Source organism: Corynebacterium sp. zg-331, from assembly GCF_014267345.1.
Taxonomy (GTDB): Bacteria; Actinomycetota; Actinomycetes; order Mycobacteriales; family Mycobacteriaceae; genus Corynebacterium.
On the sequence record NZ_JACMYD010000006.1, the window covers coordinates 57,672 to 114,518 of the forward strand.

The following is a 56,847-nucleotide window of genomic DNA, read 5'->3' on the forward strand; positions in this document are numbered from 1 at the left end:
GGTCTTCCACAAAGTTACTCACACCTGTGGATAACTCTACGTCACGAGGTTATCCACATCCCATCCCCAGGCCTGTGAATACTGACACTCCGGGAGAAAGGCTTCCTGAGCAGCTCTTTCGGTACACGATACGGTTTTCCTCAAGGTGAGGTTGAAGGTTATCCACAGGTGGATGATCCTGGCGGGTGTGAAAATTGTGATTGCCGATCCACTTCTACTCGGCCGCGGGTGGATTGTCGAAGTGTGCGTTCTTGGACTTCCCGGGAGTCGGGCGCGGGCGGGGCATGACATGATTCCGCGCTGGTGAGTCCGGGTCTTTTCGGGGGAAGGAAGAAAATACGAGAAATGTTATTTCGGGGGCACCCGTTCTCGCGCGGGAGGGGCGTCGGGCGCGACCCGGCGGGCGTGGGGATGGAGGGGCGGGGCGATTTGTTCCGCCGTCGAACGCTCGCGTATCCTTTATTCGTCTGTTACATCCGCAACGGCACAACCCGGCCTTGCGCGTGTACTTGAATGAGAGCAGTTCGCGCGGATTGACGTTTGCGCCCGTGGCCAGCACCGGCTGCGCGCTGTGAGTAATGACGTCGCCCTGCGCAGAGCGGCCGGAGCGGAACCTCCCCGGTGACACGCCTCCGGTCACTGTCTCTCGGTAACCAACCACAAGTTGGTCGATGGGTGTGCGAAGCCATCGACCAACTGCGAATACTTGAGGAGAATGAAGAGTGGCAAAAGGTAAGCGCACTTTCCAGCCCAATAACCGGCGTCGCGCCCGCAAGCACGGTTTCCGCACCCGCATGCGCACCCGTGCCGGTCGCGCCATCGTGGCGGCCCGTCGCCGCAAGGGTCGCGCCAAGCTCACCGCTTAAGGCTCGATAGGGTGCTTCCCGCCCAGCACAAGCTGACCTCGTCCGCGCACTTTCGGAGGGTCATGAGCCGGGGTCGGCGCGCAGGATCCCGCACCGTGGTGCTTCACGTGTGGGAGGGAGATCCCGCGGCGGAGCCCGTGGTGGTGGGAGGCCCCCGATTCGGTTTGGTCGTATCGAAGTCCGTCGGGAACGCCGTGGTTCGGCACCGCGTCTCCCGGCGGCTTCGTCATCTCTGCCTCCGAATGGCGCCTCGGCTGGCCCCGCAGACGCAGGTGGTGGTGCGCGCCTTGCCCGCCGCCGCCGAGGCCAGTTCCTCCGTCTTGGAGCGGGACATTATGAAAGCGTGGGGGAAAATAGCGCGGAAAACCCGTGTATAGGCGGTCAGGAGGGCACGGGGACGCCGATAAGCGATCCTCTTTAGCCGCGCGCGGCCTGATAAGAGGGGTACGTTTTTACCAAATCTATCTTTCACCCCTTAAAATGAGTTCCACCTGCCGCTTCGAACCGAGCTGCAGCGCCTATGCCCTGGAGGCTTGCAGGAGCCACGGGGCATGGCGCGGCGTTCTTCTCAGTTGCGCGCGGTTGTCCAAGTGTGGCCCCTGGCACCCCGGTGGGTATGATCCCGTGCCTTCCCGTGCCTGGGGGCACGTCACGCGCGGATGATCGGGCACGGAGCGCCTGTTTTCCTATAATCACCAACCACACCAGGAGTTTGGACGTACAGTGCTCGACTTCATTTACTGGCCGATTTCTGCGGTCCTGTGGTTTTGGCACAAGATTTTCGCCTACCCCTTCGGGGCGGATTCCGCGGTGGCGTGGATCCTGGCGATCATGTTCCTGACCTTTACGCTGCGTCTTCTGCTGTTTAAGCCGATGGTGAACCAAATGCGTTCCACGGTGAAAATGCAGAAGTTCGCCCCGCAGATGCAGGCTATTCGAGAAAAATACAAGAACGACCAGCAGAAGATGATGGAGGAGACCCGCCGGCTCCAGAAGGAGATGGGGGTTAATCCTTTGGCCGGCTGCCTGCCGGTGCTGGCGCAGTTCCCGGTGTTCATTGGCTTGTTCCACGTGCTGCGATCCTTCAACCGCACTGGCGGCGACGTGGGACTCACGGTGGAGCAAAACCGCCTGACACCCAATTACATCTTCAGCGCCGCCGACGTGCAGTCTTTCCTCGACTCCAACCTCTTCGGCGTGCCGCTGTCCGCGTACATCAGCATGCCTACCGAGATGTTCGCGGCTTTCCCTCACGCGGAGGGTCTCAGTCGCGGCACCATCATTGCCGTGGCGGCCCCGCTCATCATCATGATCGTGCTGTTTACGCACTTTAACGCGCGCCTTTCCGTGGAGCGGCAGGAGGCGCGCCGCGCCTCCGGCAAGCAGCAGGCCCCGGCCTCCGAGCAGGCGGCCATGCAGATGAACATGATGAACCGCATGATGCTGTGGGTCATGCCCGCCACCATCCTGTTTACCGGCTTCATCTGGCATATCGGTTTGCTCTTCTACATGGTGGCCAACAACCTGTGGACCTTCTTCCAGAACCGATACATCTTCCGCAAGCTGGATCAGGAGGAGGCGGCCGAGGAGGCCGCCGTCAAGGAGGCTAAGCGCGCCACGGCGCCCAAGCCCGGCGTCAAGCCGCATAACCCTAAGAAGCGCGGCAAGCGCGGATAACCCCGGCACGACCGGCTCAGCGCCCGTTACCTCGCGGAGGTGGCGGGCGCTGTCGTATGCGGCTGCTACTCTTTCCTTGATTGCCATGCGGCTGATCCCGCCGGGTTGTGGGCCTGGTGAGCCGCGTAAGAACCCGCACGAGAGCAAGGATGTTTCACGTGAAACCAAGCGATCTTCCCGCACCTCCGCCCGCCGCGGAACGAGTCTTCGGTCGGAACGTAGAAAAGGCGGTGGCCTACCACCTCTCCCTTGCCACGGTGGGTTCGCAGCGGGGTTTTATCGGCCCGCGCGAGGTGCCAAGGCTATGGGATCGCCACGTGCTTAACTGCGCGGTGATCGGTGAGGTCATGCCGGAGGGGGTCTCCGTGGTGGATGTGGGCTCGGGGGCGGGCCTGCCGGGTATTCCGCTGGCCTTGGCGCGCCCGGACCTGAGCATCACGCTGGTGGAACCGCTGCTCAAGCGCTCGGTGTACCTGGGGGAGGTCGTCGAGCAGCTGGGACTGGGCAACGTGCGGGTGGTGCGCGGGCGGGCCGAGGAGAAGGCACTGCGCGCCGAGGTGGGTAAGGCCGAGGTGGTCACCTCCCGCGCTGTGGCACCGTTGGGTAGACTGTGTCAGTGGTCGATGCCCCTGGTGGCTAAGGCGGGGGCGATGATAGCGATGAAGGGGGCCTCGGTGCGCGAGGAATTGGAGAGGGACGAACGCCAGATTCGCGCGGCCGGCGGGGGCCGCGCCCAGGTGATCCGGGTGGGCGAACAGCTGCTGCCGGAACCCTCCACCGTGGTGCGGATACCCAAGGTACGTTAGAGCTCAGAACCAAGGGAGCCAGGACAACGATGCAGCATCAACAAGGTAAAGGGGCGTGTGTGCGCGATGGTCGATAGTGAACAGCGTGGTCCCGGCGGGGGTTCGGCGATACCGCCGAGGTCCCCGCTGCCGCGGCTGGAGAGGCCGAGGCTGATCACCATTGCGAATCAAAAGGGAGGGGTGGGTAAGACCACCTCCTCGGTGAACCTCGCCGCCGGGCTCGCCGCCTGCGGGATGAAGGTTCTGGTGATCGACCTCGACCCCCAGGGCAACGCGTCCACGGCGATGGGGGTGGAACACCGCGCGGGCACCGTGTCGAGCTACGAGGTGCTCATCGGCGAGGCCACCCCGGAGGAAGCCATGCAGGCCTCGCCGCACAGCCACAATCTCCTGTGCATTCCGGCCACCATCGACCTGGCCGGGGCGGAGATCGAGCTGGTGTCCATGGTGCGCCGCGAGTATCGACTCTACGACGCCCTCAAGGGCGAGTTCCTGGATCGGTGGGGCTTCGACTTCGTATTCATCGACTGCCCGCCCTCCCTCGGCCTGCTGACCATCAACGCGATGACCTTCGTGGAGGAGGTCCTGATCCCGATTCAGTGCGAATACTACGCCCTGGAGGGCGTGGGTCAGCTGCTCAACAACATCTCCATGATCCGACAGCACCTCAACCCCCAGCTGCATATCTCCGCTATCCTGCTCACCATGTACGATGCCCGCACCAAGCTCTCCGAACAGGTGGTGGGCGAGGTCAAGGAGCACTTCGGCGACGTCACCCTGCGCACCGTGATTCCGCGCTCCGTGAAGGTATCGGAGGCCCCCGGCTACGGCATGCCGGTGCTGGCCTACGATCCCTCCTCGCGCGGGGCGATGGCCTACGTGGCGGCCTCGGAGGAGTTTGCTACCCGGGGTGATTACCAGCCCGCGGAGGGGACGGGCCCGATCGGGGTGAGTCCCCAGACCGCCGAGCGTCTATCCGGGCTTGCGGACGGAGCCGAGGCGGCGCGGGCCGCCCAGGAAGAAAGGGAGTAAACAGTGTCTTCGCAGGAAACCCGCAAGGGTGGTCTGGGCCGCGGCCTCGGCGCCCTGATCCCCCAGGGACCGTCCAAGCCCCGGCTCTCCGATTCCGCCGCGGACGCCATCATCGGAACCGGGTCGACCCGCCGCTCCGGGCGCACCGCCCCGGGGACGACGGGAGGCGAAGGCGCGGATGTTTCACGTGAAACATCGACGCGTCCGGGGATTCCCCCCCTGATCGCGCAGGCGGGACGGCGGGAGTCCACCGCCGTCGCGTCAAGCACCGGATTCGGTGCCTCGTACCGGGAGATTCCCATCGGGGAAATCATGCCAAACGAGAGGCAGCCCCGGCAGGTCTTTGAGGAGGAGGCCCTGGAGGAACTCGTGCACTCCATTAAGGAGTTTGGGCTTCTTCAGCCCATCGTGGTGCGCCGCGCTGCCGATGACAGCGGCTACGAGATCATCATGGGCGAGCGCCGCTGGCGCGCCGCGAGCAAGGCGGGCCTGGGGGTCATCCCGGCCATTGTGCGCGAGACCGATGACGGCGACATGCTGCGCGACGCCCTGCTGGAAAACATTCACCGGGTACAGCTCAATCCCCTAGAGGAAGGGGCCGCCTACAAGCAGCTCTTGGAGGAATTCGGGGTCACCCAGGAACAGCTGGCCCAACGCCTCGGACGCAGCCGCCCCACGATCACCAACACCATCCGCCTGCTCTCCCTGCCGCTGAGCGTGCAGTCGAAGGTGGCCGCCGGGGTACTCTCGGCGGGCCACGCGCGTGCTCTCATGGGGTTGAAGACGGGTGAGGAGGATCAGGCTCGTATGGCCGAGAGGATCGTGACCGAGGGGCTTTCCGTGCGCGCCACGGAGGAGGCGGTGACCCTGCTCAACAACGGGCACGCACCGGCCCCTAAGCCCAAACGCACTCCCCTCCCCCAGCCGGAGCACTTCGCCCGCACCGCGGAGCGCCTGGGCGATCGTTGGGACACCAAGGTGACGGTCACCATGGGTAAACGCAAGGGAAAGATGGTGGTGGAATTCGGCGATCAGGAGGATTTTGATCGGATTCTGGCCCTCATCGAGGGGCGCGGTTAACCCCTAGGGATCGAGCCCAAAAAAAGGGGTGTGTTCGGCCGAACACACCCCTTTTTTGTGTGCCTAGAAGGCGCCCTGCTCCGCCTCCAGTAGCTCGGCAAAGCGGTACGTGCCGGTGGGCTGGTTATCGTCCTCCAGCAGATAAAGGCGCTTGACGGCCACCACGATGGCCTCCGCGATGGCGTCCCGGTTGCTGGGATTGGTCATCACGGCTATATCGTCGGGGTTACTGAGGTATCCCGCCACGACCTCCACGGTGGGGGCCTTGGTGAAGCGCAGGATCTCCCAGGTGCGGCCGTGGTTCCCGCAGTTTTGCAGCGCCGTGCGGGCCACGATCTCGCGCTGGATAAACCCGGAGAGGGTCTCCCCCGTCAGCGAGCTGGAACCCACCTCGGAACCGAAGTAGAAGGTGGCCACCCCGGAGGCCTTCTCGTTGGGGTAGCTATCGCATTGCAGGGAAATCACGATGTCCGCGCCGAAGGCGTTGGCCATATCCGCGCGATCCTTGGTGGAGGGATTATCCATGCGGGGCCGAGAGAGGATGGTCTCCATGCCGATGGCGTGCATCCGATCCTGGATGCGGGTGGATAGATCCCAGAGGATCTCCTCCTCGGTGATCTGCCCGTAGCGCCCCTGCACCACCTGTCCGGTGCTCTTGCCGCCCAGGGCCGGGTCGATCACCACGCGCTTGCCCGCGAGATGCGGGCCGGCCTGGCGCATGTCCTCGCGCTCGCGGATCGCCTGGGCCGAGCCGCCGCGAATGCGCCGCCCGAGCAGGTTGAGGGAGCGGATGGTGTCCGGGCCGCACGTACCGTCCGGGTCGAGTCCGCCGTTGATCTGGTAGCTCAGTAGGGCGTGATGAGTGTCCGTGCCAAAGTGCCCGTCCAGGCGGCTGGAATAAAAGCCCAGCTCCTGAAGGTGCTCCTGGAGCTGCACCACGTCGTCGCCCACCAGGGGATTGTCCTCCTGGTAGGCCAGGGGCCGGGCGCCGAGAGTGTAGGTGGCTCCGCGCATCTCGCGCAGGGTGGTCTCGTCGATCGCTCCGGTGGGTACGATGCCCCTGGACTGTTGAAAGGCCTTGATGACCTCGGCCAAGGGGGCGTCGAAATAGGTGTCGGCGTCGCTGAATTGCTGGGAATCGCCCGTGGTGGGGCGAACGTCTCCCGCGTAGCTCTGAAGCAGGCCGAGGCGCGCGAGGGTGACGCGAGCCTCCGCGACGCGCGGGCTGCGATCACCGACCCGGAGTACGTCCGCCACGTGAGTCCTTCCTTGAAGTAGATATGTACAACTCAACCAGACTAGCAGCTAGAGCACGGAATCGAGTTGTGCCGCGATATCCGCCTTGGGTCGGGCGCCGACGATCTGACCCACCTTCTTGCCGTTCTTAAAGAGCAGCATGGAGGGGATGGACATGATCTGGAACATGGCCCCGAGGGAGCGCTCGGCATCCACATCGACCTTGATGATCTTGAGGCGATCCCCGTATTCCTCCGCGAGCTCCTCCAGCACCGGGGTGAGCTTGGTGCAGGGGCCGCACCACTGGGCCCAGAAATCCACCAGGACGGGCACCTCGGATTCGATGACGGTGGACCGGAAGGACTCCTCGGTCACGCTGACGAGACTAGACATAGGGGTACTCTCCTTCTTGAAAAGGCCGCGTTATTCCTAGTCTAAACCAAGGACTCGGCCAGGTAATTCTGCGCGTCCAGGGCGGCGCGGCACCCGGAACCGGCCGCGGTAATGGCCTGCTGATAGTGGTCGTCCACGAGGTCCCCGGCGGCGAACACGCCCGGGACGGAGGTGCGGGTGGAGGGCTCGTGGGTGGCCACGTAGCCGCCCTCCTTGAGCTCCAACTGACCCTCCAGGAATCCCGAGCGCGGATCGTGCCCGATGGCCACGAACATCGCGGTAACCGCCAGCTCGGAGGCCTCCCCGGTGACGGTATCGCGCAGCACCAGGCCGGAGACCTTCCCCTCGGCGTCCTGCACCCGCTCCACCACCTTGTTGGTGAGGAACTCGATCTTCTCGTTGGAGCGGGCGCGCTCCACCATGATCGGCGAGGCCCGGAACTCCTCGCGGCGATGCACCACCGTGACCTTATCGGCAAACTTCGTGAGGAAGGTGGCCTCCTCCATCGCGGAATCCCCGCCGCCGATCACCGCGATCTCGTGGCCCTTGAAGAAGAAACCGTCGCAGGTGGCGCAGGTGGATACGCCGCGCCCCATCAACTGCTGCTCGCCCTCCACCCCCAAGAGGCGCGGCGCGGCGCCCGTGGCCACGATGACGGCGCGGGCCAGATACTCCTCCTCGCCCACGAACAGGCGCTTGACCTCCCCCTCGAGCTCCACCCGATCCACTATCTCCATGCGCAGGTCGGCGCCGAAGCGCTCCGCCTGGGTGCGCATCTGCTCCATGAGCTCCGGGCCCATGACGCCCTGCGGGAAGCCGGGGTAGTTTTCCACCTCGGTGGTCTGCATGAGGGAGCCGCCGTACTCGTAACCCTCGAAAACCAGGGGCTTGAGTTCCGCCCGGGCCGCGTACAGGGCCGCGGTGTACCCGGCGGGGCCGGAGCCGATGATGGCCAGATCGTGGATCGTATCGTTGCTCGCCATAGTTCGTTGCCTTCCTGCAAGGAGCCTTGTCTGCCGTGCCCAAGTGTATCGCGGGGCACCCCTCATGGCCCTCAACGGGAACCGGCGCCTTGTCATTCCACCATCAGCTTGCGCAGCGTCGCCTTGGCCCGGGCGCGGCGCGACTTGATGGTGCCGGGCCGCACCCCCGCCATCTCGGCCGCGCGGGCGACGCTGTAGCCCGCGGCGTCGATGAGCACCAGCGCGGCGGCCTGATCCGGGTGGACGCGGTCGAGCGCGGCCCGGAGAACCAGGTGGGTGTCGATGGCGCTGAGCGGTTCGTAGGCCAGGCGAACGTCCGCGTCGCGGGGCGTGCGGTCGTCGTCGAGCGCCGGAACTTCGCGCAGGCGGCGGTGGTGGGCGAAGTCGTAGCCGGAGTTGGCCACCAGCCGGTACAGCCACGTGCCGAGGGTGCACTCCCGGCGGAATGTGTGCAGGTTCTGCGAGGCGCGCAGCAGGGCCTCCTGCAGGATGTCGTGGGCGTCGTGCTCGTTGCGGCCGTAGCGGCGGGCCACCCGCAGCAGGCGGGCGCCGTGGCGGGCCACGATCTCCGCGAAGGCGGCGGCCTCCCCTGCCAGGTACTCCCCCACGAGCTGGCTATCGGACAGATGATGATGGCGCGTGAGTGTCACGGCTTTTCCCCCTCGATAGATGTGCGGCCCCTCCCCCGAGGAGCCCTCCCACCCATTACAGCGCGCCCCGCCTCCTGCCGGGGCGCGTTTTCTCCTACTGTGTTGGGCGGGTACCCCCGATGGCGCTCGGCGCCGCCGCGCCACCGGCCCTGGTTCCCCACACCTCGATGGTGGACACGCTCACCGTGCACGTCTCCGGGGAGACCGCGTCGAACCACACCACCAGCGCCTGCGTGGGCTCCGGGGTGGGGGTCAGGGCGATGGTGGTTTCCCCCGCGTCCAGGGTGGCCTCCCCCACCCTCGGCACCGTGCTCAGATCCAGTTCCTCCTGCAGCCGGGCGGAGTTGAGTCCGCTGGGCACCGCGTAGACCGCCGCGTGGCTGCCGGGGGCGGGCGTGAGCACCTCCAACCGGGAGACCTGAACCGGGTTTTGCAATCGCACCAGCAGCCCCACCCCCGGCTTGTTCCGGAAGCCCTCGGGGTATTCCTCGGACTCCCACGTCGTGGACGGGTTGCCGTCGGCCGCGTAGGTGGCGTTCTCCGGGTGATCGGCCCGATCCCGCTCGCCGGTTCCCGTGGCCTCCCACACGTTGATGGCGCTGAGCGGTTGCATCTGCGGCGGGGCGGCTGCCTCGCTGCTGTGCACGGAGCCCGGATTAACCGGGGAGGAGTCGTTCTGCTTGCCGACGATCGCCGCGATATAGGTGGCCACCACCGCCGCGGCGATCACGGCCGTGAACACCACGAGGCCCAGCCCGGCGGTGCCGCCGCGCGTCATTGACTTCGCGCCGAAACCGGGTCGCTCCTCCACCTGGGGGGTGGCCTCCGCGGTAACGCTCAGGGGCTCCGCCCGGCGGCGGGCCTGCGCGGCGGGGGAATCGGCCTCGTCCCCGGCCAGGCCCACTCGGCGCAGCTCCTGGCTGAGCGCGCGCAACTCCTCGGCGCCGGTCGCCTCGCCCGCGGCCGCCGCCTCCACCCTCGTCTTGACGTCCCGCACGTCCTCCGGGGCGTCCCGATCCACCAGCAGATTCAGCGCCCAGGCGATCGCGTCGAGATCCTGGGCCGTGGCGGCGGTGGAGAGCACCGCTGGGAAGGCCAGCACCGCCGTGCCGGAGGTGGTGACGCGGATGCGAGCCCAGTTATCCAGGCCCAGCGGCGTGTGCACGGACTCGGCCGCCGCGGCGGCGTCCGCCAGCGGGGCCAGCGCGTAGGCCGCCGCCCGGGGATGCACCCGCTCGGAGCGGGACAGCTCCTTGAGCGAGGTTCCCTCCACCCAATCGGCCACCACCAGGCAGCCCGAGCGATAGGCGGAGACGTCGATATTCGGGGCGATCGCCGGGTGATGCAGCCCCGCCAGGGCGCGCGTGCGCCGGGTGACCTCCGAGGCGGCGCTGGCCGCGGCCGCCGGGCTGGCCGGTGCCATCGGAGACGTGCCGCTGGTATCCACGAAAATCAGCGCCACGAGCCGGCCGGTGGCCTGCTCCTTGGCCTGCCAGAACCGAGCCCCCGTCACCGAGCCGTGATCCACCAGGAGGCGGAAGCGGCCGTCAGAGACCGGCGCGCCCGGCACCAGGCGCGGACCGCGCACCACGCCCGCGGACATCGGCGGGGGCACCGGGGAGGCGTTGAACGTGTCCGAGCCGATGAATTGCGAGGACAACTCCTGCTGGGTGGGGGCCTCGACCCGGATCTGGCGATCCGGATCCGTGCGAATGAGGCGATTAAGACCCGGGATCCGCTGGGCCACCGCGCCCAGGTTCTGCACCTCCGGCAGCCGGGAGAAGGACAACACCACGCCCGTGACCACCAGGAACACCACTCCGATCATGCACAGGCGCCCCAGGATCCACAGGGAACCCAGGGTTTCCGCGCCGACCAGGCGCCCCAGCAGGACGCTCGCCCCCGCCGCGACCGCCGTGCCCACGATCGACGCCCCGAGGGCCCACGCCGAGGTGCGCATGATCGTGCCACATCCCAGGGAACCCAGCTTGCGGCGCAGCAGCATCGCGCCGATGACCGCGCCGGCCACGAAGCCGAAGCCGTTGGCCGTGCCCAGAAGCACCACGACCCGATCCGTGGAGGATGCCACCAGGGGCGCCAGGAAGGAAAGAACCACCTTGGTGACCGTGATGCCCGCGATGATGAACGTGGGCGTCCAGGCCTCCTCCCGGGCGTAGAACACGCGCAGGTGCAGCAGCACGAGCGCATACGGGATCAGGGTGAAGGCGGAGAAGCTCAGCGTGAGACCCAGGATGGTGGCCGACTCCGGATCGAAATGGCCGTAGTGGAACAGGCCGAAGGAGATGTCCCGGCCAAAGAGGGTGAAGAACACCACGATGGGGATCAGGGCGATAAAGGTGAGCTTGGTGGCCAGGGTGAGGTCGTCGACCACCCCGCGGTCATCGCCCTCGGCGGCCTTGCGGGACAACCGTGGCATGATCGCCGTGAGAAGGGTGACGCCGATGATGCCGTAGGGAACCTGAAGCAGCAACCAGTGGTTCTGATAGATCAGGGGGGCGGCGTCGCTGGCCTTGGAGGCGATGCGGATGGTGAGTGTGAACCCTATCTGGGAGATGGCCACGTAGACGACGATGGCCAGCGCCATGCCGCCGAATTCCTTGAGGCGGGAATCGATGCCCCACAACGGGCGCAGATCCACCCCCGCCCTGCGCAGGGCCGGCAGCATGATGAGCAGCTGCACCACCACGCCCAGGGTGGTGCCCAGGCCGAGCAGTAAGACGTGCGGGTCGAAGGGGCCCGAGGGGGCCGAGGCGGACAATCGCCCCGGCACGAACTGATAGATCAGGAGCACCGCGATGCTGATGACGTTATTGGCCACCGGGGCCCACGCACCCGGACGGAATATTCCCTTGGTGTTGAGCACCGCCATGAACAGGGAAAAGAGGCCGTAGAAGAAAATCTGCGGCAGGAGCCAATAGGCGAAGGAGGAGGACTGGGTGATATTGACCTCCCCGTCCTGCCGGAGCATGGCCCTGGTCAGCAGCGGCGCCGCCGCCACGGCTGCCAGCGTGATCACCGTGAGCAGGCTCAAGGCCAGGGTGAAGAGGCGCCGGATGAAGGCCGCCCCGCGATCCGGATCCTCCTTTTCCGCCCGCACCAGCACCGGCACCACCAGCGAGGTGAGCACCGCGCCCAGCACGATCTCCGTGATGAGGTTGGGCAGCGTGTTGGCCGTGTTGAAGGCGGAACCCACCGCCGTACCCACCGTGGAGCCGATGAGCACGGTGCGCAGGAAGCCGGTGATGCGAGAGATGAGGGTGGCCACCGCCATCGAGCCGGTGGAGCGCACCACATCGCCGTTGCTGGCCCGCGTGCCCTCCGCCTCCCCCGGCGGGGATTGCTCGGCGGCGGGCCGTTCGAGGGTGCCCGTGGCCCCCGGCGCGGCGCCGGCGTCGAGGGCCCGCCCGGGGGCGTGGCGCAGATCGGAGCGATCGACCTCGCCCTGCGGGGTGGCCCGGGGTTTCCGTTTCACCTCGGGCACCGGGGCGGGCGGCGTGGGGGACACGATCCGCGAGCGCAGGCCTCGCCGGCCCGGCTCGCTCCCGCGACCCGATTGCCTCAATTGCGGATCTGTGGCGTTCACGAGTGACCATTGTTGTGGCTGAAACGCACGAAAGGAAACCGACGCGGCCCCGCGCGCCGCGAATGTCACCGAATCTTTATCGACGCCGCCGACCCAGGCGGAACAACACGGCCGCTGCCAGCAGCCCGCCCAGGCTCAGGAAGAGCGCGGAGACCCCCACCAGGCTGGCCCTGGTCTGCACCGCGATGCGCACCGGATCCGAGATGGCCGAACCGTCCGAGGAGGCCAGCCACAGATCCATCTGGGCCTGCTCGTCCTCATCGCTGATATTCGCCGTCATGTTCACGGTGATGGAACCTCGGGCGGGAATGCGCAGGTGGGTGGGCACCGTGATCCGGGCCCCCTGGGCCGTGTGATAGAGCATGGTGGCATCCACCGGCAGCGGCAGCCCGTTCTTGGCCACGATGAGCAGCGGGGAGGAATCCGAGGTGCGGGTGTAGACGTTGCCGGGCGGCAGCAGGGTGACCGAGCCGCGCAGATCCTGGAGAACCTCCCGGTTGCCGCCGAGGCGGCGCGAGGTGGCGGCCACGGACTCGTGAAAGCTCGCCATGCTGCGGCGCCGGGTGGTGCTCAGGGCGGCGAGCAGATCCTGGCGTAGCGGGGCGGTGAAGGCGTAGCGGGTCAGGGCGATGCTGGGATCGTTGGTCATCAGGCCGGTGAGGTCGTCCGTGTAATTGGCCTGTTGGGTGGTGCGCAGCACCTCGGCGTCGCTGTAGGCGGAGGGGTCGAGGAACGGTGCGCCCAGGCGTGGGCCGGTGGGGGGCACGGCGGCGGCCGATAGGGCGGCAAGCTCCTCGGCCTGGTGGTCGTCGGGGGTGAGGTAGGTGCCCAGCGTCATCGGGCGCGCTTCCCCGGAACTCAGGGCGGACTCGACCTCCGCCAGGAGCATCGCCCCGGTCTCGGCGTCGAGGGCCGCCGGCGGGGCGACGAGCGTGGGTTGTTCTTCCTCCCGGGCCCGTGCCACCGAGCGGCGCACTGCGGCGGCGGCCGTGACCCGGCGTGCGGCCGCGGAATCCAGGGTGAGATCGAAGCGGCCCTCGGGATTGGAGTACCCCGCCGTGGCCGGGTCCTCCCCCGTGGCGGCGAGCGTGGCGGCGAGGGAAGCGGGATAAGTCACGGCGCGGATGCCGGTGCCGATCTGGGCGAAGCGATCCACCTCGGGGGCCGACCACACGGTGTTGTCGGCCACTAGCACGGATACCGGCTGCTGCGGGGGCTGGGGGTGAGTTCCCGCCGCGGCGTCGGGAAGGGCCGGGGAATCCAGGGTGGAATCAGATCCGTGTTCTGCCTCCCCGGCCGCCCGGCCGCCCGCTGTGGCGCTGGCCTCCCAGGCCTCGGTGAGATCCCCGGGTTGATCCGCCCAGGCCAGCGCGGGCACGGTGACCTCGGAAACGTAGCCCGATCCGGGGATCACCACCCCGCGCTGCGGCTGCACGCCCACGACCCGGGAGATGACCTCCTGGCCGCGTTGCAGGGCCTCGCGCATCAGCCAGGGATTGGCGGTGCGCTGCACGGCGTCCAGGTCGGCGTTGGCCCAGGGCAGCGCCACCACGCACCGGCCGGCGGCCACACGGCTCAGCCGCGCCAACCACTCCCGGGCGGGCTGTCCCCCCGCGCCCGGGGACCCGGAGGGGGCGTCGGAGCGCGAACCCCAGCTATCGCGCAGGCGGCGTGTGGGCTCGCCCAGGCGGTGCCGGGTGGGGGCCACGGTGTAGCCGTCTTGCATCCGGGACACCGCGCTGAGCAGGGCCGGGTCCAGGGCCAGGCAGGTGGATTCCGCCACCGGGGCGGACACGAGGGCCTGTTCGTACGCGTCCAGCAGCTCGTGCAGGCGCCCCCCGGCGGACAGCGAGCGGGCCAGGGAATCCTCGCTGAGGATCAGCCGCGCGGGTTCCGGCGCCTCTCCCGTCTCGCCCGGAACGATGTGGGTGGCCTCGGAGAGCGGATAGAGCAGCGACAGCCCCTGGGGGCCGGGTTCGGCGGAGTCATTGTCCTCCGGCGCGGCGGGCGTGAGGCGGGGGCGCGGGTTTGTGTCCACCACGAAGCGCTCCGTGCTCGGCGGGTCGGCGTCCGCGGTGGCCACCACGGCCAGTGGATACGCGGAATCCGGCTCCAGGGCCAGGCTCTCCCCCGCCCCGGGATCGGTGGCGGCGCGCAGCTCCACCTCGCGTTCCTCCCCCGGGGCCAGGGGGCCCGGCACCGTCAGGGGGCTCAGGGGTGTGGTGTAGGTGCTTAAGTCCTGGGCGAGCGCCTGGCGGGCCTGCGCGACGGTGTCTACCGCCGCCGCGCGCCGCAGCTGCAGGGAGAGCTGGGTCACCGGGGCGTCGGAGACGTTGCGCAGCCGCAGCCGCAGCCGCACCTGCTGGCCCGGTTCCAGGTGCGCCCGGATCGCCCCGTCGATGCCCAGCAACGTCACGCGCACCGGACCACGATCCTCCTCGGGGCGCACCAGGGGGTTGGCCCAGAGCTCCCGGGAGGCCTCCGCCGTGGGCGAGAGGGGCAGGATGTCAGCCGATGCGCTCGGGGCGAGCGGAAAGGCGCTGCACAGGGCCGTCGCCGCGCCGAGGATGACCGTGCCGACGGCGCGGCGCGGCGCGGCGCGGGAGAGCAGTCCCGGGAGCATCATCGGGGGGTGTGCCTTCCCGCCCGCTTTTCCGCGCGGGCCAGGTCGGGGAGGATGTCGTGCGCGACCCGGGCCAGCTTGCGCTCGTCGGCGTAGGCGAGGTGCTCGATGAGCTGGTGTACCGGGATCCACGAGACCTCGGTGACCTCCGGGTCCTCGTCGTTGAGGTAGCCGTCCACGTAGCGCAGCAGATAGTGATGCACCGTCTTGTGGATGCGCACGCCCTCGGAGACGAACCAGTAATCGATCGTGCCGAGGTCCGCGAAGACCTCGCCGCTGATCCCTGTTTCCTCCCACACCTCGCGCTGCGCCGTGGTCCGGTGATCCTCTTCCAGTTCCACGTGGCCCTTGGGCATCGACCACAGCAGACGCCGCCGCCGATCCAGCCGACCGATGAGGGCGACGTAGACGCGGGAAAGATCCACGCTGCCATCGGTGGCCACGGCCTCGGCCAGGCCGGAGACCACCAGGCCTCCGGCGGAGGTCTCTCTCCGGGTATCGAGGTGCGAGGCGGCGGCCGCGTTTTTGCGGGGGTGGCCCCCCCTGCGGTTCCCGCCGCGGCCTCCCTTTCCGCTGCGCGCGGCGGAGCGACGCCGGCCGCCGCCGCGCTGTCCGCGCCGCCCGCCGGAGCGCTGCGAGGTGGTGCTCCCGGCGCCCCCACCCTGGCGGCGACGCCTGCGACGAGGACGAGTGGCGGCCTCCCTGGAACCCTCCGCGCCGCCCGCGGGTCGGGGCGTCGATGCCGCGGTGGCCTCTCCCCCGGTGGAGGCGGTCGTGGTGGTTCCGGTGCCGCGCTGGGAACGCCCCCGCCCGCGTCGCCGCCGGCGACCGCCGGATGCTCCGGGCGCGCCCGAGCCGCTGGTCGCCTGGCGGGGCCCAGGCCGGTGTGCGCGCTCGTCCTTGTCGTTCATCACCTAGATGGTATCCGCTCGGGGCGGGCGGCGGTACTTTCGCAGTTGCGCCCGGGGTGGTCGTGCCCGGGGCGGGCCGGGACGCGGCAGGTAGAATGAGGCGGGTGAAAAACCAGGAAGTACAGCAGTCCCAGGCCGAACTCGGGGAAGCCGCCATGCTCATACGGGCCGAACACGCGGTGCGTGAGCTCACCCCGGTGCTCGGCGGCCTCGTGCGGGCCTTCGCGCGGCGGGGCGAATCCCTCTATCTCGTGGGTGGTTCCGTGCGCGACGCCCTCCTCGGTCGCCTGGGCCACGACCTGGACTTCACCACCCCCGCCCGCCCCCCGGTGATCCAGGAGATCCTGGAGGGCTATGCCCCGGCGGTGTGGGACACCGGCATAGAATTCGGCACGGTCTCCGCGGAGAAGGATGGCCAGCAGATAGAGATCACCACCTTCCGCTCCGATTCTTACGACGGCGTAACGCGCAACCCCGAGGTGCGTTTCGGCGATACCCTGGCGGGTGACCTGGTGCGCCGGGACTTCACCATCAATGCCATGGCGGTGGAACTGGTTGTTGGGAAGGACAGTGAGGTGGAGGGCCGTTTTCACGATCCCATGGACGGCTTTACCGCCCTTCGCGCCGGCGTGCTCGATACCCCTTCCGCCCCGGAGGAATCCTTCTCGGACGATCCCCTGCGGATGCTGCGCGCGGCGCGCTTCGTCTCCCAGCTGGGGGTGCGCGTGGCCGAGCGCGTGGCGGCGGCCATGCGGACGATGGCCGGGGAGATCCGGCGGATCACCGCGGAACGGGTGCGCGCGGAGCTCGATAAGCTCATGGCCGGCCGTCACCCCGAGGCCGGCTGGGAGCTGCTCGTGCGCACCGGGATCGCGGAGATCGTCTTTCCCGAGGTAGCCGGCCTGCACCTGACCCCCGACGAGCACCTGCAGCACAAGGACGTCTACGCTCACTCCATGACGGTGCTGCGCCAGGCCATCGACCAGGAGGAACCCGGACACGAACCGGACCTGGTGCTGCGCTGGGCGGCGCTGCTGCACGACGTGGGCAAGCCCGCCACCCGGGCCGCCAAGCCGGGCGGCGGGGTGACCTTTCATCACCACGAGGTGGTGGGGGCGAAGATGGTGCGCAAGCGGATGCGGGCCCTGAAGTATTCCAAGCAGATGGTCGGGGACGTGGGTCAGCTGGTGTTTCTGCACATGCGCTTCCACGGGTTCAGCGAGGGGCAGTGGACGGACTCGGCGGTGCGCCGCTACGTTACCGACGCCGGTCCCCTGCTGCCGCGCCTGCACAAACTGGTGCGGGCGGACTGCACGACCCGGAATAAAAAGAAGGCGGCCCGCCTGCAGGCCAACTACGATCGCCTGGAAGAAAGGATCGAGGAGATCCAGGCCAGGGAGGACTTGGCCCGCGTGCGTCCGGATCTGGACGGCAACGAGATCATGGCGATCCTGGGCCTAAGGCCGGGCCCGGAGGTGGGCCGGGCCTGGGCCTACCTCAAGGAGGTGCGCCTGGAGCGCGGGCCGATGGAGCGCGACGAGGCCGTCGCGCTCCTGCGGGAATGGTGGGCCCGGCAGTCCGGCTAGTGCGAGATTCATGCGGAAATCGGAACAGAGGAAGGATGAGGCGCCGTGGCCGAGGACTACTACGCGGATAGATTATTGAAGGCCCTGGAGCGCAACGATCCGGCGCCGGGCATGCTTCTGGTGGCGGCACCGGGAACGGAGTCGTCCGCCTTCGCCCGCTCCGTGGTGCTGGTGTTGGAGCACAATGAGGCGCTGACCTTTGGCGTCAATCTCGCCTCCCGCAGCGATCTGGCCGTGTATAACGTCATGCCGGAGTGGCTGAGCCTGGTGGCCAAGCCCCAGGCGCTTTACATCGGCGGGCCGTTGCAGCAGCAGTCCGTGGTGGGCGTGGGGGTTCCCGCCCAGGGTGTGGAGGTGGATAAGCATCCGCATCTCAATCGCCTGGCCACCAGGCTGGTGATGGTGGATCTGGGCGCAGATCCCGAGGATCTGAGCGAGGACATCGAGGGCATGCGCCTTTTTGCCGGGTACGCCGAATGGGGGCCGGGCCAGCTGCAGGAGGAGATCGAGCGCGGTGATTGGTACGTAGCCCCGGCCCTCCCCTCCGACGTGGTGGCCCCGGGGCGATCGGATCTGTGGGCGGAGGTCCTGCGCCGTCAGCCCATGCCGCTGCCGCTCTTTTCCACTTACCCCGTCGATCCCGGGGAAAACTAATGCGGGGCCCGCGGGATGTTTCACGTGAAACATGGCAGGAGATCCGAGCGGGCCTGGCCGATACCTGGACGGTGGGCCTGGGCCTGATCCCCCTGGGCTTGGCCTTCGGCATGCTCATGGTGCAATCCGGCTACGCCTGGTGGTGGACGCCGATCTTCTCCCTGGTGATCTACGCCGGATCCATGGAGTTCCTGGCCATCAACCTGGTTTCCTCGGGCATCGGCCCCCTCTCCGCCGCCCTCACCGGATTCATGGTGAACTTCCGCCACATCTTTTATGGCCTCACCTTCCCCCGCGATGCCATCCCCTCGGCGGCGGCGCGGGCGTACTCCACCTACGCGCTGACCGACGAATCCTATGCCGTGGTCTCCGCCCATCCCCCGGGACGGCTCGGCGGAGTGCGGGTGCTCACCATCCAGGCATTGTGCCAGGTGCTCTGGGTGGTTCCCGGCATCCTCGGTGCGCTGCTGGGCCAGGTGATTCCGGCGGATATCGAGGGTATGGACTTCGCCCTCACGGCGCTCTTCATCGTGCTGGCGTGGGAGTCCTTCCGCAATAACCGGGATGCCTCCCTGCCGCTTGTGGCCGGGACCCTGGCCGTGGCGGCGGCCCTGGTGGTACCGGGCCAGATGCTCATGGCGGCGCTGGCGCTGTACTTTTTCATCCTCGTGGTGCGCTTCCGGTGGCGGGAATCCCGCGGCGTGACGCCTAAGGGGGACAAATGAGCGATCTCGGCCTGCCCGAGGGCGTGAGCCCGGCGACGGTGGCGGCGGTGCTGCTGCCCATCGCGATGGTGACCGTGGCGCTGCGGCAATTCCCTTACAGCGCCAAGAAAATGCTCCGGCACAGCCGCTTCATGGGCACCCTGGCCCTGACCATGCCCGTGGGCGTGATGGTGGTGCTGGTGGTCTACACCGTGGCGGGTCAGGCGCACAACCCCGGGGGCCTGTGGGCCTGCCTGCTGGCGGGCGCGGCCACCCTGGGCCTGCACGCCTGGAGGCGTCAGTCCGGGTTGTCCATCCTCGGGGGCACGGCGCTGTACATACTGCTGGTGAACGCGGTGTTCTAGGTGTCCAGGCCGGGGAAGGCAGCGACGGCGCGCGCCCACAGGGCCCGAAACTCCTCCGCGCTCAGTTCCTCGGCGGATACGTCGGGGAAGGCGCCATACGTATCGGGATGCGGCACGATCTCCTGGGGCGGGGTATCCATCCCGTAGTGGCGATCCCCCACCGCCGCGCCCGTCGGCCGCCCCGAGGGATCGACCTCGACGATGCGGGCCATCCGGCAGCGTTCGGCGCCGAGGGGATGGAGCTCGGCCACGTGCGTGGCGGTGCCGGCGCCGGGAATGGTGAGGATGGTGCGGATGAAGAGGGGGGAACTCATGGGCCCATGTTAGCCCGCCGCCTCGGCGCGCTGGGCGTAGCGGGCGGCCAGCCAGGAGCACATCATCAGCTGCACCTGATGGAAGATCATCAGCGGCAGGATCAAAAGCCCCAGCGCCGAACCCCCAAAGATGACCGAGGCCATCGGCAGGCCCGAGGCCAGGGACTTCTTGGTGCCGCAGAACTGAATGGCCAGGGTGTCTTCCCTATCGAAGCCCAGGCGCCGCGCGGTGGCGCGCGTGAGCCACAGCATGAACGCCACCAGGGCGACGGACAAGACGGTGAGAAAGACGATCTCCCCCACGGATGTGGACTGCCACACGCCGCCGACCATGCCCGCGGAAAAGGCGGAGTACACCACCATCGTGATGGAACCGCGATCCACGATCTTGGTGGCCCGGTGCGCGGCAAATCCCTTGACCCAGCGGTGCGCCACCTGCCCCAGGAGGAAGGGGATGAGCAGCTGGAGGGCGATGTCGAGGAAGACGGAGGCGTCGATATGCAGGCCGGAGCGGGAGTTCATCAGGAGGAACACGAGCACCGGGGTGAGCACCACCCCGGCGAGGTTGCTCACCGAGGCCGCGACGATGGCCCCGGCGACGTTCCCCCTGGCGATGGAGGTGAAGGCCACCGAGGACTGCACCGTGGAGGGCACCAGGGTAAGAAAGAGGATTCCCAGGTAAAGATCCGGCGAGAGGAAGAACGTGAGCGGCCGGAGCGCGAGGCCGAGGAGCGGAAAAACCAGGAAGGTAAAGGCGAGGATCAGCAGGTGTAGCCGCCAGTGAGAGAGGCCCCGCAGGGCCTCCTGGGTGGACAGGCGCGCCCCGTAGAGGAAGAAGAGCACCGCGATGGCCGCGGAGGTGGCCGCGGAAAAGGCGTCCGCGAAGGAGCCTCGGGCCGGGGCCACGATGCCCACCGCCACGGCGGCGATGATGAGGAAGATGAGGGGATCCTGGCGTTTCAGCAGACTCATCCTGGAGATTTTAAAGGCTCAGGCTGAGATCCGCGCCGTTTTTCTCCACGGTGCCCTCCGCGAGGCCGGTGCGGGCCGGCCCCGAGACCACTGAGCCATCGGCGAGGGAAAACACGGAATTGTGGGTGAGGCAGCGCACCGTGTCCCCCTCCACCTCGGTGATCGTGCTGCTTTGATGGGGGCAGGTGGTGGAGTAGGCCCGGTAGGTGCCCGCCTCCGGCTGCGCGATGATGAAGTCTCCCACGATCACGGCGCTGCCCACGGGGACATCGTCCGCCGCGATCTCCGCGGTGGGGCTGGAACCGCAGGCGGCGAGGACCGCCCCGGCGAAGGTGGTGGCGCTCCCCAAGAGGAAGAGGCGCCGGCTGCACGGGGGATGCGGGGATTCGACCATGCCTCTCAGTATGCGCCGCTCGGCCCCGCCGGGAAAGCAAGCGGAGCCTAAGCCGGTTACGTCACAGTGTTGCCTTTTTCATCTCGCGCACGTAGTCGCTTAGTTCCTTCCGGAGGGCCGTTGGGTCCCCCACGCGGAAGGCGGGGAGGCCGTGCTCGGAGTGGGAGGGGCGCGAGGGGTCGGGCACGCAGTGCCGCTCTATGATCCTCGTGATGGCGGAGCCGGTGATGGCCCCCGCCGCGCCCGCCCGTACCGCCGCGCGGACGTGCTCCGGGCGGGAGATGCCGAAGCCGAGCAGGATGGGCGCGCCGCCGAAGCGGGCGACGTGCTCCACGGCCCGGCGGAGACCCGTGGTTTCCGATTGCTTTTCCGCGCCCGTGACCCCGTCGCGGGATACGGCGTAGATGTAGCCCCGGGAGTGGGTGGCCACGGATTCCAGCACGGCCTCGGAGGCCTGCGCCGGAGCGATGAACACGGGGTCGACCCCCGCGCGCTCGGCGGCCGCGACGAAGGGGGCGCCCTCCCGGACGGGAATATCCGGCAGGAGGATCGCGTCCGCCCCGGCTTCCGCGAACTCGCGGTAGAAGGCGTCCAGACCGCGGGAGAAGGGGACGTTGCCGTACACGAGTATGCCGAGCGGTAGCCGGGGGAACTCCTCGCGGATGGTGCGGATGAGCTCGAGGGCATCGGCCAGGCCCACTCCCCCGGCCAGCGCGCGGACGTGCGAGGCCTGGATGGTGGGCCCGTCGGCCACTGGGTCGGAGAAGGGGACGCCGAGCTCCAGGGCGTCCGCACCGGCGGCCACCAGGGTGCACACGATGTCGAGCGAGTCTTCCGGGGAGGGATCGCCCAGCATGAGGAAGGGCACGAAGGCGCCCTCGTCGTGCAGGTGGGAGAACAGGGTGCTAAAGCGGCTCATCGGTTTTCCTCCAGGGTGAGTTCGGGGAGCACGAGCTCCGGGTGCTCGTCGAGGGTGCGGCGCACGTGATCGACGTCCTTGTCGCCGCGCCCGGAGAGGGAGACCAGGATGGTGAGGTCTCGGCCCTCATCCCGCGCGGTGCGGGCGCGCTTGAGGGCGTAGGCGAAGGCGTGGGAGGACTCCAGGGCGGGGATGATCCCCTCCCGGCGGGCGAGGATCTGGAAGGCCTCGATGGCCTCCGCATCGGTGATGCCCACGTATCGCGCGCGGCCGGTGGCGGCGAGGTGGGCGTGCTCCGGGCCCACGCCGGGATAGTCCAGGCCGGCGGAGATGGAATAGGACTCCTCCACCTGTCCCTCGGCGGTGCGCATGAGGTAGGAGCGTGCCCCGTGGAGGATGCCCACCTGGCCGTTGGTGATCGTGGCCCCGTGATGCCCGGACTCGATGCCCTCCCCCGCCGCCTCAGTACCCACGAGCTCCACGGAGGGCTCGTCGATGAACTCCGCAAACATGCCGATGGCGTTGGAACCACCGCCCACGCAGGCCACCACCACGTCCGGCAACGCGCCGGTGCGCTCGACGATCTGCGCCTTGGCCTCCTGGGAGATCACGCGGTGAAACTCCTTGACCAGCGTGGGGAACGGGTGTGGTCCGGCGGCGGTGCCCAGCAGGTAGTGGGACTCGTGGAAGGTGGCCGTCCAATCGCGCAGTGCCTCGTTCACGGCGTCTTTGAGGGTGCCGGAGCCGGTGTCCACCGGGATCACGGTGGCCCCGTGGAGCTTCATCCGGTAGACATTGGGCTGCTGCCTCTCGACGTCCTTGGCTCCCATGTAGATCACGCAGTCCATGCCGAGCAGGGCGCAGGCCAGGGCGGTGGCGGTGCCGTGCTGGCCGGCCCCGGTCTCCGCGATGATGCGCTTCTTGCCCATCTTCTTGGCTAGGAGGATCTGGCCGATCACCTGGTTGGTCTTGTGCGCGCCGCCGTGCACCAGGTCCTCGCGCTTGAGGAAGATGCGTACGCGGGAGTCCGCCGACGTTTCACGTGGAACATTGCGGCATTCGGTGAGCGGTGTGGGCCGCCCGAGGTAATCGCGCAGGAGCGCGCGGTACTCCCGCATGAAGGCCTCGTCGCGGAGGGCCTCCACGAAGGCGCTTTCCAGCTGATCGAGGGCGGGAATCAGGGATTCGGGGACGAATTGGCCGCCAAACTCCCCAAAATAGGCCGGGAGCAGGGGGTGGGTAGAGGACATGGTGAGAGTTACTTCCCTTCTTCAGGAGCCTGAGAGCTGTGCGAGCGGATGAGGAGAAAGGCGCGGCGTAGGGCGGCGGCGTCCTTGTGCCCGGCCCACGGGCCGGATTCCGGCCCGTACTCCACGCCGGAATTGAGATCCATGCCCGCGCAGCCCACGGCGAGGGCGCGGTCGAGATTCTCGGCGTGGAGGCCCCCGGCGAGGAGGGAGATGGGTCGGGCCTCGGCGGGAACTCGGGCCCAGTCGAAGGCGCGGCCGGTGCCGCCGGCCCCGGAGTCGAGCACGAGCCGATCCAGGAGTCCGCCGCGCTCCTCGTCGCCCGGCTCCCCGGCGAGGGCGGCGAGGTATCGAGCGGTTGCGTCGGCGTCCGGGTGGGTCATGGAGACGGCGCGCCAGATGCGGACGTCCCGGCGCCCGTGGCTATCGAGGTCCGCGCGGACGGAATCGAGCAGGGCCCGCTCCCCCGCCGAGGAACCCCGGTAGGGGGCGTGCAGCTGAACGGCGGTGACGTCGATTCCCTCGATGAGCTTCGCCCACCCGTCGGTGCGACGGGAGACGGCCACGTAATCGAGTCCGGGTTCGGCGGTGATGATGGCCCGGGCCGTTTCACGTGAAACATGGCGCGGGGAGGCCTCCTCGAAGATCAGCCCGCCGTACACCGCCCCGGCCGCTCGGGCCGCCTGGGCGGCCGAGGGGCGGGTGAGGCCGCAGACCTTGTTCTCGCCAAAGACCAGTCGGCGGGCGGCGCGGTCGATGTCGGGTTGCCCGGTGAGTTGCGAGCCCACTAGGAAAGCGTGGGAATGGGAACCCAGGCGGGAGACGGTGGCGCGATCGCGGATGCCGGATTCGGAGACCACCACCACGTCCCCGGGCAGCAGGGCCGCCAGGCGCCGGGAACGCGAGAGGTCGATGGAAAGGTCGTGGAGGTTGCGGTGATTGATGCCCACGATCTGCGCGCCCAGGCGGAGGGCGCGCGCCACCTCGTCCTCGTCGATGATCTCGGTGAGGACGTCCATGCCGAGGCGCGCCGCCTCCGCCGCCAGGGCGGCATAGGCGTCATCGTCGAGGATCGAGAGCATGAGGAGGATCGCGTCGGCCCCGAAGTAGCGAGCGGCGTGGATCTGCACCGGGTCGATGATGAAGTCCTTGCAGAGCACCGGCAGGTGCGTGGTGGCCGCCACGGTGGCGAGATGGTCGTAATCTCCGCCGAAGCGCTCCGGCTCGCACAGTACCGAGATTCCCGAGGCGTAGCGGGAATACACGGCGGCGATGGCGCCCGGCTCGTAGTGCTCGCGGATGACCCCCAGGGAGGGCGAGGAGGATTTGCACTCCATGATGAAGCGGTTGGCGCGCGCGGCGCTCCCCTGCTCCCCGCCGCCGAGGTGGCGGTAGAGGGAGCGGGTGGAACGCGGCAGGGTCGCCGGATCCACGTGGGAGATGCGTGCCCGAATGTCCGCCAGGTGCGTGCGCCGGGCGGTGACGATCCCCTCCAGGACGGTGGGAAGCCTAGTGGGCATAGTCGGCCTCCTCGTGCGTGCGCAGCCACCGGGTCACGGTGCCGTCCGCCATCGTGTCCAGGGCGCGCTCCACGCCCTGACGAATCGTGGGGCTGTGCCCGGATACGTAGAACATGGCCCCGGCGGAGGCGGCCAGGGCCTCTCGATGGGCCGCGGGGCCGGTGCCCTCGAAGGCGGCGTAGAGGTGCCGGGCGTTCTCGCGGGCATCGCCGCCCGTGAGGTCCCCGAGGTCGTGGGTGTCCAGGCCCATCTCCCGCGGGGTCAGGGTGTATTCCTCGATCTCCCCGGAGGGGGTGAGCTCCCAGACCTGGGTGGGCCCCCACACGGCGATCTCGTCGGCGCCGGAGCCGTGCACCACGAGGGCCCGGGTGCGGCCGAGGTCGCGGAACACCTCTGCCAGCATGCCCCCCAGTCGAGGGTTGGCCACGCCCATGATCTGGAACTCCGGCCGCGCGGGAGAGAGCACCGGGCCGAGGACGTTGAAGATGGTGGGGATCCTCAGCACGCGGCGCACGGGTTGCACGTGAGCGATAGCCGGGTGATAGGCCGGGGCGAAGAGGAAGGTGAAGCCGGAGGCCCGGAATTGGCGTACGGCGCGTTCGGGGTCGAGATCCAACGGGATGTTCATGGCCTCAAGGACGTCCGCCGAGCCGGAGGCGGAGGAGACCGAGCGGTTACCGCACTTAATCATGGGCACCCCGCCCGCCGCCGCGACGAGGGAGGCTCCCGTGGTGATGTTGATGGTGTTAAGGCCGTCCCCGCCGGTGCCGGCGGTGTCGGTGATCCCGGCCCCGGTGACGGGGAAGGGATGCCCGGCGGCGAGGAAGGCGCGGGCCGCCCCGAGGATGTCGGCCGGGCTCTCCCCCCTGGTGCGGATGGCGGTGAGGAGGGCGGCGATGTGCACGTCGTCGTAATCCCCCACCGTGAGGGGGGTGAAGACCTCCTGGGCCTGCTGGGCGGAGGGATGCGGCTCGTCGAGGTATGCGATGAGGGTGCGGAGGGCGTCCGGGGTGGTCACGCTGCTGCCTTTCGGTGAGTGAGGAGGTGGTCGATGAGGCGGTCGAGCAGGATCGGTCCGCTGGGACTGAGCACGGATTCCGGGTGGAATTGCAGGCCGATGGCGGGGTGGTCGGTGCAGCGGGCGGCCATGACCACCTCACCGATCCGGGAATCCGACCATCCCAGGGCCTCCATGCTGGCCGGGACGGTGGTGCAGCCGAGGGAGTGGTACCGGGCCACGGGCACGGCGCGCCCGGGATCCTCGGGCTGGTCCGGCTCAGCGTCGATGGTTAGTCCCCGGAAAAGCTCGGAGGCGGCCGCGGCGGGGGTCAGGCGCATCACGTCCGTGGTGCCATGAACCGGCCCGCAGGGCACCACGTTGCCGCCGAAGTGCTCCAGGAGCGCCTGGAAGCCCAGGCAGATTCCCAGCACCGGGATGCGGCGCTCCAGCGCCAGCGCCAGGGTATCCATCATGGTTCCCGCCTCCCGGGGATGACCCGGTCCCGGGGAGAGCACCAGGAGGTCGGGCTCGGCGGCGGCGATCTGCGCCACCGGCACGGTATTGCGGAACACGGTGCAGCGGTGCCCGCCGGTGCGCAGGGCATCGACGAGGTTGTAGACGAAGGAATCGTGGTTATCCACGAGGACGATGTAGGCCGCGTTCATCGGAGAACCTCCAGATTCTTGCCGGCGGCTAGGGCCAGGGCGTGCAGGACGGCATAGGCTTTGTGCAGGCTTTCGTCGGCTTCGGATTGGGGATCGGAATCGCGCACCACCCCGGCCCCGGCCTGGACCACGGCCGTGCCGTCCTGGACGAAGGCGGAGCGGATCACGATGCAGGTATCCATGTCTCCTCCCCCGCGCAGGTAGCCCACGGCGCCGCCGTAGGAGCCGCGTCGCCGCTTCTCGACGCCCCGCAGCAGCTCCGTGGCGCGCAGCTTAGGCGCCCCGGTGAGGGTGCCCATGTTCATGCAGGCGCGGTAGGCGTCCAGGGCGTCGAGGCCGGGGGCGAGGGTGGCGGTGACGCGGGAGACGAGATGCATGACCCGGGAGTAGCGATCGACCTGGAGTAGGTCGGCCACGCGGCGGGTGCCCGGCTCGGCCACGCGGGCGAGGTCGTTGCGGGCGAGGTCCACCAGCATGGTGTGCTCGGAAAGCTCCTTGGCGTCCGTGCGCATGGCGAGCTCGTGGCGAATGTCTAGCTCGTGGTTTACCGATCCGTCCGGGTGGAGGCCGCGGGGACGGGTTCCGGCGATGGGATAAAGCTCGAGGGTGCGGGAGGCGGCCTCAAACTTGAGGTTGGATTCCGGGGAGGCACCGAAGAGCTCGTAGGGGCGAGCATCGGCGGAGACGCCCCGAAGATAGAACATGTAGGGGCTGGGGTTGGTGTCCCGCAGGTGCAGATAGGCCGCGAAGGCGTCCGGGCACTCGGCGGTAAACGCGCGGGCGGGCACCACCTGATAGACGTCCCCACAGTCGATGTGTCGCTTCAACTCCTCGACCTGGGCGCGGAACTCGGCGTCGGTGGTTTGGGCGGTGGCCCGCACAACTCCCTCGACAGCGGTGGCGTCCTCGGCGTGTTTCACGTGAAACATCGCGATGCTCTCCGCCAGCTCGTCCACCCGGCGCCGGACGGCGGCCTCGTGCTCCCCCGCCGCGACCGCCCGCACCATGGCGGTGCGCTCGCGGTGATTGATCTCCAGCGCCACCTCCGCCATGTGGAACTGATAGTCCGGGTAGGTATTGGCGGAATCTCGCACCGGGGGAAGCTGTTCGAAGGTGCCCAGGTAATCGAAGGCTATGCCGCCCACGAGCAGCGGCAGGCCGGGCGGGAAACCGGGCAGGTTCTGAAGCCGGCGTAGGGGTTCCACGCTGCTTATGTCGGTGAGCCTCTCCCCCTCCTCGGCGGCCTCCGAGGGCGGAAACCGGAAGCCCTCCTTGGTGGCGTAGTCCCCCAGCGCCTCCCGAAGCTCGGTGTAGATCCTTTCCCCCGACGCGCTGAGCGGAGTGATTTCCACGTCCTGCCCGCGGCAGGTTAGCCGCAGGGAGCAATCCAGGACGGAAAGGGAGCTAATACCGGAGCGGGTGGAGATGTCCGCGCTCTCCAGCAGCGCGGCACCCGCGGAGGCGGTTCCGCCGAGGGCCTGGAACAGCGCCGCGGCGTCCTCGTGATACGTCACAGTACGTTCTATGACATGATATTCGCTATGGTCTCTTTTAGTCATATGGCTTCATCCTTGTGCGTGGTGTGGTCGTAGCGGTGAAGCGGACCCCGGATACGCGGAAGGCCCGCCGCCTCCCCGAGAGGAAGCTCGCGAGCCTGGTTCATACGTGACAGTGGCGGCCCGCGCTAGGAAGCGCGCCACCACCACTGAGGGGAAAGAGAAATGCTCAACGTCACACCGCCATCCTAGTCAGTGGCGTGGTTGATAAGCAAGGGCCTTAGCGATCCGAGGCACGGGCCGCGCGCCGCAGGGCCGCCACGTCCACCGAGGGCTTGGGTCCCCCGGTCTCCGCCTCGATCATGCGGCGGGCGTCGATCGCCGCCACGGCGTGCGCGGCCTGCCCGGCGCCTGCCCCCACCGCCACCAGGGCGATGAGCAGCGTGAGCACCGGCAGCGCCCATAGCCAGCCCTGGGCAATGAAGGCGAAGCAGGCTCCAAACAGCAGGGAGATGCCGCCGAGCGTCCAGAACGGGCCGGCGATGCGGTGGGCCAACTCCCACAGATCCTGGCTCTTGCGCACCTCCGGGACGCGGATGCCCACCACCGCGTTGCCGGGGAGCTTGGCCGCCCAGGCGAGGCCGCCGATGACGGTGAGGATGAGGCCGAGGAGGAGCAGGATCACGCCGAAGATCATAGGGATCATTGTAGGACCCGGGCCGCCCTCGCCGCACTCCCCGGGCCCGCTGGGCCGGGCGTGGGTTTCTTGCTGACGCCGTCGCCCCTACTGCTGCCGGCACCGCAACCCCGGGAGCGGTGGCGTCCCCGAGGTCATGCGCCGGGTGGATTGCGGTGCCTGGTTTATTCTATTTTGCGGCCCCCTCGATGACGTGGTGATGGGAGGGGGCTAAGAAATAATTTACGGACAAGGGTCATGCGGTTAGAAGTGGGACAAGAAGCGCCTAGAGGCGGATGCGCTTATTCCGCAAAATACGATCAACCGGTGCGTCGCCCGCGGTCGTGAAAAAGGGACGCCGATGCGGTGTCTCGTCTGCCGCTGCCGAATAAGAGTCGGCGTAGCGGTGATGGCTGCATCCGGATCGATCTTCGATCCCCTGAGGCTTGAGGTCATGGTAGGGGAAGGAGTTTTATATTTCCGATATGTGGAACGCGCCGCGCGAATCTTTTGGGGGAGGGCACCGCTTTATGCAGGGATCGCCTTGCGCACCGCGGTGTGTAGGCAATCGTGGGCTCGGGTCGGAAGGAAGGGGACGCGTCCGGCCCTTGGGTGTGGGATGCTGGACGGTCGGAAAACTAAATGTTCGTAGTTGCAGACGTCCCGCGGCGAGCGCGATGTCGGTAACAATTTGATTACTTTCTCCTGTGGGGAGGGTGGGAAAAGCGTCGCAGCGACGAGGGTGCTCGTTGTGAGGGGGCTTGCTCCTTTCCCAGTTCAGCGCCGTATTTGAGCGATCTTATTTTTCTTAAGGTTCCGGGGAGTCGTTCTTGATTATTTTGTGACCTGTTTGATCTCCCCTGGCGAGTTTCGGGAAGTGTTGATAGCGTCGATGGTGTTCGAGCGGCCGAGAGGTTTGTTTATGACCGACGAGGTTCCGTTTGGACAAAGTACGTTTTCCGACCGTTATATTTTTTATAGAAAGGAACTGGACATGAGTGCGAAGAAAAACATCGCGGATTTGTTCAACGCTACGGCCTACGATAACTCTGGGGATAAGCTGGGTGACGTGAAAGAGGTTTTCCTGGACGATAACACCGGGAAGCCCACCTTTGTGGAGGTCAGCCACGGGTTGTTTGGCCTGAACTCCTCCCTGGTGCCCCTGCGCGGCGCTCAGTTTGATGGTGAGGAACTCCGCCTGGCTTTTGCCAAGGACCTCATCAAGGACGCCCCGGACTTCGGTTCCGATACCGCGCTGACCACCACGGATCAGAACCGTCTGAACGAGCACTACGGTGTGAACGCCGCGGACTACCAAGACATCTACGAGTCCCGCGTGCAGCAGGGCGCTCAGGAGCGCCAGGAGCAGGGGCGCACCGCCGCCCGCGAGGAGGCCGCGGATGGTAACTCTCTGGTGCGCTCCGAGGAGGAATTGAACGTCACCAAGGAGAACGTCCAGACCGGCGAGGCTCGTCTGCGCAAGTTCGTGGTTACCGAGACCGAGACGGTGGACGTACCCGTGAGCCGCGAGGAGGTGCGCGTGGTGCGCACCCCGATCACCGGCGATGAGCAGGTGGATGGCCAGCCCTTGACTGAGGGCGAAGCCTCCGTGGTGCTGCACGAGGAGCGCGTGAACGTGTCCAAGGACACCGTGGCGAAGGAAAAGGTAGCTTTGGAAAAGGAACAGGTCACCGAGAACCAGCGCGTGTCCGAGGAGTTGAAGAAGGAGCGCATCGAGACCGACGGCGCCGCGACCGAAGCCGAGCGCGACGCCCGGAAGTAAAACCACGTCAACGCTGCGCGTCACAGGCCTCTGGCCCTTTCCGGGTCGGGGGGCTTTTCCCTTGCTTTCGTCCCGCTCGACCCTCGCCCTGGGCTACCCTGTGATCTTGTAATCTAACCCCACCTGGGCGTTGTCTGATGTGCCTGTTTCCTCTGCGGAGCATGGGCGCCGTGGCCGAGCGCCCCGTCGTCGATAGTAGAAAGCGCAGGACCGCATGGACATCAAGCGCATGGCCTCTTCGCTGCTCTTCCGGGTGATCGTGGCGATCATCCTGGGCATCGTGTGCAGCTTCTTTTTCCCGGAGGCCCTGGCCAGGGTCTTCATCACCTTCAATGGGTTGTTTGCGAACTTCCTCGGCTTCTTCGTGCCCCTGTTGATCTTCGCCCTGATTACCCCGGCGATCGCGGGCCTGGGGCGCGGTGCGGGCAAGTGGCTGGCGATCACCACGGCGGTGGCCTACGCCTCCACGGTGCTCTCCGGGCTGCTGGCCTACGGGGTGGCGCGGGAGGTGTACCCGCGGTTGCTCTCCGGGGAGCAGCTGAACACGGGGGTTGCGGACATCGAGGCGGGGGCCCTCTCCCCCTATTTCACGGTGGAGATGCCGCCGCCCCTGGAGCTGATGAGCGCCCTGCTGTTGGCCTTCTGCCTGGGCGTGGCGATGGCCACGATGAAGGCGGATCGGATCTATCGGGCCACCCGCGAGCTGGAGCAGATCGTGATGAGGGTGGTTAGCTCCTTCATCGTGCCGCTGCTGCCGCTGTTTATCTTCGGCATGTTCCTCAACCTGGGCATGAACGGCAACCTGGTGGAGACGCTGGTGGCCTTCGGCACGGTGTTGGTGCTGGCCACGGCGATGACCCTGGTGTACCTCCTGTTCCAGTTCCTGCTCGCCGGGCTGCTCGCGGGCACGAATCCGTTCCGGGCGCTGCGCACGATGATGCCGGCCTACGGCACGGCCCTAGGCACGGCCTCCTCGGCGGCGACCATTCCGGTGACGTATCGCGCGGTGCGCAAGAACGGGGTGTCGGACTCCGTGGCGGGCTTTGTGGTGCCGCTGTGCGCCATGATCCACCTGGCGGGCTCGATGATGAAGCTGACGCTCTTTGCGTTCGCCATCGTCTACATGGCGGGCATGGAGGTGTCCGTGGGCCTGGCGGTGGGCTTCATCTTCATGCTGGGCGTCACGATGATCGCGGCGCCGGGCGTGCCGGGCGGCGGGGTGATGGCGGCCGTGGCGCTGTTGAGCAGCATGCTGGGCTTTAGCGACGACCAGGTGGCCCTCATGATCGCCGCCTACATCGCTATCGATTCCTTTGGTACCGCCGCCAACGTGACGGGCGACGGCGCGATCGCGCTCATCATCAACAAGTTCGCTCACGGGGATCTGCCGGAGCAGGAGGCGCCGCGCGGGGCGGAAGAGGCCGCCGCGTAAGGGGGGTCGCGCTGGGCCCCTAGCGCGCCGCGTGGAAGCGCAGCGGGGAGGCGGCCTGCTCGGCCTCGTGATCCGGGCCGAGGGGGATGCCCGTGCGATCCCGCAGGGCGAGCGCGGCCCCCAGGCCCACGAGGGTCATGAAGGCGAGGTAGACGGAGATGGCCCCGGTGCCGCCGGTGGCCTCGAAGAGCCACTGGGCGATCATGGGGGCGAAAGCACCGCCGAAGATCGCGCCGATGGCGTAGCTGATGGAGACTCCGGAGAAGCGCATGGAGGCGGGGAACAACTCGGCGTAGGTGGCCGATTGCTGCCCGTAGGTGAGGCCGAGCCCCACGGTGAGCAGCAGGAGGCCGAGGGTGAGCATGGTGGGACCGCCCTGGTTGATGATGGGAAAGAGCGCCACCGCGCCCACCAGTTGCAGCAGGTAGCCCACGACGTAAGTGGTGCGCCGCCCCCAGAAGTCGGAGACCCAGCCGGCGAATCCGGTGGTGATGAGCCAGGCCACGGCGGAGGCCGTGACGGACCACAGCACGGTGCTGCGATCCAGGGCGAGGGGTCCCTGCGGGTTGGTGGCGTAGTTCTGCACGTACCCGCCGGCGGTCATGTAGCCCACGGCGTTGTTGCCGGCAAAGAGCAGGGCCGCCACCAGGACCAGGGGCGTGTTCCTGCGGAACAGGTCCCCGATGGGCGCGTTGGCGGTCTTCTTGCGCTCCTCGATCTCGGTGAACACGGGCGATTCCTCCACTCCCATGCGCACCAGGTAGCCCACGGCCACCAGCACGATGCTCAGCAGGAAGGGCAGGCGCCAGCCCCATTCCAGGAAGGCGTCGCCGGGGGCGATGTTGCTCATCAGGGCCAGCACGCCGGAGGAGAGCAGCAGGCCGGCGGGCACGCCCATCTGCGGGAAGGCGCCGAAGAGGCCGCGCTTGTTCGTGGGGGCGTGTTCCACGGAGAGCAGCACCGCGCCACCCCACTCGCCCCCGGCGGAGATGCCCTGGATGATGCGCAGCAGGATGAGCAGGGCGGGGGCGACGATGCCGATGGTGGCGTAGGTGGGCAGGAGGCCGATCAGGGTGGTGGCCAGGCCCATGCCAAAGAGGGTGATCATGAGCACCACCCGGCGGCCGTAACGGTCGCCGAAGTGCCCGGCGAGGAAGGCGCCGAAGGGACGGAATAGGAAGGAGAGGCCCACGGTGAGGTAGCTCAGGATGAGGGCGAGGCCACCGTCGAGCTCGCTGAAGAAGAGATGGTTGAACACCAAACCGGCGGAGGCGGCGTAGAGGAAGTAGTCGTACCATTCCACGGCGGTGCCGATGGTGGTGGCGAAGAGCACGCGCCTGCGGGCCTGGGCGTCGAGTTCCGGTGAGGGAGCTGCGCTGGTCAAGGTGGCCTCCTTCTGAGGTCGATATCAATTGCCGCGGGGCTTTCTGTCGCAGAATCGTCCCCGCCGCGGGAAGTGTTACTGAGGCTACAGGGTGGGTGTGACGCGCGGGGGATTTTTTCTTCGATTGTCGGCTGCGCTCCACCCTTAGCGGAGCGCCCGCCGCCGTCTCGGCGACCTACTAGACTGGTCAACCATGACGAATCCCACCGATACCCCCGCGACCCCGCCGCACCGCTATACCGCGGAGTTGGCGGCCCAGATCGAGCAGTCCTGGCAGCGCTACTGGGAGGAGCACGGCACGTTTAACGCGCCCAATCCGGTGGGTCCCCTGGCCGCGGCGGGGGGGCGTGCCGCCCTGCCGGAGGACAAGCTCTTCGTGCAGGACATGTTCCCCTACCCCTCCGGGGCGGGGCTGCACGTGGGGCATCCGCTCGGTTACATCGCCACGGACGTCTACGCCCGGTTCCACCGCGCCCTGGGCAAAAACGTGCTGCACACCCTGGGCTATGACGCCTTTGGCCTGCCCGCGGAGCAGTACGCCATTCAGACGGGAACGCACCCGCGCACCACCACGATGGCCAATATCGAGAACATGAAGCGCCAGCTGGGCGCCCTGGGCCTGGGGCACGATCGCCGCCGCAGTGTGGCCACCACGGATCCGGAGTTTTATCGGTGGACGCAGTGGATTTTCCTGCAGATTTATCATTCCTGGTTCGATTCCCGCCAGGGCAAGGCCCGCCGCATCGAGGAATTGGTGCCCCTGCTGGAGAGCGGGGAGATGCCCCTGCCGGAGGGATTCGCGGATAAGGGCGCGTATGCGACATTATCGCCGCTGGATAAGCAGAGGGTGATTGACGAGTTCCGCCTGGTTTATCGCTCCTCCTCCATGGTGAATTGGTGCCCGGGCCTGGGTACCGTCTTGGCCAACGAGGAGGTGACGGCGGAGGGGCGCTCGGAGCGCGGTAATTTCCCGGTATTCCGCAAGCGTCTTTCCCAGTGGATGATGCGGATCACGGCTTATGCGGATCGGCTCAGCGACGACCTGGAGCACCTGGATTGGCCGGACAAGGTCAAGGCCATGCAGCGCAACTGGATTGGCCGCTCCCGGGGGGCGGAGGTGGACTTTTCCGCCCAGGACCGCGACATCACGGTGTTTACCACGCGCCCGGATACCCTGTTCGGCGCCACCTACGTGGTACTGGCCCCGGAGCACGAGCTGGTGGATGCCCTGGTGGACGGCGGCACCGGCAGCTACGACGGGGTGGATGAGCGCTGGACGTACGGCCGGGCCACCCCGCGGGAGGCGGTGGCGGCCTACCGCGCCGACATCGCGGCCAAGTCCGATCTGGAACGCCAGGAGAACAAGGAAAAGACGGGCGTGTTCCTGGGAGCCTACGCCACCAATCCCGTCTCGGGGCAGCGGGTGCCGGTGTTCATCGCGGATTACGTCCTCACCGGCTACGGCACGGGTGCGATCATGGCGGTGCCGGCGCACGACTCCCGTGACCACGAGTTTGCCCAGGTCTTTGGGCTGCCGATTGTCGAGGTGATCGGCGGCGGGAACGTGGCCGAGGAGGCCTACGAGGGCGACGGCGCGCACGTCAACTCCGCCAACGAGGCCGGGCTTGATCTCAACGGGCTGGATAAGGCCGAAGGTATCGCCCGGGTCATCGAGTGGCTGGAGGACCGAGCCGCGGGCCGCGGCACCATCCAATACAAGCTGCGCGACTGGCTCTTTGCCCGGCAGCGCTACTGGGGCGAGCCCTTCCCCATCGTGTACGACGCCGAGGGCCTGGCCCATGCCTTGCCGGAGTCCATGCTGCCGGTGGATCTGCCGGAGGTGGAGGACTATAAGCCGGCGGCGGCGGACCCCCATGACGCCGACTCCGAGCCGCACCCGCCCCTGGCCAAGGTGCGCGACTGGGTGGAGGTGGAGCTGGACCTGGGCGATGGCCCCCAGACCTACTATCGGGACACCAACGTCATGCCCCAGTGGGCCGGTTCCTCCTGGTATCAGCTGCGCTACATCGACCCCACCAACAGCGAAGCCTTCTGCGACATCGACAACGAGCGCTACTGGACGGGGCCGCGCTCCGAGCAGCACGGCCCGCAGGATCCCGGCGGCGTGGACCTCTACGTCGGCGGCGTGGAGCACGCGGTGCTGCACCTGCTGTATGCGCGCTTCTGGCACAAGGTGCTCTTTGACCTCGGCTACGTGACCTCCTCGGAGCCGTATCGCCGCCTGTTCAACCAGGGATACATCCAGGCCTACGCCTATACCGATGCTCGCGGCGTGTACGTGCCGGCCGCGGAGGTGGAGGAGCGCGACGGGGAGTTTTTCTACCGGGGCGAGAAGGTCAAGAGGGAGTACGGCAAGATGGGCAAGTCCCTAAAGAACGCCGTGGCCCCGGACGACATCTGCCGGGATTTCGGCGCGGACACCCTGCGCGTGTACGAGATGGCGATGGGCCCGCTGGATACCTCCCGCCCCTGGGCCACCAAGGACGTGGTGGGCGCGCACCGCTTCCTCCAGCGCCTGTGGCGATTGATCGTGGCCGAGGACACCGGGGAGCTCGCGGTTTCCGCCGCCGCACCCACCGACGACGATCGCCGGGCCCTGCACCGCACCATCGCCGGGGTGCGGGACGATTATGCGAACCTGCACAACAACACGGTGGTGGCCAAGCTCATCGAGTACGTCAATTACCTCACCAAGGCCTATCCCGCCGGGGTTCCCCGCGACCTGGTGGAGCCGCTGCCCATCATGCTCTCCCCCGTGGCCCCGCACATCGCGGAGGAGCTGTGGTCGCGCCTGGGCCACGAGGGCACCATCGCCTTCGTGCCCTTCCCCACTCACGAGGACACGTGGCTGGTGGACGAGGAGGTGGAGCTTCCGGTGCAGGTCAATGGCAAGGTGCGCGGGCGCATCACGGTTCCCGCCGAGGCCGAACAGCAGGCGGTGATCGACGCCGCCCTGGCCGATCCTAAGGTGGCCGAGCATGTGGCGGGCAAGAACGTGGTCAAGACCATCGTGGTGCCCGGCCGCATGGTGAACCTGGTGGTGAAGTAGAGGCCGTCCGAGGCTCGCCCGCGCAGGGCAACACTCCACACAACACCACACTGTGTGGAGTTCCCTTTTGTGGCCCTTAGGCCACGGACATGTTGTTGCCCAGGCTGGCGGCCAGGACGAATAGGGTCGCGCCGGTCAGCCACACCGCCCACCAGCGGCGCCTCGGCAGCGCCGGCAGACGCGGCAGGGGGTGGGTGAGGCTGTGGGCCTCGTTCTCGGCCAGCCACTGCCAGTTGGTGCTGTAAGCCTCCTGCTCCGTGGCCCAGCGCTGCACCCGCTGGGTGTCGAGGAGTGTGTGTGCCAGCCAGTATCCCCCGGGCAGCCCCGTGGCCAGGGTGTAGAGCAGGCCCGCGGAGAGGTTCCACAGGGCGTCGTCGCCCTGGTAGACGCGCAGTCCGTGGAGCGCGGCGAAGAGGAAGATCCCCGCGATCCCCAGGCTCAGGCCAGAGAGCACGCGTTTGGGTGTGGTGGGGCGATACGTGTAGAAGGTTCCCAGGTCACTGGCATGCGGGAGGGGGTCGGCCCGCGCTTCCTGCGTCTCGCTCATGGGTTCATGATAAAGGGAATCTTCCCGGTTTTATCGGGGAAAAACGCGCGCCGCGACAAACTCGGTACGAAGGTGGATGCGCCGATGTTTCACGTGAAACATCGGCAATGCCGCGCCCTACCGCCAGGGTTCGCGTGCGGCCCGGTAGGCGCGCAACCCCCGGGCCGTGGCGGTGGGGATCGCCGCGGCGATCTCGGAGGCCGAGGTGGGGGCCGGTCCCTCGGGGGTCTCGGCGGCGATCCGCGCGGACACCGCGTGCAGATGGGTGGCGAGCGCGGCGGCCTCGTGGGGCCGATCCGGCATCCGGGCGAGCCACGCGCCCAGCAGCCCGGCCAGCACATCCCCCGAACCGGGTGTCGCGGCCCAGGAGTGTCCGGTGTCGATGATGATGGTCACGTTCTCGCGAGCGATGCTCGTGAACCGGCCCTTGAGCAGCACCACCGCGCCGAGCTCTCGCGCTACCTCCGCGGCCTGCATCCACGGCGGTGCGGCGCTTTCCGCAAGGCCCAGGCCTCGGCGCAGGCGGGCAAACTCCCCGGCGTGGGGCGTGAGCACGGTGCTACCCCGGGGGCGTTGCCGCACCAGGCGTTGTGCCTGCGGGTTCCGGGTGAGCAGGGTGAGCGCGTCGGCGTCGCAGAGCACGGGCTCCGGGCGGCCCAGCACGGCGGTCAGTTCCTCCGCGGCCTCCTCGTCGGTGCCGCGCCCGGGGCCGACGACCCAGGCCTGCACCCGCCCGGTTGCGGTGAGGTCGGCGGCGCCCACGACCTCCGGCAGCGCGGCGACCACGCTACGATAGTCGCCGCCCACGTAGCGCACCATCGACGGGGTGGCGCGCACCGCGGCCTGGGCGGCCAGCACGCCGGCCCCGGGGTAGGCGGCGCTGCCGGCGAGGATGCCCACCACCCCGGAGCTGTATTTATCGTCCGTCCCGGACGGTTCGAGCTCCCCGGTCAGCAGCGGGAGGGGGCTCAGGGGGTAGATCTCCCCCGGCACGGGATCGAGGGGTGAGACCGGCGGTACCGCGCGATAGAGGAGGGCGCTCGGGTCGGCGGAGTCCTTCAGGGCCTCGCTCAGGCTCGGCGCTCCGCGAAGGCACAGGTCCGCGCAGAGCACCTGTCCGCAGGCGGTGTGCGCGGCGTGTACCGGCCGCAGGGCCCCGAAGGTGAGCGTGGCGTGGGCGGTGAGGAAGCCGGCCACCGTGCGACGGGTGCCGTGGCGCTCCAGGATGCGCGGCGGCGGGGGCTGGCCGGTATCGGCGGGCAGGCCGGAGGGGACGTCGATGGCGAGCACGGGAACCCCGGCGTGGAGCAGGTCGTCGGCCAACCAGGCGGCGGCATCACTCAGTCCCGCGTGGCCCCCCAGGCCCGCGATGCCGTCGATCACCAGGTGGTATCCCCAGGCGGCCTCCTCCCCTACCCTGTCGGGGTCCTGGTCGAGGAAGATGCCTCCGGCGTCGAGGAAGGCCTCGGCGGCTCCCGGGTACGTGCGAGAACCCAACGTCAGGGCCGCCACCGATATTCCCCGCTCGAGCAGCAGCGCGCCCGCGTAGAGGGCGTCACCGCCGTTGCCCCCGGTGCCCACGAGGAGCAGCACGCGGGGTCGATGGGGTGTGCCTGGTCGGCGCCGGTCGAGCATGGCCACGGCGGTGGCGGCCACGTGCCGCGCGGCCTCGCGCATGAGCTGATCGGGTTCGCTCTGATGGGCCAGGAGGGCGGCCTCGGCGCGACGGACGCTGTCTACCGGGTATAGGAGGCTCATAGTGAGGCATATTACCCGCCCGCGGTGCGCGCGTGCGCCGGAGTTTTTAGGTAAGCCTACCCCCATATGAGGGTATCCTTGTCGGAAGGTCGAGCCTGTGACCAGCGATGAAGGCGAGCGGGGCGATAATTTTCCATCAAAGGGTTGACCTTGAGGGGTATCTAAGGTTACCCTGTGCTTAGGTCAAACAACGGGAGCCGCCGGAGAGGTTCTCGGAACTTGATCGAACGGGAAACCACAGTGAGTGCGTCCACTTAGGGTCGTGCAGTGTAGAAAACCCGGTCGAGGTGCAGGGAAACGGGCACCTCGACCGGGTTTTCTATGCTCCGGGCGCGTCGTTGTGCTATGGCCCGCCGCTACTTTTCGACTATGCTTTACCACCTGCCCGTACCCCGCGGAACCGACCGGTGCGTCGATGCGGCGAAAGCGAGAGGGATGTGGTCATGGACAAGCTAGCCCAAGCGATACGTTGCGTTCCCCGCGAGGGCTGGGTGGTGCTCTGCGCAATGAGCTGGGTGGTCTTTGCGCTGTGGATGAGCGAACCCTACGAGATCAGCGCGGAAAGCGCGCTGTGGACGGCCGTTCTCACCACCAGCGTTGCTCTGGTGGTGCGCTATCCCCTCCTGGGCAGCCTCGGCTTCCTGTTTACCTTCGCCCTCACGGTTTTCCTTCCCCACCTCTTTTTGCCCCCCAACGTCTTCCTCTGCGCCGTGGTCATGGCGTTGGTGGGATACCACGGCAAGGTGCGGTTGGTGCTGTTCGACGGCGTGGCGGTGGGCATCCTCGGCCTGATCGACCGGCACTCCCGGGCCATCGAGGCCGACTTCTCCGCCGTGCTCATCTGGGAGGGCTTCATGGTGGTCACGGCCTTTGCCGGGTGGACGCTGGGGCGAAAGGTGCGCCAGAAAATCGAGCTCGCCGAGCAGTGGCGAGACGAATACCGCAAGCGCCGCGAGGAGCTCGCCAGCACCCTCCACGACTCCGTTGCGGCCTCCCTGACCTCCATTGTTATGCGCTCGGAGGTCCTTGCCATGCAGGAAGCCCAGGGCAGCGCCCTGCACGGGGAGCTCTCTGGGATCGCGGAAGACGCCCGGATGACGATGTCCCAGGTGCGCTCCCTGCTGAGTCTCCTCAACGCCCCGCAGGATCGGCAGGAAAAGCCCTCCGGTCCGGCCCTGGTGGACACGGTCAAGGAGGTCACGGCCAAGATGCGCGAGCACCACCTGAGCGTGATCGTGGTAGACGAGAGCGCGGAGGTGCAGATCACCAACCCCACCCTGGAGATGCTGCACAAGGTGCTGCTGGAGGGGGCGACCAACGCCATCAAATACGCCACCCCGGGCTCGGAGGTGCGGCTGCACGCGGCGAGCCACGAGGGGGGCTTGCGCATCACCATGAGCAACGAGATCGCCAGCGAGGAGGAACGCCGGGGGCGGCTTTCCTCCTCCGTGCTCTCCTCCGGCCTGGGCATGAGAATGATGCGGCGATCCGTGGCAAGTATGGGTGGCAAATTATCCACCCACAGCGACGGAAAAACGTGGACGCTCTCCATTGATTTTTAATTCCGGAACGCCGTGGGATGCGTGACTTTTATCTCCCCCAGCTCGGTGTCGCTTCCGCGAACCACCCCGGGATCCTATACTATTATTTCGACCAAAGTGACACGTCATGCCTAGAAAGGCTGGTGCAGCCCCATGAACCGAATTCATCATTTGCGCGGCGCGGCCTGTGCCGCGGCCGCTGCTGTCGGCCTGCTGACGGTACCCTCCGCGGCCCAGGCGGCCCCGGTTCCCACGGTGGGCCGGGGAGCGCTCGCCACGGTGGCGGAGTACGCGGTCAAGGATTCCGCCGCCTCGGTATTTAGCTGCCGTAAGAACCCGACCCTTCCGTGGTGCTCATGAGTGCCGTGACCCCGGAACATAGCGGGGATATCCGCCTGCTTCTGGTAGACGACGACCCCCTGGTGCTGTCTTCCCTGCGCACCTATTTCAATACCACCACCGACATTCACGTGGTGGCGGAGGCCTCCAACGGCCTCCTGGCGCTCAAGGCCTTGGACGACTACGACATCGACCTGGTGCTCACCGACATTCACATGCCGGAAATGGACGGCATCGCCCTACTTCAGGAGACCCGCAAGCGGCCCACACCCCCGGTTTTCGTGGCGATGACCGGCTTTGACACCGATGAGACCATGCTGCAAACCCTCACCGGCGGCGCCGCGGGCTACATCATCAAATCGGCGCGCCCGCAGGAAATCATCTCCTCGGTGCGCGACGCGATGAATGGCGGCACCTCCGTCTCCCCGCAGTGCCTCTCCCGCCTGGTGGATTACATCCCCGCGCGCGAACTCGCCCAGCAGCAGGCCCAGCAGGACAAGGAAGAAATCGTGCTCTCCCCTGGCGAACAGCGGGTGCTCTCCCTGCTGTGCGACGGCCTCTCCAACGCCGAGATCGCCGCGCGCACCACCTACGCGGAGTCCACGGTGAAAAAGCATGTCTCGCAGCTCATCAACCACTTCGGCGTGAACTCCCGGCTGAGCCTCGTGGTGGCGGCCATGCGCACGCACTGGGGACAGCACCCCTCCTCCTAGCGGGGCCCACCGCGTGCCGACGCCCGCCCCGTCTGCGGGACGAAGAAGGCGCAGGCCAGGGGAAGATCGTTTTCTGATCGACGAACGCTTGCGGATGGTGCACAGTGATAGGCAAAAACCGCCTGTTACGACAGGAAAGGAAGAAAACCCTGGGACCCCAGCCGGACGACTGGACCCAGGGTTTTCGTTTTAAACCGCCCCACCCCCTCAGATCAGCCGCTCCTCCCGCGCCTTGGCGATCGCCGCGGTGCGGTTGTCCACACCGAGCTTTTGGTAGATGTGCAGCAGGTGGGTCTTGACGGTGCCCAGCGAGATGAACAGCGAGCGGGCCAGTTGCTGGTTGGTGGCCCCGGTGGCCAGGGCGCGCAGGATCTCCGTTTCCCGGGGAGACAGCGCCTCGTGCGGCCTGCCTATGCGCTCGGCGAGCGCGGTGGCCACCTCGGGGGAGAGGGTGCGCTTGCCCCGGGCGGTGGCGGTCACGGCTCGGTGGAGTTCCTCTTCGGCGGCGTCCTTGAGCAGGTAGCCCCGCGCGCCGGCGGCGAGGGCGGCCACGATGTCGGCTTGGGCGTCGTAGGTGGTCAGGATGAGCACGGGCGGCCCGTCGGCCTCGCGCAGGGCGCGGGTGGCGGCGATGCCGTCTACGCCGGGCATTTGGATGTCCATGACCACCACGTCCACGTCCTCGCCCACCTCGGCCGGGCTGGGTCCGGTGGCGGCCTCGGCCACCACGGTGACGTCGTCGAAGCTGTCGAGGATGGCGCGCAGCCCGGCGCGCACCACCGGGTGATCGTCGATGAGCATGACCCGTATCATGATTGCTCCCACGGTACCCGCGCGGTCAGCACGGTGCCGTGCGGGGAGGAGTCGATGGCGAGCGTTCCGCCGATCTCGCGCAGCCGGGACCGGATGCCGGGCAGCCCGTAGCCCTGGACGGCGGTGGGGTCGAAGCCGGTGCCGTCGTCGAAGACATCCAGGGTGATGTGGTGTTCCCAGGCGTTGACGGTGAGGCGCGCGCGGGAGGCGTGGGCGTGGCGCACGGTGTTGGTGAGCGCTTCCTGGGCCACGCGCAGCAGCGCGGAGGCGGTGGGTGCGGGGAGGCTCCGGGTGGTGCGGTCGGGGGCGATGACCTCCACGGGCAGCCCGTGGCGCTGGGTGACGCGCGTGCCGAGGTCGGTCAGCGCCCGGGAGAGGTCGCGGGTCTCCGGGGCGCTCCCGGCCACGAGCCGGCGGGCCTCGGTGAGGTTTTCGGCGGCCACGGCCTCGATGGTGCGGAGTTGTTTCAGGGCGGTGTCGAGCCGGATCCCGGGGTTCGCGCCATCGCCTAGCGCCCGGAGGTTCTTCTCGCAGGCCCGGGAGAACAGCACGATGGAGTTGAAACCCTGGGCGAGGGTGTCGTGGATGTCGCGGCTGAGGCGTTCGCGTTCGGCCAGGCGCCCGGCCTGGTTTTCGGCGAAGAGCAGTTGTTCCTGGGCGGCGGCGAGGTCGGCGGCGATGCGCCGGTGGCGTGCGGCCTCGCGGTGCAGGGCGCGGTAGGCGAAGTAGCAGGCAGAGGCGAAGGCCACGCCGAGCAGGGGGCCCAGCAGGCCGCCGAGCCCCCAGCTCGGCGCGCCGCTGAGCACCGGGCCTGCGGGCAGCGGTCCGCCGAGGCGGGGCAGGATCAGCGGCAGCCCGGCGCCGCAGCCCCAGGCGAGGAGCACCACGGGAAAGCCCCAGGCGTCGCGGGGCATGAGGTGCCAGATGAGGAAGGTGAGGGGAAAGAGGAGCCACAGGAAGTGGTGGCTGAGCAGCAGGAGGGCCAGCCACTGGGCGAGCACGAGGCTTAGCCAGGGCAGGCGGTGGGGCGCGGGATCGCGGCTCGTGCGCCGGTGGGCGAAGCGGTTTTCCCACGCGGTACCGGCCAGGTAGGTGGCGGCGAGGGCGATAATGAGGGCGGCGCACAGGGCGCGCGCGAGCGGCGACCCGGTGCCGTCGGCCGCCCCGCCCGCGGTGGCCGTCGCCCCGAAAAAGAGGAGGAAGGCGAACAGGACGTGCAGGCTCACCCGCATGGTTTCCAGGATGCGGTCGAGGGCGGAGGCAGCGCGGGGGTCACGGTGGGGCACGGCAGCCAGCCTAGGGGGCAGGCGGGGCGGTGGCATCGGCCGAATGGCCGAGAGCAGAATCCGGCCGGGGGCCGATGTGGGGCGCGGGGTGGGCGGCACAGGATGGGGAGCACCGGATCGACGAGACGGACGGCAATGTCGGAAAGGACTTCCCATGTTTCTTGCGCTGCGGGATATTCGCCGGGCGTGGGGCCGCTTTAGCCTGCTGGGCACCGTGGTGGCGCTCATCGTGCTGCTCTTGGTGATGCTCACGGGGCTCACGGGTGGTCTGGGCAAGCAGAACACCTCCGCGCTGGAGGCCCTGGGCCCGCAGCGCTACGTGTTGAGCCCCACGATCGACTTCGCGGAGTCCACGGTGTCGGAGGATGTGGCCAACGCCTGGAGGAAGACCCCCGGGGTGGAGGCGGTCACGCCGCTGGGCGTGAGCCAGACGAGCGCGCACGGGGACGAGACCACCGCCGCCGTGGCGGTGCTGGGGTTGCCCGCGGGCAGCCGGGTGCCCGGCGGCGGGGAGGTCCCCGGGGAGGGGGTACTCCTGCCGGAGAGCATCGACGCCTCCGGTTCCGGTTTCCCGGAACGGCTCAGCATGGGCGGGGTAAACCTGCCGGTGGCGGGCCTTGCGCCGGAGGAATACTACAGCCACCTGCCCGTGGCGTGGGTGAGCCTGGAGACCTGGAAGAAGGTGTCCCACTCCTCCGCCCCCACCGTGCTCATGGTGGACGGCACCCCCGGGGACGCCTGGGCGAATACCGCCCGGGCCACCGGCTCGGAGGCGGTGAGCGTGAGGGAGTCCTTCGCGGGCCTGGCGGCCTACCAGTCCGAACGCGGTTCCCTGCTTTCCATCCAGGGGCTGCTCTACGGCATCTCCGCGCTGGTCATCCTGGCCTTCCTGAGCGTGTGGACCATCCAGCGCACCCGCGACATCGCGGTGCTGCGCGCGTTGGGGGCCTCGAAGGGCTACGTGCTGCGCGACAGCCTCGGCCAGGCGGCGCTCGTCCTGAGCGTGGGGGTCGCCGTGGGGGCAGGGTTGGCCGCGGGCCTGGGGCTCATAGCGCGCCGGGTAGTGCCCTTTGAGCTGAGCGTCACCACGGTGGCGGCGCCGGCGGCGGGCGTATTGGCCCTGGGCCTGGTGGGCGCCTGGCTGGCCACGCGCAAGGTGGCCGCCGTGGACCCCCAGATGGCACTGAACAGCTAAGGCATCACACTGACTCTCAGGAGGCTCCCGCACATGACTCTCTGCCTTAACCGCGTAACCTGCGTCTTGCCCGACGGCACCGGCACCGTGACCGCCCTAGACGAGGTGAGCCTGAGCGTCCCGGCGGGCTCGCTCGTCGCCGTGGTGGGCGAGTCCGGCTCCGGCAAGTCCACGCTGCTCTCCGTCCTGGCGGGGTTGATCCCGCCCAGCTCGGGCGAGGTGTGGGTGGATTCCCAGGCCCTGCACGGGGTCGATGAACCCGGGCGCTCCCGGGTGCGCCGCGAGCGCATCGGCATGATCTTCCAGAACCCCAATCTGCTGGCCGCACTCACGGTGCGCGAGCAGCTCCTCGTGGCGGACCACCTGCGCGGGGTGCGCGGCCCGCGCGGCAGCCGCGCTCGGCGGGCGGACTCCCTGCTGGAGGAGGTGGGCCTGGGCGGCCTGGGCCACCGGCGCGTGCAGGAGCTCTCCGGCGGGCAGCGCCAGCGGGTGACCATCGCCCGGGCGCTCATGGGAGATCCGGCGGTGATCCTGGCGGACGAGCCTACCTCGGCGCTGGATCGCGCCCTCTCGGAGGAGATCGTGACCCTCCTGCGCCAGCTGACCGACGATCGCCGGGTGGCCACCCTCCTGGTCACCCACGATCGCTCCCAGCTGGCGGTGGCGGATGCCGCGGTGGAGATGAGCGACGGTCGCGTGCGTCGCCTGAGCGATCAGGAGGTGCGGACGGCGGCCTCCGGCTGGCAGGACGGGCACCAGAACAGGTTGCGGCCCTCCATCGCCTGAAGTCGCACCGGGGTGGCGCACACGTAGCAGGGTTGGCCCTCCCGGCGGTACACGTAGACCTCGCCGCCGTGGTCGTCCTTGCGCGGTGGGCGGCCCATCGCCTCCGGGGTGTGTTTCTCGCGCACGGTGTCGATGCGCCCGCGCTCCACGCCCACCCGCATGAGCCCCACCAGGTCGTCCCAGAGGGCCCGCGCGGCCTCGGGGCTCAGCTCGCGCCCGGGGGTAAAGGGGGAGATCCCCAAGCGAAACAGGGTCTCGGCGCGGTAGATGTTGCCCACCCCGGCGAAGAGGTGTTGATCCATCAACAGGGAGCCGATGGCGCGCCGCGAGCGTCGCACGGCGTCGAACACCGGTTGCGGGTCGGCGTCCGCCCGCAGGGGGTCGGCCCCCTGCGGGGCGATGGCCGCGGCGCGTTCCTCCTCCGTGACGAGGCGGCACCACTGGGGGCCGTGGAGGTCGGCGTCGGTGCGCCCGTCGCTGAGGCGCAGCCGCACCTGCCCCACCGGCTCCGCGTGCGGGTGGAAGGCGAGCTTGCCGATCAGCCCCAGGTGGATGTGCACGATGTGCTCGGGGTGGGGGGCGTCGAAGGCGATAAAGAGGTGCTTGCCCCAGGCCTCCGCGCGTTCCAAGGGGTGGCCGTTGAGCAGCGCGGCCTCCCGGGCAAAGCGTCCCTGGGGCGAGCGAACCTCGACCGTTTTTCCGCCGAACTCGGCGTTGAGGCGGCGGGCAAGCCCATGAATCACGTGACCTTCCGGCATAGGAAACAGTATAGAGCGGCGGGTATGCTGGGGCAGTCGAGCGAGCACCACCGAAAAGGGGAAGAATGCGCCAGGGCTTTGATCGGGAAAAATACATTCGGATGCAGTCCGAGCACATCAGCGCGCGCCGCGCCACGATCGGCGGCAAGCTCTATCTAGAGATGGGCGGCAAACTCTTCGATGACCTCCACGCCTCCCGCGTGCTGCCCGGCTTCACTCCGGACAACAAGATCGCCATGCTGGAGCACATCCGTGACGAGGTGGAGATCCTGGTGTGCGTCAATGCCAAGGATCTTCAGCGCCAGAAGGTGCGCGCGGACCTCGGCATCCCCTACGAGGAGGATGCCCTGCGCCTGGTGGACGTGTTCCGCGAGCGCGGCTTCCTGGTTAATACCGTGGTGCTCACCCAGCTGGAAGACGATAACGCCCTGGCCCTGGACTTTATCGCCCGGCTCGAAAAGCTGGGACTTTCCGTGGCCCGCCACCGGGTGATCCCCGGCTACCCCACCGATACCGCCCGGATCATCAGCGAGGAGGGCTTCGGCCGCAACGAATACGCCGAGACCTCCCGGGATCTCGTGGTGGTTACCGCGCCGGGGCCGGGCTCGGGCAAGCTCGCCACCTGCCTGAGCCAGGTCTATCACGAATACCAGCGCGGCGTGCAGGCCGGCTACGCCAAGTTTGAGACCTTCCCCATCTGGAACCTGCCCCTGGAACACCCCGTGAACCTGGCCTACGAGGCCGCCACGGTGGATCTCGACGACATCAACGTCATCGACCCCTTCCACCTGTCCGCCTACGGCGAGCAGGTGACCAGCTATAACCGCGACGTCGAGGTGTTTCCGCTGCTGAAATCCATGCTGGAGCTCCTCTCGGGCGCCTCGCCCTACCGGTCGCCCACGGACATGGGCGTCAATATGGCCGGGTACGCCATCAGCGACGACGCCGCCTGCCGCGAGGCCGCCAATCAGGAGATCATCCGCCGCTACTACCGGGCGCTGGTGGAGGAGCGTCGCGAGGAGCGCGACCCGCTGCTGTCCGAGCGGGTGGCGATGGTGATGAGCAAGGCCGGGGTGAGCGCCACCGATCGCCGGGTGGTGGCCCCCGCCCTGGCGGTCGAGGAGGCCACCGGGCAACCGGCCTCCGCGATGGAGCTTTCCGACGGCACCATCATCACCGGCAAGACCTCCGACCTGCTGGGATGCTCCTCCGCGATGCTTCTCAACGCCCTCAAGCACCTGGCTGGCATCGAGGAGTCGGCGAATCTGCTGGCGCCGGACTCCATCGAGCCGATTCAGACTCTGAAAACCCAGCACCTCGGTTCCCGCAATCCGAGGCTGCACACCGACGAGGTGCTCATCGCCCTGTCGGTGTCCGCAGCCCGCTCGGCCGAGGCGCGCCGGGCGCTGGCGGAGCTGAAGAACCTTAAAGGTAGCGATTGTCACACCACCACCATTCTGGGTTCGGTGGACGAGGGAATCTTCCGTAACCTGGGCGTTTTGGTCACCTCCGAGCCCAAATATCAGCGTCGGGCGCTCTACCGCAAGCGTTAAGGTGCACCGGCGGGTACCTTTGGCGATATTTCCGTGCGCAGCACGGGGGTGTTTCTCCACCGATGGTGGGAGGTATGCGATAACCTCATGTAACAACAGACTGTGGAGCACCTCTTAACCTGGTGAAAGGAGACCCCGGTTCCTGCCCGACCCACGGCTGCGTGCGCGGTCGTGGCGATCGTCGCCGCGAGGCGGTGATGAGGAGCCGGGAAATACGCGCGTGAACACCGAAAATGACCCGCCAAAGCTCATAGAAGGTTCCCTCTATAACGAGGTACCCCTGCCGCACCGGGGCGGGGGCGATACGACGGGCAGGATGCCCGAGCAGCACGAGGAGACCTCTGGGCGCGGCGATGCCGCGGCCGCCGATTCCGGCCAGGCTGACGTCGAGGAGGCCCGGGCCGCGGAGGCGGCCGCCGCGCAGGATTACCAGGACTCCGATTCCCCCGCCCACGGCGAGCAGCCGGATTACGGCGCGCAGATCGCCGCCGGAGCCACCAGGGCGGGTGCCTCCGGTTTCTCCGCCGCCGACGTGGATGACGTGGACAAGGTGGGCTTCGGGGTCACCAGTCTGAGCACCACCGCCATGGGCGAGGACGAGGAGCACGGCGAGGACGCCGCCTGGGGCATCCCGGAGGATTCCGTGGTGTTGGCCGAGGGCGAGGAGGAATCCGGCGAGGACGACGCGGAACACGAGGAGGATCCCGAGGCCACGCGGGAGGTCACCGAGGAGGAGCAGCAGCGCAAGAAGAAGCGGCGTCGCACCCTGCTGACCCTCCTGGCCCTGTTGGCGCTGCTGCTGTTGGTCTTTGCGGGCTGCCGTGCGGTGTTCGGCGGCGGAGGTTCCGACGGGGACTCCGAGCTGACCGCCGCCGACGTGCAGCCGGTGTCCACCGAGGGCATCGTTAATCGCATCGCCGTCTCCGGCACCATCGAGCCGGAGAAGAAGGAGACCGTGGCGGCCCCCGCCGCGGCCAAGGTGGACAAGCTCGAGGTGGCCGTGGGCGACCGGGTGGAGGCCAAGCAGGTGGTGGCCAAGCTCAATACCGACGACCTCAAGGAGCAGCTGGCGGAGGCGGAGAAGCACGCCGATGCGGTGCGCAAGGAGGGCGATGCCGCCGTGGCCGCCGCGGAAAAGGAGTACGAGCGGCTCAAGGCCGAGGCCGCCCGCGGTAACGCCACCATCGTCTACGGCGGTACCGAGTACACCCTGGATCAGGCCCGCGCCAACCCGGACATCGACCCGGAGGATCTACGTCAGGCCCTGGCCGAGGCCAACGTGGTGGACACCGGCGTGACCCAAAAGGACGTGGATGCCCAGGCCAAGGTGGTGCGCGATACCCGCAAGAACGCGGATGACGCGGACAAGGAGGCCGAGAAGGCCGTGGACAAGTTGCGCAAGCAGATCGACGACGCCTCGGTCAAGACCACCATGGCCGGCGTGGTCACGGAGATTCGGGCCAAGGAGGGCCAGACCGCCGAGGGCGCGATGCTGACCGTGGCCGATGATTCCGCCTTCAAGCTGCGCGGCGAGGTCAAGGAGACGGACATCGACAAGGTGGCCGAGGGCTCCCCGGTGACCTTCACCACCCCCGTGACCGGCGATAAGGAGTTCACCGGCGAGGTGGTTTCCGTCTCCCCGGTGGCCGGCAACGGCCCGGTGCAGGAGGACCAGTCCGGCCTCGCGAGCGCCTCGGGCGGCTCTGGAGCCAAGGTGACCTTCCCCGTGGAGATCGCCGTGACCGGCGATACTGAGGGCCTGCGCATGGGGGCCTCCGCCCGCGTGAAGATCCTCCAGGAGATCGCCAAGGACGCGATGACGGTGCCGGCCGAGGCGGTGTTTACCAACGACGACGGCACCCAGGTGGTGCTGGTGGTCTCCCGCGATTCCCGCGTGGTGGAGCGCGAGGTGCAGACCGGCGAGACGGACGGCTACCTCATCGCCGTGACCGGCGGCGACCTCAAGGTCTCCGATCAGGTGATCCTGCAGCCGATCAATTTCCAGAATCTCGAGGGCAAGAAGGTCACCGTCTCCACCGGGGTGGACTACTAGGGCCATGCCCGCGATGGCCCCGTGATCCCGCCTGGTGGGTGAGGGCGCGGGCCGGGGTGGCGATCCGCACCCGCTGGGACGTTAAGGGAAGAACAACGGAGGACAGAAAACACCCCATGGAAGAACAGCAGCGCACCCTGATCGAGTTACGCTCGATCGTGAAAACCTTTAACCAGGGCTCCCCGAACGAGCTGACGGTGCTCCACGGCATTGATCTTTCGGTGCGTCGCGGAGAGTTTCTTTCGGTGGTCGGGTCGTCCGGCTCCGGCAAGTCCACCCTGATGAACATCATCGGCCTGCTCGACCGTCCCACCTCGGGCGGGTACTGGCTCGGCGGTACCAACGTCCTGGACTCCGATGACAACGCCCTGGCCCGCACCCGCGCCCAGACCATCGGGTTTGTGTTCCAGAACTTCAATCTGGTCAGCCGGATCAGCGCCCTGCGCAACGTGGAGATGCCCATGATGTACGCGGGCATCTCCCCCCGCGAGCGCACCGCCCGCGCCAAGGAGCTGCTGGACATGGTGGGCATGGCTGACCGCATGGATCACCAGCCCTCCGAGCTGTCCGGAGGACAGAAGCAGCGCGTGGCCATCGCCCGCGCCCTCGCCAACGATCCCGAGATCCTGCTGGCCGACGAGCCCACGGGCGCGCTCGATAGCGCCACGGGGCGCATGGTCATGGATATTTTCCACAGCCTGCACAAGCAGATGGGCCGCTCCATCGTCTTTATTACGCACAACCCGGAGCTGGCTCGGGAGACCGATCGCACCATCACCCTGGTGGACGGCCGCGTGGAGATCAATGCAGGGGGTTACCTGTGAGCACTATCGAAGCCATCCGCCTGGCCCTGGGCAGCATGCGCGCCAACAAGCTGCGCTCCCTGCTCACCCTCCTGGGCATCATCATCGGCATCGCCTCGGTGATCACCATCCAGACCATCGGCGCGGCCATGCAAAACGAGGCCGCCGAGGGCCTGGCCCGCCTGGGTGCTAGCGACCTCCAGGTCACCGTCCAGGATCGCCCCAGCGGGGAGGACGAGACCCCCTTCCCGGGCGCCGACGGCGAGGAGGAGACCTACTACTACGGCAGCTCCGTGTCCAGCGAAGAGGACGCCCTGACCCTGGACATGATCGACCGCCTCCGGGAGCGCTTTGGCGACGCCATCGACGGCGTGGGCATCGGGGAGGACGGCACCTTGTCCGGCGAGATCGCTAATAATTCGGGCACCATCTCCACCCAGATCAGCGGCGTCAATGCCGATTACCTGCGGATGACCGCTGTGGACGTCGAGTACGGCCGCGGCATCACCGACGCCGACCTGGAGAACTCCCGCAAGGTCACCCTGATTAGCCCCGAGGCGGTCAAGGACCTCTTCCAGGGAGACGCCGCCAAGGCCCTCGGCTCCGAGGTGTCCCTGCTGCTGGGCGAGGAGGAAACTCTCTTTACCGTGGTGGGCGTGTACAAGGGGGAGAGCAACCAGGGCATTTTCGGTGGCTTCAACATGCCCACCGCCTACATTCCTTTCTCCGTGGTCAAGGACCTCAGTTCCTATACCTCGCCGCTGGGCCAGGTCAATGTGCGGCTTTCCCCGGATGCGGATAGGGAGCAGACCATCGCGGAGATCCAGGACTTCTTCGATCAGATCTACGCCGGCAACGAGGAATCCATGGTGCAGGTGTCGGACTTCCAGCGCCAGGTCGATGAGTTCAACTCCGTCATCGGTTCCATGTCCCTGGCGGTCTCCGCCATCGGGGGCATCTCCCTGCTGGTGGGCGGCATCGGCGTGATGAACATCATGCTGGTCACCGTCACCGAGCGCACCCGGGAGATCGGCGTGCGCAAGGCCCTGGGCGCCCGGCGCCGCGACATCCGCCTCCAGTTCATCGTCGAGGCCATGATCGTCTGCCTGCTCGGCGGGATCATCGGCGTCCTCCTCGGCGCCGCCGCGGGCATGGCGATCGCCTCCTTCGTGGGCTCGGTGGTGCTGCCCCCGCTCGGCGGCGTGATCATCGCCCTGCTCTTCTCCATGGCCATCGGCATGTTCTTCGGCTATTACCCGGCCAACAAGGCCGCCAAGCTCAACCCCATCGAGGCGCTGAGGTACGAGTAAAGGCAAAGGCGGTGCGGGTGGTGTCGCCCTACCCGCACCGCACGCGCACTAGTTGCGCCTTATCCCTCCGCGATGAATTCCTCCAGGCGCTCGCGGGCGAGGTCGTCGGGCAGCTGCTCCGGCGGGGACTTCATGAGGTAGGAGGAGGCGGGCATGATCGGGCCGCCCACTCCCCTATCGAGGGCGATCTTGGCGGCGCGCAGGGCGTCGATGATGATGCCCGCGGAGTTGGGGGAATCCCACACTTCTAGCTTGTATTCCAGGTTCAGCGGCACCCCGCCGAAGGCGCTGCCCTCCAGGCGCACGTAGGCCCACTTGCGGTCGTCGAGCCACTCCACGTAGTCCGAGGGGCCGATGTGCACGTTGCGGTCGCTGGTCTTGCCCGCCAGGGGGCCGTCCTGAAGGTTCGAGGTCACCGCCTGGGTCTTGGAGATCTTCTTGGACTCCAGGCGCTCGCGATCGAGCATGTTCTGGAAGTCCATGTTGCCGCCCACGTTGAGCTGCATGGTGCGATCCAGGCGCACGCCGCGCTCCTCGAAGAGGCGCGCCAGGACGCGGTGGGTGATGGTGGCGCCCACCTGGGACTTCACGTCGTCGCCGATGATGGGCAGCCCGGCGGCGCGGAACTTCTCGGCCCAGGCGGGGTCGGAGGCGATGAACACCGGCAGCGCGTTGACGAAGGCGCACCCGGCGTCCAGCGCCGCCTGGGCGTAGGCCTTATCCGCCGCCTCCGAGCCCACGGGCAGGTACGAGACCAGCACGTCCGCCTCCGCCTCGCGCAGGGCGGCGGCGACGTCCACCGGCTCGGCCTCGGATTCCTCCACCGCCTGGAGGTAGTGCGTGCCCAGGCCGTCGAGCGTGGGGCCGCGCTGCACGGTCACTCCCAGCTCGGGTACCTCCGCGATGGTGATGGTGCAGTTGCGCGAGGCCCGGGTGGCCTCGGAAAGATCCCGGCCCACCTTGGCGGCGTCCACGTCGAAGGCCGCGACGAACTCGATGTCGCCCACGTGGTAGTCCCCGAATTGCACGTGCATGAGGCCGGGGACGTGCTCGCTGGCGGGGGTATCGCGGTAGTACTCCACGCCCTGAATCAGGGAGGTGGCGCAGTTGCCCACCCCGGCGATGGCCACGCGGATCTTGGTGCTGCCCATGAGGAACCTTTCTGGATAGAGGACATGCTTGTCGTGGCAGTGATGCTAGACCGATGCGGCGCGCGCGGCGGGCGTTGTGGGGGCGACACGGAGGGTGAATCGTTCAAGGTGAGGTGCGTGGCCCCCGGATGGGGGTGCCGCATCCGTCGCGGAGAGTCAATGAGATCGCGCTGCGCAGATCCTCGCGGCGTAGACTAAGCCCCGTGTCGCTCGGGAAAATCCTTCTGTATTACACGTTCACGCCCATCGCGGACCCGGAGGCGGTGCGCCTCTGGCAGCGGGATCTGTGCGAGTCCTTGGGCCTGCGCGGTCGCATCCTCGTGTCCACGCACGGGATCAACGGCACCGTGGGCGGGGATATGGCGGCCTGCAAGCGTTACGTCAAAAAGACCCGCGAATACCCCGGCTTCAAGAACATCGACTTCAAGTGGTCCGAGGGCGGCGCGGAGGATTTTCCCCGTCTTTCAGTCAAGGCCCGCGAGGAGATCGTGGCCTTCGGCGCCCCCGAGGAGCTGTGCGTGGACGAGCGGGGCGTGATCGGCGGCGGGGTGCACCTCAAGCCCCACGAGGTACACGAGCTGGTGGAGCGCCGCGGCGAGGAGGTGGTGTTCTTCGACGGGCGCAACGCGATGGAGGCGCAGATCGGCCGCTTCAAAAACGCCGTGGTGCCTAACGCGCGCACCACTCACGACTTCATCGCGGAGCTGGACTCGGGCAAGTACGACGCCCTGAAAAATCGCCCCGTGGTCACCTACTGCACGGGTGGCATCCGCTGCGAGGTGCTCTCCGCGCTCATGCGCAAGAGGGGTTTCAAGGAGGTTTACCAGATCGACGGCGGGATCGTCCGCTACGGGGAGGCCTACGGCAACAAGGGCCTGTGGGAGGGTTCGCTCTACGTGTTTGATCGCCGGATGACCATGAACTTCGGCATCGACCCCGCGCGCCTGGGGCGGTGCGTGCACTGTGGGGAGCACACCACCTCCTTCCGCAACTGCGCGAACGAGGCCACCTGCCGCCGCCAGATACTCGTCTGCGATGCCTGCTGGGGTGGGGCCGGGCTGCGTCATTGCGGGCGCGAGGAGTGCGTGCAGCCTAATTAAGGCTATGCTTATTTCATGCAGAATCTTGTGGATCGCGCCGCGCCCGGCGCCATCGCTTTGTCCCGCATCGCCATCGGGTTGATCTTTTTCTTCTACGGCAGCTCCCGTTTTTTCGACTGGCCGGTGGCTGGGGAGTACGAGGCCCCTGAGCTTTTTGCCTTTCCCACCTGGTGGGCCGCGGCAATCCAGATCTTCGGCGGGGCCTTAGTGGTCCTGGGCCTGTTCACCCGCACGGCGGCCTTCTTCTCCTCGGGCAGCATGGCGGTGGCGTATTTCTGGATGCACCAGCCGGACGGCCTGACCCCGCTCAACAACGGGGGCGTGCCCAGCGCCCTGTTGTGCTGGGCGCTGTTTATCCTGGTGTTCGTGGGGCCGGGTGCGCTGAGCGTGGACGCACTGAGGAAAAAGGGGTAGTTCCCCACGATTCGTAGGTGCGCGTCGGTGGCCTCGCGTTGGGCGCGTGGCCGGCCGGGATGGAACCGGGAAGCGCAATGCCGGAGAAAAATCGCGCCCGGATATCTATGCTGGGCGCCATGAGCATCGTGAAGATCAACGCCCTGACCGTTCCGGCCGATTCCACCCACACCCTAGAAGAGCGCTTCGGCGCCCGTAAGCACTCCGTGGACAGCGCCCCCGGCTTCGAGGGATTCCAGCTGCTGCGCCCCACCGCCGGGGAGGAACGCTACTTCGTGGTCACCTGGTGGAAGGATGAGGCCTCCTATGCTGACTGGCGCGATCACCGCGCGGCTGCCGCCCACGGGGAGGGCGAGGGGCAGGACAAGCCCCGCCCCGCCGCCACCAAGGCGGAACTCCTGGAGTTCGAGGTGGTGCTGGACTCCCGCGAGGAGGGCTAGGCGCACAAGCAGCTACGGCGTGACCCCTGAGCCGATGATGGCGTAGGGCAGCGTGGTGGTCATCCACAGCATGGCGTGGGGAACGAGCACCCAGAACACCCCCATCCAGGCGCGCCACCGGGTATAGGACCGCAGCTTGCGCACCGTGACGACCATGCAGCCGAGCAACCCGGCCACCGGCACCACGGTCGAGCCGATCCCCCACCATAGTTGCGCGGGCCTGCTGCACAGCCAGGTCGCCTGCCCCGACGCGCAGTACGGTCCGCCTAGGCCGCGCGCCGCGAGCGCCAGGGCGAGCGACGCCACGGCCGACCCCAGCACGGTGACGGCAAGCCACCACAGGGCCTGGCGTGTGGAGGCGCGATTGCGTTCGTGTTGCACGGCCGGGTCGGTGGCGCGGGCCAGCTCCTCCGGGGAGTGCGGCGCGGGCGGCATCTTATTGGCGTCGTCGGCGTCGCTGTGCAGGTCGTTTTCCGGGTGCTCGGGCGGGGTCACGGCCGCACCTGGATGTCGGTGGTGTGGCTTCCTAGGGCGGCCACGACGGCCCGGGCCACCTCCTGGGTTTCCAGGTAGAATTCCGGCCGCCACGCCTCCCCCAGCTCCGCCACGATGTCGCGCTGCATGGCCGTGGCGATCCTGCCGGGGTACACGCTGGTCACCCGGATCTGGGGTTCCTCGGCGCGCAGCGCGTCGCACCAGGCGCGCGCGGCGTGTTTGGCGGCGCTGTAGGCGGACCACCGAGGCTTCGAGTGGTATCCGGCGCCGGAATTGACGTACACCACGTGCCCGCCCGCCGCGCGCAGGGCGGGCAGCGCCCGGGCGGTCAGCTCCACCGGGGCGTGGAGGTTCACGGCGAGCGATTCCTCCCAGGCGTCGCGCGGTAAGTCGGCGGTGGTGCCGATGGGGCACACCCCGGCGCAGTGGATGAGCGCGTCGATGCGGTCGGGCAGGGGGAGGTGGCCGGGCAGCGGCCGTCGGAAGTCCGCTCGCCACCAGGAGGCATCGAGGGCGACGTCGGGGTGGGAGCGGTACTGGGCGCTGATCTCCCAACCCTCCTCCAGGAGGAGCGCGGCCACGTCGCGGCCCACTCCCCCGCTGGCTCCGGTGATAACGGCGTGGGGCATGGTTGCTCCTTTCGGATCAGGTGTTGTTCTTCGATACGGGGTAAACGATCACGGGCACGCGCACGTGCGGGAGGAAATCGGTGGCGCTGCTGCCCACGAAGACCCGCTCGATGGCCCCCAGGGGGTGCGAACCGAGGCAGAGCAGGTCGCCCTTTTTCCACTTCACGGCGTCCACGGCCCCCGCCCATCCTGGGCCGGTGCCCACCTCGGACTGTAGCTCCAGGTCGGGGTAGCGCGCGGCGATCCCGTCGCGGGCGCGATCCAGCATGGCCAGGGAATGCTCGCGCCAGTCGTGGGCGAGCTCCTTGGCGAGGTGAAAGCTCCCGGTCGGGGAGGTATCTGCCACGTCGGAGGGGGAAAAACACAGGATACGTAACGGCGTGCCCCAGGCGTGGGCTAGGCGGGCGGCGTGGGTAAGGCTGGGGTCGCGCTCGGCCAGCTCGGTGCTGAGGTAGGCAAAGTTCACGCGTTTGACCCCGTTTTTGGCCAGCTTCGGGGCGCGGGGGGCCAGCCCCAGGGCCTTGGGGGAGGAATGGAGGAGGGCGTCCGCGGTGGAGCTGGCCAGGAATCTCCCCTTGGGCGCGGCGGCCGTGGACCCCAGGATCACCAGGTGGGCGTCAAAATCCTTGGCTGCCTGCGTGAGCAGGGCGTGCTGGGAGGGGCCATCGAGGAAGACGGAGACGCGCTCGTCCCACTGCCTCGGGCTGACCTGCGCGCGCTCGAGGGCGCGGATGACGGCCTTCCGGCAGGCGCGCTGCTGCTTGTCGAACCACGCATGGTATTTCCCACCCAGCTTCTGCAGCGAGGTGGCGGGCCAGGGGCGCAGGAAGGTGGTGACCACCCGGATGCGTACCTCGGTGGTGCGCGCCAGCCAGGCCGCCACGTCGAGGGAATCCGTGCGGGGGGAGTCGGGATGCCACTCGACGAGAAGCCGCCAGGGGTCGGGCGGGGTGCCTGTGGCCGAAACCGCGCTCAATCCATCACCTTCCTGCCGCCGAGGCCGCTAAGGGCGCGCGAGGTGGGCGTTCACCGGGTGGGGTCCTCGGCACCGTACTTGCTGGCCAGGATGTTAATCACGTCCACGAACTCGTCGGTACGCCGGAGCTCCTCCGGGGAGAGTT

54 protein-coding genes (1 of these 54 cut by a window edge) are annotated in these 56,847 nt (G+C 68.0%); 26 read left to right on the forward strand and 28 right to left on the reverse strand.

Annotated features, from left to right (window positions below; all coding sequences use genetic code 11):
• The first annotated feature begins 722 nt into the window (after positions 1-722).
• From rpmH to H7347_RS07885, 7 genes are all read left to right on the forward strand, one after another.
• Positions 723-866, forward strand: a complete 144-nt coding sequence (gene rpmH, locus H7347_RS07855) for a 50S ribosomal protein L34 (protein ID WP_186337383.1) — start codon at positions 723-725, stop codon at positions 864-866.
• 11 nt (positions 867-877) lie between these two features.
• Positions 878-1,243 (forward strand): ribonuclease P protein component, encoded by a 366-nt coding sequence (gene rnpA, locus H7347_RS07860; RefSeq protein WP_186337384.1) that lies wholly within the window; start codon positions 878-880, stop codon positions 1,241-1,243.
• Between the two features lie 55 nt (positions 1,244-1,298).
• Positions 1,299-1,529 (forward strand): membrane protein insertion efficiency factor YidD, encoded by a 231-nt coding sequence (gene yidD / locus H7347_RS07865; RefSeq protein ID WP_152823033.1) that lies wholly within the window; start codon positions 1,299-1,301, stop codon positions 1,527-1,529.
• 60 nt (positions 1,530-1,589) lie between these two features.
• Complete coding sequence (gene yidC, locus H7347_RS07870; RefSeq protein ID WP_186337386.1) at positions 1,590-2,543, forward strand: membrane protein insertase YidC; 954 nt, start codon at positions 1,590-1,592, stop codon at positions 2,541-2,543.
• Between the two features lie 149 nt (positions 2,544-2,692).
• Entirely contained in the window at positions 2,693-3,349 is a 657-nt protein-coding gene (rsmG, locus tag H7347_RS07875) for a 16S rRNA (guanine(527)-N(7))-methyltransferase RsmG (RefSeq protein WP_152822974.1), read from the forward strand.
• 66 nt (positions 3,350-3,415) lie between these two features.
• Positions 3,416-4,381 carry a ParA family protein gene (locus tag H7347_RS07880; RefSeq protein WP_152822975.1) on the forward strand — a complete coding sequence of 322 codons (966 nt, stop codon included), beginning with the start codon at positions 3,416-3,418 and terminating at the stop codon, positions 4,379-4,381.
• A gap of 3 nt (positions 4,382-4,384) precedes the next feature.
• Entirely contained in the window at positions 4,385-5,461 is a 1,077-nt protein-coding gene (locus H7347_RS07885) for a ParB/RepB/Spo0J family partition protein (RefSeq protein WP_186337387.1), read from the forward strand.
• 63 nt (positions 5,462-5,524) lie between these two features.
• On the opposite strand, the gene H7347_RS07890 is transcribed toward H7347_RS07885, so the two are convergent.
• The 7 genes from H7347_RS07890 to H7347_RS07920 all read right to left on the reverse strand — a co-directional run bounded on the left by H7347_RS07890 (position 5,525) and on the right by H7347_RS07920 (position 15,861).
• Positions 5,525-6,718, reverse strand: coding sequence for an N-acetylmuramoyl-L-alanine amidase (locus tag H7347_RS07890; protein ID WP_186337388.1), 1,194 nt, complete (start codon positions 6,716-6,718; stop codon positions 5,525-5,527).
• 48 nt (positions 6,719-6,766) lie between these two features.
• Positions 6,767-7,090, reverse strand: a complete 324-nt coding sequence (gene trxA, locus H7347_RS07895) for a thioredoxin (RefSeq protein WP_152822977.1) — start codon at positions 7,088-7,090, stop codon at positions 6,767-6,769.
• A gap of 41 nt (positions 7,091-7,131) precedes the next feature.
• On the reverse strand, positions 7,132-8,073 hold the full coding sequence (trxB, locus tag H7347_RS07900) for a thioredoxin-disulfide reductase (protein ID WP_152822978.1): 942 nt from the start codon (positions 8,071-8,073) through the stop codon (positions 7,132-7,134).
• A 92-nt stretch (positions 8,074-8,165) separates the two neighbouring features.
• Complete coding sequence (locus H7347_RS07905) at positions 8,166-8,723, reverse strand: sigma-70 family RNA polymerase sigma factor (RefSeq protein ID WP_186337389.1); 558 nt, start codon at positions 8,721-8,723, stop codon at positions 8,166-8,168.
• A gap of 94 nt (positions 8,724-8,817) precedes the next feature.
• Positions 8,818-12,327, reverse strand: a complete 3,510-nt coding sequence (gene murJ / locus H7347_RS07910; RefSeq protein WP_370513943.1) for a murein biosynthesis integral membrane protein MurJ — start codon at positions 12,325-12,327, stop codon at positions 8,818-8,820.
• A 76-nt stretch (positions 12,328-12,403) separates the two neighbouring features.
• Positions 12,404-14,953 carry a hypothetical protein gene (locus tag H7347_RS07915; protein WP_152822979.1) on the reverse strand — a complete coding sequence of 850 codons (2,550 nt, stop codon included), beginning with the start codon at positions 14,951-14,953 and terminating at the stop codon, positions 12,404-12,406.
• Positions 14,950-15,861, reverse strand: a complete 912-nt coding sequence (locus tag H7347_RS07920; RefSeq protein ID WP_152822980.1) for an NUDIX hydrolase — start codon at positions 15,859-15,861, stop codon at positions 14,950-14,952. Before H7347_RS07920 ends, H7347_RS07915 begins: the two co-directional genes overlap by 4 nt.
• A 95-nt stretch (positions 15,862-15,956) precedes the next feature.
• Between H7347_RS07920 and H7347_RS07925 the strand changes: the two genes are divergently transcribed.
• The 4 genes from H7347_RS07925 to H7347_RS07940 are packed head-to-tail and all read left to right on the forward strand — an operon-like array spanning position 15,957 to position 19,170.
• Complete coding sequence (locus H7347_RS07925; RefSeq protein WP_227659080.1) at positions 15,957-17,447, forward strand: CCA tRNA nucleotidyltransferase; 1,491 nt, start codon at positions 15,957-15,959, stop codon at positions 17,445-17,447.
• 45 nt (positions 17,448-17,492) lie between these two features.
• Positions 17,493-18,101 (forward strand): YqgE/AlgH family protein, encoded by a 609-nt coding sequence (locus H7347_RS07930; RefSeq protein ID WP_186337390.1) that lies wholly within the window; start codon positions 17,493-17,495, stop codon positions 18,099-18,101.
• A complete protein-coding gene (locus tag H7347_RS07935) occupies positions 18,101-18,826 on the forward strand; it encodes an AzlC family ABC transporter permease (RefSeq protein ID WP_152822981.1) in 726 nt (241 codons plus the stop codon). Before H7347_RS07930 ends, H7347_RS07935 begins: the two co-directional genes overlap by 1 nt.
• Positions 18,823-19,170 (forward strand): AzlD domain-containing protein, encoded by a 348-nt coding sequence (locus H7347_RS07940; RefSeq protein ID WP_152822982.1) that lies wholly within the window; start codon positions 18,823-18,825, stop codon positions 19,168-19,170. The genes H7347_RS07935 and H7347_RS07940 overlap by 4 nt, the downstream gene beginning before the upstream one ends.
• On the opposite strand, the gene H7347_RS07945 is transcribed toward H7347_RS07940, so the two are convergent.
• From H7347_RS07945 to H7347_RS07990, 10 genes are all read right to left on the reverse strand, one after another.
• Positions 19,167-19,484: a hypothetical protein gene (locus H7347_RS07945; protein ID WP_152822983.1), complete on the reverse strand. Its 318-nt coding sequence runs from the start codon at positions 19,482-19,484 to the stop codon at positions 19,167-19,169. The genes H7347_RS07940 and H7347_RS07945 overlap by 4 nt on opposite strands.
• Before the next feature lie 9 nt (positions 19,485-19,493).
• Entirely contained in the window at positions 19,494-20,456 is a 963-nt protein-coding gene (locus H7347_RS07950) for a bile acid:sodium symporter family protein (protein ID WP_152822984.1), read from the reverse strand.
• Positions 20,457-20,466: 10 nt separating this feature from the next.
• Positions 20,467-20,850, reverse strand: coding sequence for a Rieske (2Fe-2S) protein (locus tag H7347_RS07955; RefSeq protein WP_152822985.1), 384 nt, complete (start codon positions 20,848-20,850; stop codon positions 20,467-20,469).
• A gap of 61 nt (positions 20,851-20,911) precedes the next feature.
• Positions 20,912-21,769 (reverse strand): tryptophan synthase subunit alpha, encoded by an 858-nt coding sequence (trpA, locus tag H7347_RS07960; RefSeq protein ID WP_152822986.1) that lies wholly within the window; start codon positions 21,767-21,769, stop codon positions 20,912-20,914.
• Positions 21,766-23,019 carry a tryptophan synthase subunit beta gene (trpB, locus tag H7347_RS07965; protein ID WP_152822987.1) on the reverse strand — a complete coding sequence of 418 codons (1,254 nt, stop codon included), beginning with the start codon at positions 23,017-23,019 and terminating at the stop codon, positions 21,766-21,768. Before trpB ends, trpA begins: the two co-directional genes overlap by 4 nt.
• A gap of 8 nt (positions 23,020-23,027) precedes the next feature.
• Positions 23,028-24,536 (reverse strand): bifunctional indole-3-glycerol-phosphate synthase TrpC/phosphoribosylanthranilate isomerase TrpF, encoded by a 1,509-nt coding sequence (gene trpCF / locus H7347_RS07970; protein ID WP_152822988.1) that lies wholly within the window; start codon positions 24,534-24,536, stop codon positions 23,028-23,030.
• Complete coding sequence (trpD, locus tag H7347_RS07975; protein ID WP_186337391.1) at positions 24,526-25,554, reverse strand: anthranilate phosphoribosyltransferase; 1,029 nt, start codon at positions 25,552-25,554, stop codon at positions 24,526-24,528. Before trpD ends, trpCF begins: the two co-directional genes overlap by 11 nt.
• The gene (locus H7347_RS07980; protein ID WP_152822990.1) at positions 25,551-26,201 is read right to left on the reverse strand and encodes an anthranilate synthase component II; all 651 of its coding nucleotides are present in this window, start codon (positions 26,199-26,201) and stop codon (positions 25,551-25,553) included. Before H7347_RS07980 ends, trpD begins: the two co-directional genes overlap by 4 nt.
• On the reverse strand, positions 26,198-27,760 hold the full coding sequence (locus tag H7347_RS07985; protein WP_152822991.1) for an anthranilate synthase component 1: 1,563 nt from the start codon (positions 27,758-27,760) through the stop codon (positions 26,198-26,200). The genes H7347_RS07980 and H7347_RS07985 overlap by 4 nt, the downstream gene beginning before the upstream one ends.
• Positions 27,761-27,977: 217 nt before the next feature.
• Positions 27,978-28,394, reverse strand: coding sequence for an SdpI family protein (locus H7347_RS07990; protein ID WP_152822992.1), 417 nt, complete (start codon positions 28,392-28,394; stop codon positions 27,978-27,980).
• 973 nt (positions 28,395-29,367) lie between these two features.
• Here H7347_RS07990 and H7347_RS07995 point away from each other — a divergent pair.
• Positions 29,368-30,156, forward strand: coding sequence for a DUF2382 domain-containing protein (locus tag H7347_RS07995; protein ID WP_152822993.1), 789 nt, complete (start codon positions 29,368-29,370; stop codon positions 30,154-30,156).
• A gap of 214 nt (positions 30,157-30,370) precedes the next feature.
• Positions 30,371-31,588 (forward strand): dicarboxylate/amino acid:cation symporter, encoded by a 1,218-nt coding sequence (locus H7347_RS08000; protein WP_152822994.1) that lies wholly within the window; start codon positions 30,371-30,373, stop codon positions 31,586-31,588.
• 19 nt (positions 31,589-31,607) lie between these two features.
• Here the strand turns inward: H7347_RS08000 and H7347_RS08005 are convergent, their stop codons facing one another.
• Positions 31,608-32,972, reverse strand: a complete 1,365-nt coding sequence (locus H7347_RS08005; protein WP_152822995.1) for an MFS transporter — start codon at positions 32,970-32,972, stop codon at positions 31,608-31,610.
• 193 nt (positions 32,973-33,165) lie between these two features.
• Here H7347_RS08005 and leuS point away from each other — a divergent pair, with 193 nt between their 5' ends.
• Positions 33,166-36,042, forward strand: a complete 2,877-nt coding sequence (leuS, locus tag H7347_RS08010) for a leucine--tRNA ligase (RefSeq protein WP_152822996.1) — start codon at positions 33,166-33,168, stop codon at positions 36,040-36,042.
• Between the two features lie 76 nt (positions 36,043-36,118).
• Here the strand turns inward: leuS and H7347_RS08015 are convergent, their stop codons facing one another.
• Both H7347_RS08015 and H7347_RS08020 read right to left on the reverse strand, forming a co-directional pair.
• Positions 36,119-36,589, reverse strand: a complete 471-nt coding sequence (locus tag H7347_RS08015; protein ID WP_152822997.1) for a hypothetical protein — start codon at positions 36,587-36,589, stop codon at positions 36,119-36,121.
• A gap of 117 nt (positions 36,590-36,706) precedes the next feature.
• On the reverse strand, positions 36,707-38,347 hold the full coding sequence (locus H7347_RS08020; protein WP_152822998.1) for a bifunctional ADP-dependent NAD(P)H-hydrate dehydratase/NAD(P)H-hydrate epimerase: 1,641 nt from the start codon (positions 38,345-38,347) through the stop codon (positions 36,707-36,709).
• Between the two features lie 443 nt (positions 38,348-38,790).
• Here H7347_RS08020 and H7347_RS08025 point away from each other — a divergent pair, with 443 nt between their 5' ends.
• The 3 genes from H7347_RS08025 to H7347_RS08035 all read left to right on the forward strand — a co-directional run bounded on the left by H7347_RS08025 (position 38,791) and on the right by H7347_RS08035 (position 40,940).
• Positions 38,791-39,909 carry a sensor histidine kinase gene (locus H7347_RS08025; protein ID WP_152822999.1) on the forward strand — a complete coding sequence of 373 codons (1,119 nt, stop codon included), beginning with the start codon at positions 38,791-38,793 and terminating at the stop codon, positions 39,907-39,909.
• A 132-nt stretch (positions 39,910-40,041) separates the two neighbouring features.
• Positions 40,042-40,248: a hypothetical protein gene (locus H7347_RS08030; RefSeq protein ID WP_152823000.1), complete on the forward strand. Its 207-nt coding sequence runs from the start codon at positions 40,042-40,044 to the stop codon at positions 40,246-40,248.
• Positions 40,245-40,940, forward strand: a complete 696-nt coding sequence (locus H7347_RS08035) for a response regulator transcription factor (protein ID WP_152823001.1) — start codon at positions 40,245-40,247, stop codon at positions 40,938-40,940. The genes H7347_RS08030 and H7347_RS08035 overlap by 4 nt, the downstream gene beginning before the upstream one ends.
• A 207-nt stretch (positions 40,941-41,147) precedes the next feature.
• Here H7347_RS08035 and H7347_RS08040 read toward each other — a convergent pair whose 3' ends face one another.
• Together H7347_RS08040 and H7347_RS08045 are read right to left on the reverse strand one after the other, a co-directional pair.
• Positions 41,148-41,753 carry a response regulator transcription factor gene (locus H7347_RS08040; protein ID WP_152823002.1) on the reverse strand — a complete coding sequence of 202 codons (606 nt, stop codon included), beginning with the start codon at positions 41,751-41,753 and terminating at the stop codon, positions 41,148-41,150.
• Positions 41,750-43,039 (reverse strand): sensor histidine kinase, encoded by a 1,290-nt coding sequence (locus H7347_RS08045; RefSeq protein ID WP_152823003.1) that lies wholly within the window; start codon positions 43,037-43,039, stop codon positions 41,750-41,752. Before H7347_RS08045 ends, H7347_RS08040 begins: the two co-directional genes overlap by 4 nt.
• Before the next feature lie 154 nt (positions 43,040-43,193).
• Here H7347_RS08045 and H7347_RS08050 point away from each other — a divergent pair, with 154 nt between their 5' ends.
• Together H7347_RS08050 and H7347_RS08055 are read left to right on the forward strand one after the other, a co-directional pair.
• On the forward strand, positions 43,194-44,234 hold the full coding sequence (locus H7347_RS08050) for an ABC transporter permease (protein WP_152823004.1): 1,041 nt from the start codon (positions 43,194-43,196) through the stop codon (positions 44,232-44,234).
• A gap of 33 nt (positions 44,235-44,267) precedes the next feature.
• Positions 44,268-45,020 carry an ABC transporter ATP-binding protein gene (locus H7347_RS08055; protein WP_152823005.1) on the forward strand — a complete coding sequence of 251 codons (753 nt, stop codon included), beginning with the start codon at positions 44,268-44,270 and terminating at the stop codon, positions 45,018-45,020.
• Here the strand turns inward: H7347_RS08055 and H7347_RS08060 are convergent.
• Entirely contained in the window at positions 44,948-45,778 is an 831-nt protein-coding gene (locus tag H7347_RS08060) for an Fpg/Nei family DNA glycosylase (protein ID WP_152823006.1), read from the reverse strand. The two genes, H7347_RS08055 and H7347_RS08060, sit on opposite strands and share 73 nt — an antisense overlap.
• Positions 45,779-45,843: 65 nt before the next feature.
• On the opposite strand from H7347_RS08060, the gene H7347_RS08065 reads away from it, so the two are divergent.
• From H7347_RS08065 to H7347_RS08080, 4 genes are all read left to right on the forward strand, one after another.
• Positions 45,844-47,331, forward strand: coding sequence for a DUF1846 domain-containing protein (locus H7347_RS08065; RefSeq protein ID WP_152823007.1), 1,488 nt, complete (start codon positions 45,844-45,846; stop codon positions 47,329-47,331).
• 220 nt (positions 47,332-47,551) lie between these two features.
• Positions 47,552-49,384 carry an efflux RND transporter periplasmic adaptor subunit gene (locus tag H7347_RS08070; protein ID WP_152823008.1) on the forward strand — a complete coding sequence of 611 codons (1,833 nt, stop codon included), beginning with the start codon at positions 47,552-47,554 and terminating at the stop codon, positions 49,382-49,384.
• A gap of 116 nt (positions 49,385-49,500) precedes the next feature.
• Positions 49,501-50,208, forward strand: coding sequence for an ABC transporter ATP-binding protein (locus tag H7347_RS08075; protein WP_152823009.1), 708 nt, complete (start codon positions 49,501-49,503; stop codon positions 50,206-50,208).
• The gene (locus H7347_RS08080; protein ID WP_186337392.1) at positions 50,205-51,497 is read left to right on the forward strand and encodes an ABC transporter permease; all 1,293 of its coding nucleotides are present in this window, start codon (positions 50,205-50,207) and stop codon (positions 51,495-51,497) included. Before H7347_RS08075 ends, H7347_RS08080 begins: the two co-directional genes overlap by 4 nt.
• A 59-nt stretch (positions 51,498-51,556) precedes the next feature.
• Here H7347_RS08080 and H7347_RS08085 read toward each other — a convergent pair whose 3' ends face one another.
• Complete coding sequence (locus tag H7347_RS08085) at positions 51,557-52,648, reverse strand: inositol-3-phosphate synthase (RefSeq protein WP_152823010.1); 1,092 nt, start codon at positions 52,646-52,648, stop codon at positions 51,557-51,559.
• A 203-nt stretch (positions 52,649-52,851) separates the two neighbouring features.
• On the opposite strand from H7347_RS08085, the gene H7347_RS08090 reads away from it, so the two are divergent.
• The 3 genes from H7347_RS08090 (at position 52,852) to H7347_RS08100 (ending at position 54,602) form a co-directional block, all read left to right on the forward strand.
• Complete coding sequence (locus tag H7347_RS08090) at positions 52,852-53,748, forward strand: rhodanese-related sulfurtransferase (RefSeq protein ID WP_186337393.1); 897 nt, start codon at positions 52,852-52,854, stop codon at positions 53,746-53,748.
• 15 nt (positions 53,749-53,763) lie between these two features.
• A complete protein-coding gene (locus tag H7347_RS08095; RefSeq protein ID WP_152823011.1) occupies positions 53,764-54,162 on the forward strand; it encodes a DoxX family protein in 399 nt (132 codons plus the stop codon).
• 119 nt (positions 54,163-54,281) lie between these two features.
• Positions 54,282-54,602, forward strand: a complete 321-nt coding sequence (locus tag H7347_RS08100) for an antibiotic biosynthesis monooxygenase (RefSeq protein WP_152823012.1) — start codon at positions 54,282-54,284, stop codon at positions 54,600-54,602.
• 12 nt (positions 54,603-54,614) lie between these two features.
• Here H7347_RS08100 and H7347_RS08105 read toward each other — a convergent pair whose 3' ends face one another.
• The 4 genes in view from H7347_RS08105 to H7347_RS08120 are tightly spaced (at most 50 nt apart) and all read right to left on the reverse strand, a layout consistent with a single transcriptional unit that may run on beyond the window.
• A complete protein-coding gene (locus H7347_RS08105) occupies positions 54,615-55,097 on the reverse strand; it encodes a hypothetical protein (RefSeq protein ID WP_186337394.1) in 483 nt (160 codons plus the stop codon).
• Positions 55,094-55,726: an SDR family oxidoreductase gene (locus tag H7347_RS08110; RefSeq protein WP_186337395.1), complete on the reverse strand. Its 633-nt coding sequence runs from the start codon at positions 55,724-55,726 to the stop codon at positions 55,094-55,096. The genes H7347_RS08105 and H7347_RS08110 overlap by 4 nt, the downstream gene beginning before the upstream one ends.
• Before the next feature lie 16 nt (positions 55,727-55,742).
• On the reverse strand, positions 55,743-56,702 hold the full coding sequence (locus tag H7347_RS08115; protein ID WP_152823013.1) for a universal stress protein: 960 nt from the start codon (positions 56,700-56,702) through the stop codon (positions 55,743-55,745).
• A 50-nt stretch (positions 56,703-56,752) separates the two neighbouring features.
• Positions 56,753-56,847, reverse strand: partial view of a MarR family winged helix-turn-helix transcriptional regulator gene (locus tag H7347_RS08120; protein ID WP_152823014.1) — the 3' end only. The gene runs 358 nt beyond the window's last position; 95 of the gene's 453 nt are visible here — the last part of the coding sequence; its start codon lies beyond the right edge, outside the window; the stop codon is at positions 56,753-56,755.

Coding starts and splice junctions, on each gene's coding strand:
- H7347_RS08110 (WP_186337395.1), bottom strand. CDS start 55,726: ATGCCCCACGCCGTTATCACCGGAGCCAGCGGGGGAGTGGGCCGCGAC.
- H7347_RS07925 (WP_227659080.1), top strand. CDS start 15,957: ATGAGGCGGGTGAAAAACCAGGAAGTACAGCAGTCCCAGGCCGAACTC.
- H7347_RS07880 (WP_152822975.1), top strand. CDS start 3,416: ATGGTCGATAGTGAACAGCGTGGTCCCGGCGGGGGTTCGGCGATACCG.
- H7347_RS08015 (WP_152822997.1), bottom strand. CDS start 36,589: ATGAGCGAGACGCAGGAAGCGCGGGCCGACCCCCTCCCGCATGCCAGT.
- H7347_RS07955 (WP_152822985.1), bottom strand. CDS start 20,850: ATGGTCGAATCCCCGCATCCCCCGTGCAGCCGGCGCCTCTTCCTCTTG.
- H7347_RS07920 (WP_152822980.1), bottom strand. CDS start 15,861: ATGAACGACAAGGACGAGCGCGCACACCGGCCTGGGCCCCGCCAGGCG.
- trpA (WP_152822986.1), bottom strand. CDS start 21,769: ATGAGCCGCTTTAGCACCCTGTTCTCCCACCTGCACGACGAGGGCGCC.
- H7347_RS08055 (WP_152823005.1), top strand. CDS start 44,268: ATGACTCTCTGCCTTAACCGCGTAACCTGCGTCTTGCCCGACGGCACC.
- H7347_RS08085 (WP_152823010.1), bottom strand. CDS start 52,648: ATGGGCAGCACCAAGATCCGCGTGGCCATCGCCGGGGTGGGCAACTGC.
- H7347_RS08065 (WP_152823007.1), top strand. CDS start 45,844: ATGCGCCAGGGCTTTGATCGGGAAAAATACATTCGGATGCAGTCCGAG.
- leuS (WP_152822996.1), top strand. CDS start 33,166: ATGACGAATCCCACCGATACCCCCGCGACCCCGCCGCACCGCTATACC.
- H7347_RS07950 (WP_152822984.1), bottom strand. CDS start 20,456: ATGAGTCTGCTGAAACGCCAGGATCCCCTCATCTTCCTCATCATCGCC.
- trpCF (WP_152822988.1), bottom strand. CDS start 24,536: ATGCCCACTAGGCTTCCCACCGTCCTGGAGGGGATCGTCACCGCCCGG.
- H7347_RS08040 (WP_152823002.1), bottom strand. CDS start 41,753: ATGATACGGGTCATGCTCATCGACGATCACCCGGTGGTGCGCGCCGGG.
- trpB (WP_152822987.1), bottom strand. CDS start 23,019: ATGTCCTCTACCCACCCCCTGCTCCCGGCCTATTTTGGGGAGTTTGGC.
- H7347_RS07935 (WP_152822981.1), top strand. CDS start 18,101: ATGCGGGGCCCGCGGGATGTTTCACGTGAAACATGGCAGGAGATCCGA.
- H7347_RS08095 (WP_152823011.1), top strand. CDS start 53,764: ATGCAGAATCTTGTGGATCGCGCCGCGCCCGGCGCCATCGCTTTGTCC.
- H7347_RS08020 (WP_152822998.1), bottom strand. CDS start 38,347: ATGAGCCTCCTATACCCGGTAGACAGCGTCCGTCGCGCCGAGGCCGCC.
- H7347_RS07980 (WP_152822990.1), bottom strand. CDS start 26,201: ATGAACGCGGCCTACATCGTCCTCGTGGATAACCACGATTCCTTCGTC.
- H7347_RS08030 (WP_152823000.1), top strand. CDS start 40,042: ATGAACCGAATTCATCATTTGCGCGGCGCGGCCTGTGCCGCGGCCGCT.
- H7347_RS08035 (WP_152823001.1), top strand. CDS start 40,245: ATGAGTGCCGTGACCCCGGAACATAGCGGGGATATCCGCCTGCTTCTG.
- H7347_RS08025 (WP_152822999.1), top strand. CDS start 38,791: ATGGACAAGCTAGCCCAAGCGATACGTTGCGTTCCCCGCGAGGGCTGG.
- H7347_RS07915 (WP_152822979.1), bottom strand. CDS start 14,953: ATGATGCTCCCGGGACTGCTCTCCCGCGCCGCGCCGCGCCGCGCCGTC.
- H7347_RS07945 (WP_152822983.1), bottom strand. CDS start 19,484: ATGAGTTCCCCCCTCTTCATCCGCACCATCCTCACCATTCCCGGCGCC.
- trxA (WP_152822977.1), bottom strand. CDS start 7,090: ATGTCTAGTCTCGTCAGCGTGACCGAGGAGTCCTTCCGGTCCACCGTC.
- H7347_RS07990 (WP_152822992.1), bottom strand. CDS start 28,394: ATGATCTTCGGCGTGATCCTGCTCCTCCTCGGCCTCATCCTCACCGTC.
- H7347_RS07940 (WP_152822982.1), top strand. CDS start 18,823: ATGAGCGATCTCGGCCTGCCCGAGGGCGTGAGCCCGGCGACGGTGGCG.
- H7347_RS07985 (WP_152822991.1), bottom strand. CDS start 27,760: ATGACTAAAAGAGACCATAGCGAATATCATGTCATAGAACGTACTGTG.
- H7347_RS08060 (WP_152823006.1), bottom strand. CDS start 45,778: ATGCCGGAAGGTCACGTGATTCATGGGCTTGCCCGCCGCCTCAACGCC.
- rsmG (WP_152822974.1), top strand. CDS start 2,693: ATGTTTCACGTGAAACCAAGCGATCTTCCCGCACCTCCGCCCGCCGCG.
- H7347_RS08000 (WP_152822994.1), top strand. CDS start 30,371: ATGGACATCAAGCGCATGGCCTCTTCGCTGCTCTTCCGGGTGATCGTG.
- H7347_RS08075 (WP_152823009.1), top strand. CDS start 49,501: ATGGAAGAACAGCAGCGCACCCTGATCGAGTTACGCTCGATCGTGAAA.
- trxB (WP_152822978.1), bottom strand. CDS start 8,073: ATGGCGAGCAACGATACGATCCACGATCTGGCCATCATCGGCTCCGGC.
- H7347_RS08100 (WP_152823012.1), top strand. CDS start 54,282: ATGAGCATCGTGAAGATCAACGCCCTGACCGTTCCGGCCGATTCCACC.
- H7347_RS08050 (WP_152823004.1), top strand. CDS start 43,194: ATGTTTCTTGCGCTGCGGGATATTCGCCGGGCGTGGGGCCGCTTTAGC.
- H7347_RS07995 (WP_152822993.1), top strand. CDS start 29,368: ATGAGTGCGAAGAAAAACATCGCGGATTTGTTCAACGCTACGGCCTAC.